A 57324-nucleotide genomic window follows, 5' to 3' on the forward strand; every position below is an offset into this window, starting at 1 on the left:
GCAATAAAGTATCTATTCTTCGCTCATGGTCAGGACTTATTCTTGGTGCATGTTCTTTTAGGAATGAATATGATGGACATACTATTGAAAAGACATTGGAACAAACCCAAAGGATGACAGGAAAGCAGGTTGATAAGTTAGCAGGAGATAGAGGGTATAGAGGTATAAAGCAGATTGGGAAGACAAAGATACTCATTCCAGACGTTCCTAAAGCTAAAGACAGCTACTACCAAAAGAAAAAGAAACACAAACTATTTTGTAAACGAGCAGGTATAGAACCAACAATAGGACATCTTAAAGCAGACCACCGATTATCTCGCAACTTTTATAAAGGTGTGAAAGGAGATGCTATCAATGTATTATTAGCTGCAGCAGCATATAACTTCAAAAGAGCTATGAGAGTTCTTTTGTACCTTATAAAAAGAATCAGCATAGAGCTTGACAGTACAGGCTTTATGCTGAAATATAGTTTTTAAGGAACGACTATATAGCTAAAGGCGAACGCATAGTTTTGCGCTATACATCAGCCAACGAAGCTGTGATAGAAGCTAAAGGAAACGCATTTAAGTCGGTGGGGAATGGTAAAACAGAAGTAACATTACGTATATCGGGAGCTTATCCAGGTACATTAGATGCTTTTGATCCAAACAATGTGTTAGACGAAATGAAATTTACAGTAGAAGTAAACGACCAAGTAGATATGGTTTTTCCACAGTTTTCTATTTCTTGGGGCGAAGATAAGGCGACTGTTTTGGATAGATTCTTGAAGAATAATGCATATATAAATTATACAAATAGCTATTGGGCGATGAATCCAAAGATTAGTGCCGATAGTCGTAAAGGATTAGAAATTCTTTCTACCAACAATGCTGAGTTTCCTCTTATTATGCTCGATTTTACATCAGGCGATACCGAATTGTGTGCTCTTTACTTGCTTTCTGCATCTTGGGAACGTGTAACTACACCACAAATAAGCGAAGTTTACAAACTATTAATAGCAAATGGATTCCTTGATAGAGGAACAAATACCGATACACACTGTTGGCAAATGTATAATCCAACATCTAAAACTCTTGCTACTTGTGGACTTATGATTGTGCAAGGCTGTGGATATTGCTATGTAAGTCTTTCGTATTTGGCAGACGATCCTAATCCAACTGCAATAAAAAACACGCTACTTGAACAACCAAAAATAAGTTGGAATTTTGCAAATGGTGTGCTAAATATACAGGCAGAACAATATGTTGGCGAGCCACTTTCCATCTATTCTATATCTGGTAAGTGCCTACAAAAAACAACAATACAGCCTGGTAACAATATAATTTCCTCCTTAACACATCAACCTTTCTTTATTCGTGTAGGCAATAATGCAGCTATTAAAGTGTTGCCTTAACCATTTTGGCATTGTGTGTGTGGTAAAAAATAGTTTCAACCATTCTGTGGCAATATAGTTTTATGGGTCCGTATATACAATGAATTGGCTTTTGTAATGCTAATATAAGTTAGAAATAATGAGTTAAACACATTAGAAAAGCCAATTCGTTGTTCTTAATTTCTACGATAAGATACATAGAACTTAGAATAAAGTGCAGAAATATAATAAAAATAGCGAATGTTGCGTTGTATACAATGAATCTAACAATTACGAAATAGAGAAATAGTGGTATGATAAACAGCCATAATGCAATATTTAGCGTGTATATTCCGCTGCTTATGACGGTGATTTTAAGTGGTATGACTTATTTCCATTGGCAGTATAAACTAAAGTATTTATACTTGTCGGGCATATTCTTTTTATTGGTATATGCCATTCTTTCTATGATACTCCTTAGTTATACAGTAGACGAAAAGTCGTTTTCTGCAATTGTAAACAATCTATCGCCTATGCAATTTCCCGTTAGTATTCTTAGTATTACACTATTTTTTGTATCAGTTGGATTCTTTGTTGCACAAGAAAACAGCTTCAGTTTATTTTTTAAAATAGTTTCGAGCATTGGCATATTGCTTTTTATGCTGTTCGGATTCTATTCGTTTTTCTTTATTATGGCTGGTCTTGCATCGCTAAAAAGTGGATAAGCATTTGTTTGTCTTACCTTTATAATGGTGCAAAATATGGTTTGTGCAAACAATAAAAGTAAGATATATTTCTACAAAACTATGTAAAACTGTCTTTTTATAAACGTTTTTCTGTAACTTTGCAGCTATTATGAGTAAAGGAAAGTTACAGAAATTTGCAGAGTTAGAAACGTTTAAGAATGTCTTCCAATATCCACATGGTGTTATAAGCGAAATACCATTCGAAATGAAAGGACATTGGAACGAACAGTATTTTCATAATAACAACCCAATAGTTTTAGAGTTAGGTTGTGGAAAAGGAGAATATACTGTGGGTTTGGCGCGACTTTATCCGAATATAAATTTTATAGGAGTAGACATAAAAGGTGCACGAATTTATACAGGAGCAAAGCAAGCGTTGGAAGAAAATTTGCCTAATGTAGCCTTCTTACGAACAGGAATAGAGATTATAGATCGTTTCTTTGGTGCTGAAGAAGTAAAAGAAATATGGCTAACTTTCTCTGATCCACAGATGAAGAATGCACGAAAACGCCTATCGTCTACTTATTTTTTAAAACGCTATCGTAACTTTTTGGAAAACGAAGGAGTAGTGCATCTTAAAACCGACTCTAACTTTCTTTTTACTTATACCACTTATGTTGTTGAAAAAAACAATTTGCCTTTGCTTTTTCGTACCGAAGATTTGTATGGTAATGAAACAAATGGTACACAAGCGGACGATATTGATGGAGAAACAAAAGAAATACTTGGAATACACACTTATTACGAAAATCAATGGATAGAACGTGGACTAAACATTAAGTATATGAAGTTTAGATTGCCACATAAAGGTGCTCTTGTTGAACCAGAAATAGAAATAGAACTCGATGACTACCGTTCGTTTAAACGCACAAAAAGAAGCGAAAAAGAAACAGCACGATAGTATTCGGTTGCAATAATATGGTGTGATATAAAGGAAATAAATGGTTTAATATAACGAAAATAAATAGTTTTTAATTTCACTGTTACGCAGTTTTGTCCTTTTATAGAACCATATTTAATATGCTTGTTTCCACCAGTTTTCATTGTGAGGCTTAGTAGAAAGAGTGAAAAATGCTTTGAAAAAGAAGGTAATAGCAAAAGAAAGCCATGCAAATAGATAGATTTATATATTTCACTTTTACATATCTCGATACATCTTTGGAGCAAATAAAGAAGTATATTCTGGAAAAGTGGGGAAGTGATGATAAGTACAGAATAATAGATTCTCCATTTCAGTTTAATCTCTACCACTTATGTCCACCTAAAGGCGGTGCACATTTTGAAAAGCTGTATTTTTTTACCCCAAAGTTGTGTAAAAACAAATGTATAATGTTCTCAAACTATTCTGATGGTTTAAGTTCGTTGATTCATGTACTTACAAACGACTTAAAATTAAAAGCATATAGTTTTAGAATAAGCGCAAACAATATTCCCGAAGCATTAAATGAATTTAGCTGTATAGAAAATGGAGAAACGTTGCGAACTGTTTATGCGATGAAAGATCCTAAATGGAAATTTTATTGCGAAGGAGAAATACAACCTTTTGAGGAAAAAGAGTTTTATGAAAGAAAAATAATAAAACAACGATTAAATAAAGAAATTCTTATTTCCTATTGTGTTAAATTAGGAATTGACATACGTGAAGACTCTTTTTGGAAAAGCCAACAATCTTTATTCGTAGAACGAATTTCGTGGTAGTAATTTTATAATCCGCAGAAATGGTTTAACTATCATACATTCTTTAAATACTGCCATTTTATTATTGTTCCTACATAGTCTACTTTACGCTTTCACAGCCGTAATAATGTTCCAACTAAATTGTAATTATAAAACAAAAATTTATAATTATAATTTTTCTATTTTATAATTATATTTCTCCCATTTTTTATTATATTTGCACTGGTGATAAACAGCACCTTTTGCAAATGTATTTATTTGCAGAACGAAGCGAAACAATAAAGAAATTATCAGCTTGGAGAAAAAAGGAAAAAATAAATATGGCAATGTTTACGAAATAAAGTTGCCTAACGGAAAATATACTTATATTTGTTGGATAAAACAATTCAGCTTTGGAGTATTTAATTACCATTCAGAAAAACCAGTAGACAACTTAGATAGTCTTTTATCTGTTGGTTTTAAAATATACATATCGGGCAAAGAAACCGCAATTAGAAAAAAATATGGCAGCTAATTGGGCATATCGATTTGGAAAAAGAAAATATAGAATTTCCCGATTTGGCAATATTTATGTCAAATGACAAAGAACATTTTATAGAGCAATCGAGAATAATGAGAAATGGAAATTCTTATTATGCTCCTACAGATTACTATATTAGTCTTTTAAAAAAAGGATATATTGCAGGTTTCTTTGATAAACCAAATATTTTTGAATTATGGCTTACAAAGAATTTAGATAATTATCCTGCCAATGAAGAAATTTTTCCTTTACCAGAAAAATATAGTTAGAAATAAATTACTCGCCATTTTTCCCTATTACTGCGAAACTATAATAGGGAGAAATGGCAGTTTTTGCTTTAATTCTAACTTATTCTCTGTTGTATATATTCTCACGCGAAGTTACTTCTCCAGTTTCTGCATCTATAACAATATATTCTGAACCAAAAATAGTTTTACGATGTATAAACCATTTGGCATTTTGGTTATTACGAGACATAAAGTTAATGTGGAAAGGACCATCAGAAACACTTGTTTGTTGTCCTTTTCCTGTTGTTAAATCTATCCAACCTTCTTTTTCTAACCAAAGAAGCAACTCTTTAGGTTTTATTTTTAAGTTTTCAAATTTTTTGTCCTCGTTTTCTTCTTTTATTAGTTTACCCTTTTTATCGTACTCACGCCAAATACCAATTCTAATATTTGAGCAATAAAACCAATCACCTTCGGTGTCTAAAAAGCCATTTTTATAATACATTTTGGCGTTTTTTTTAAAGGTTAATGGTTTTATAGTAACAATCCAATTAACGTCTTTTTCAAAACTAACACAAACAATGGTTCCATCTTCCTCTGTATATTCTTTATAACTTGTATTCGGAGAAAGTTTACTTTTATAATATTTGTAATTAAACTTCTCTGGTTTTTTCATATTGTTTAAATTTTGTGCAGTACACGGAAATATGAATGTTATAACTAAAAAAAGAATAATGTATCTTTTCATCTTATTTGTTAAATTTAAACGGCTATAAAATATGTTTTCTTTTAATAATCTATCGCAACAAAGATAGGAATTGTTTTGCAGAAAATGGGAAAAATTACTATTTTTGTGCTCGCTTAACAAACATTATGCGTATGAACATTAAACGCAATTCTATGATTTTGCCTCGCTTATATTAGTTTTACTAATTGCAGGTTGTAACAATAGTAAGGCTATAACACCCGAAGTTTACAGTCATGCAGAGGTTAATAAATAGTTAGCAATGAATAGCGAAATGAAAACAATTTCGACGTTAATGAAATAGAGCGTTGAGACAAACGATAATGCAGTTTGCTTAAACTAAAATATTGAACGAAAATAGAAAATAAACTTATATAAAACCATATTTATGTTGTCGGAGAAAGTAAAAAACTACTTGATTGAAAATGGAATGTACGATGATACAGAAGACGAAACCTATCAAAAAGTAATGTCAGACTTAGGGATTAACCTTGAAACTCCCTTTGCTCAGTTTAATCTTTATACAAATCAAACAACATTTTCTGGCAATCGTGCAGAGTTATATAACGTTTGTTGGTTTGCAATAAACTCAATTTATTACGAACAAATGGAGAGTATGAGGTCTGTTTTCAACTTGCCAGAAGAGTATATTCCACTCGATAGTTTTGAAGGAGAGGGAGGATTTTTCTATAATAGGCAAACAGGCGAAGTATTAGAACTTACACTTGGAAAGGTTTACAACGACTTTCAGCAGGGAAAATTAAAGCCACAATGGCACAATTTCAACACTTTTCTTGAATGGTTTTTCGACCTATCATAACTTTTTGTGAAAGAAATGTGTGGAAAATAGTTACTTTTGCTTTCAACTAACCAAGGAAGCAATTTTCAGAATGTTTGGAATGTCATAATCATTATTGTATTATACATCTCTTTTATACAACACATTTAACAGATAATACAAAATTTAAATACACTTAATTTCACTATCCGTAAACCTAACCTTGTTTTGTTTCTTAGAGTTTCTACTATATCTCTAAAATTGCTATTTTCCTAACGTTTAGTTTCTTAAATTTTAGCAATACAATTTAACTTCTGCATTATACATATACATCCATTTAATAATCCTTCACTATATAGTGGCAATGAGGATAGTTGCTACAACCCCAAAAATTCCTATATCTACCTTGACAAAGAACGAGTTTACCTCCACAACGTGGGCAAATACCATTGTTAATTATCGAGTTGTACTGACTAATCCTGTTTTTTACTTGGATTATATGTTCTTTTGCGGTATCACTTGTCTCAAAACTTGAATATGCCAACCTATTGATAGCCCATTTTAATTTGTCATCTGGTAATAAAACACTAATATGATATTTTATAGTGTCCAGTAATTCATTTTCATACACTACATTATGATTGGGATAGTCCCCTTTGATAGTTACATCGCCAATAAAGACGACTATTGGAATAAAATATTGGTAAGGAAATCCTAATAGAGATTTTAAAGCTTTGACGTGTCCATAATTCTGAAACAAAGGATTATAAAACTCATATTTATTACCATATATTTTTTTAGTCCAAAAACTTGCTCGTTCATCTCCATATATCCATCCTTTATAGTGCTTAGTCTCAATAACAAAGATGCCATATGGCGAAAATACTACATGATCTATTTGGGTACTTTTCCCATTTTCTTCGATATATACATCATTAAAGATAGTATATTCATCAGGCAAAGAATTAAGAATAGTAGCAACACGTTTTTCACCATACCTTCCTTTTCTCTTATTCCGGCTAAAATGTATCAATAGAATTACTACGACTATTATTGCTAATATAGTAACCTCCATAACTCCTTACCTAATTTTACTAAATTGTTTTAAACTCTTACTAACGATTATCTATTACTATACGTTATTTAACCTTAGAATCCAACTGAATTCCCATATCCTCCATACAATTCAGAAGAATGGTACTGATGTAATTTCCTTTATTCCTACTAATACAAGCAGTTGCAAAGGTCATTGGTGCTACAAATGTCTCACCTATATAAGTTTCATCAGTAAGAACAGGCATACTATAATATGCATTTTTCTTATTTTTTAAGTCAATAAACCATTTGCCGCCAATATGTTTTCGGAAAGTTTCTCCTATATAAATGGTTAGATAGTCTAACAATTCTTTTTTCGCTATTAAATCGTTATGATGTCTGAAATTAGAAAGAATCCATTTCTCTAAATCATCTAACGACTTAATACTATAATTGAGTGTCAGATTGTGTTCTTTTGCAAATTCGCCAGTGAAATATTCCATCTTATCAGAAATAAAGAATATCCATTCTTGAAAGTTCTCTTGTGTATATGCCATTTTTATGTTGTTAAACTATAGTAAGTAGCTGCAAATATAGTTATTTTTATTTGAAGTTTTATATAGCCTAAGTGTAAATTATAATGTTGTTTGAAAAACATAATTATAAAACCATAAAAACATAATTATAAATTTTAAATTTGTAATTATATTTTTGAAAGAATTTAATTATCTTTTTTATTATCATAAAATATGTTTCTTGTTTTGCTTTTATTTCTTTATGCTTTATGCATAACTACTTAAAAGATAGATAATCCAGCAACGTGCAATATAAAACTGATTTTATAAAAATAAGATGATGATATTTCAGCCAAACTAACTATATTTGCAGTTGTAAACTTTTGGTTTTACAATGTACAAGCAAGGTGTATATAAATAATAAAAATAAGAAATGAATCTATTTACAGATAGTAAGTTAGTTTATGAAGGTAGAAAATCTCTACTTTCAGAGTCGGAAATAAGGCAGTTATTGGAGATTACTGGTGATAAAATAAATAGCTTTATTCAATTTTATCAAACTTACGATGGTGTCTTTTTTCCAAAGCAAGCTATGATGTTTAGACACTTATTTTATTCTGTTGAAAAAGCTGATTGGGATAAAATAGAAATAGGTTTCTTTTTAAAAATCGAAGATATAATTACTAATAGAAAGATTCTATTGGAAGAAGATAAGGAGTTAGAATGTTTTGTAAAAACTCATATTCCTTTTGCTGATGATGGCTGCGGTAATGATGTTTGGATAGAAATTTCAACAGGAATAATTAAGGCTTTTTACCATGAGTATTCCATTGAAGAAGGATTAATAGAAATAGCTCCTAATTTTAATGATTTTTGTTCTTCGTTAGAGAATTGGACGCTTAAATAAATCTTGCTATTTAATGAAATAAAACGCTATTTACATTTGCAAATAACAACTACTTTCTTGGGGCATTTTTTAATACGTTATTAATAAAATATTTATGGACTATATAACAAAATTAAAACAAAATGAAGAGTTTGAATATTGGTTAGGGGCTGATAACGAACAAATTTTTAATGTTGAAAACGAACTAAATATTAAACTTCCAAAGCAATACAAAATGTTTTTATCGCAATGTGGAATGTGCAATTTTGGAGATGTAAATATACTGGGTATAGCTAAAGCTGAAAATAGTGTTATTTATTCGGTTGTGGAAGTTACGAAGCAAATGAGAAATGAACTAAATCTTTCAAACAATTTTATTGTACTTAATTACGAAGTGGGCGAATATCTTACTTTATACAAGGTTTCTGAAAAAGAAGAATTAGACGATAGCACTATTTATGGGGTAAACGTTGGATATAATGATACAGAAAAAATGATTCTTGGAAAACCAGAAAAGCTTTTTTCGTCGTTCGAAGATTATTTTGAAGACTTTATCGAATTAGGTTCTTAAAAATAAGTAGTTCTAATCAAGGCAGTTTTTTCCTACTATCTTTATTGGTAATAATAGAAACGGAAAATGCACAAACGAAAAATAATAAATAGGTTATGGGTAAAAATAAATATGGCAATGTTTATGAAATAGCATTATCCAATGGGAAATATGTTTATGTATGCTGGATAGAACAATTTAGTTTTGGAATATTCGATTATATCGCTGAAAAGCCTGTTACAGATATAAATGATTTGTTATGTGTTGGATTTAAAACATATAAAGCATGTAAAGAAACAGCGGTTAGAAAAAAGATATGGAAATTGATAGGATATATTGATTTAGAAAAAGAGAATATCAGTTTTCCTAATTTGGCTGTATTTCTATCCTATAATAAAGAACTTTTTATTAAACAGTCGCAAGCTATGCGACATGGCAACTTAATAAAAATACCAATCAACGAATATTTAGCCCTATTAAAGAAAGGATATATTTATGGTTTCTTCGACAACTATCAGACTTTTGAATTATGGCTATCTGGCAATATAGAAAACTATCCTGAAAATGAAGAAATATTTCCTTTACCAGAAAAATATAGTTGAGACGAATATGCTGAAAATAGTGCGTAATTCTACTTTTATATCGCCTTATAATAGTGTTAAAACCGAACGAAAGACAATTTTTTGTTGCTTTTCATCTTCCTATTAAGAAGGCAAAATTCAGTATATCACGCACAAAATACACCCATATAAAACCATATAAACAGGCGTAAATATCACAATTTTGTAGCAAATAGAGTTCTGCTTTCTATGGTAATTCTCTTTTAACGAAACATTATTTTGGCAACTCTATTAGTTTAAAAGCACTGTGTAAAAACGATAAAACATTGTTGTTTACATCTAATTTATAATTAAAGCTATTACTTTCTGTGTCTATTTTGATACAATCGTCGCATAATGATATTTCTCTTATAACTTCTTTTATAAACTGTGGTTTGTTTTTTACAACAAAGTATTGTACCTCTTCGTTAAATATCCTTATGGAATCAATAACGTTATAATTTTTCATCTTACTTATATAAAGATGTTCAAACTTGTTGCCAGTAAAAAATAAGTCTATTTTATCAAGGTCGTTATTACTTTTAATATTTTTCCATTTATCCATTACAACTTTAAACCCCAACATATTAATATGGAAATATGTATTTATGGTAGCTGGAACAGCTTTTTCGCCGATACTACATATCAAATGTTTTTTATTGGTATCTAAATTAACAAAATCAACAGTTGTAAGTTCAGATTCACCATTTGGATTTAAGTCTACCTTAAATTCATCATTATTTCTTTTTATAAATTTTAAACCAGATGAAATTATAAGTTCCTCAATATTCGGATTATAATAAAATAGAAAATCTTTTGCTTCAATTTGTTTCATAATTTATTTGCAGCATCTTTTTAACTTCCCACGAAAAAGTAGTATTATGTAACCCCATCATTTCTAAGTGTAATTGTAAACGAAACGTACACAGCTACGGAATATTGTATTAATTGTTTATAGAAAACGGAAAAGATTCCCCCAAAATATAACATTGCTTATAATTTTCCCATATTTTTTTGCTGCTTCTAAAAAATAGTTTATAGTAGTTGTAAATCTATAAAATTATTATTAAATTTGAGGCAACTAACAACACACAAAAATGGGCGAGTACACTAAAGTGTCCCGCCCCATTTGATATCACAACGGAATAATCCTTATTGTGATTTGCTTAGAATGTAGGTGCAAATTTAGGCATTTTATAATTAAAAACCAAATTAAAACAATATAAAATGAAAACAATTCTTGGATTAGACTTAGGTCCCAATAGCATAGGTTGGGCTAAAGTAGAAGTAGACGATAAAGGAAACTACTTACGAAATATTAAACTTGGCAGTCGTATTATCCCGATGGATCAAGGTATACTTGGTAAATTTGATAGTGGAGTAACGGAATCTCAAACAGCAATTCGTACAAATTTTCGAGGAGTTAGACGATTAAGAGAACGCCATTTACAACGTCGCGAGCGGTTGCACAGGGTGCTACACGCATTAAACTTTCTACCTAAACATTATGAAGATGCCATAGGGTGGGATAGAAATGAACCTGCTATCTATGGTAAATTCATTAATAATAGTGAACCAAAATTAGCTTGGGAGAGACAAGAAGATGGTTCTATGCGTTTTCTTTTTATGGAATCTTTCTATGAAATGATGGCCGATTTCGCTAAAATGCAACCATCATTAGTATCAGGAGAAAAGAAAATTCCACTTGATTGGACCATTTATTATCTGCGAAAGAAAGCATTGACACAGCAAATAAAGAAAGAAGAATTAGCTTGGATTCTGCTTAATTTCAATCAGAAGCGTGGCTATTACCAGTTGAGAGGCGAGGAAGAAGAAGATAATCCAACGAAACGTAAAGAGTATTATAAGTTGAAAGTTATTGGAGTTGAAGCCGATGGAGCACCAAAAGCAGGAAAAATCTGGTATAATATACACTTAGAAAACGGTTGGACAGCTCGTTGTCAGAGTAAAGTACCATTAGATAATTGGGTTGGGAATATAAAAGAATACATAGTAACCACAGAATATGAAGCCGATGGGGAAACACCTAAATATGATAAGGAAGGCAAAATTAAGCGTTCGTTCAAATCTCCTGAAAAAGGCGATTGGCAACTTATAAAGACCCGAACGGAGAAATTTATAGAAAGCTCTAATAAAACTGTAGGAACTTTTATATACGATCATCTTTTAAAAGAACCATTCGATAAAATTCGTGGAAAATATATTCGCACAATAGAACGCAAGTATTATAAGAATGAATTATACAAAATTTTGTGCGAGCAAGCTAAGTATCATAAAGAATTAGATAGCTTGGATACATTGAATGCTTGTGCTAAAGAACTGTATAAGAATAATCAACAGCATCAAGAGTATTTGTTGAAGAAAGATATGAAATATCTTCTTCTTGATGACTTAATATTCTATCAACGACCATTGAAGAGCAAGAAGTCGTTGATAGCCGATTGCCCGTATGAAGTATATAAGTACAATTATAAGCAGACAGGTAAAAAGGAACAGAAGAAAATAAAATGTATAGCTAAGTCTAATCCTTATTACCAAGAGTTCAGGTTGTGGCAATTTATATCCAATATTCATCTTTTCAACGTAACAGACGGTAAAGATGTTACATCGGAATATCTTAAAACGAAAGAAGATTATGTCCGTTTGTTTACTTATTTGAATGACCGGAAAGAGATAAAACAAGAAACATTATTGAAAGGTTTCTTAAAGTTGAAGAAAGAAACTATAGGTTCAGAGAAGATATATCCCATTCGTTGGAATTATATAGAAGATGCTAATAAAAGCTATCCGTGTAATACTACTCGACATGAGTTACTTCTTGCATTTGATAGAGCTGGCATACAGCGTGAATTGTTAAATGTGGAGGGGAGAGAATACAGACTTTGGCATCTGTTATATTCAATAGAATCGAAAGACAAAACAGAAAGTGCATTACGTAAATTGAAATCAAATAAAGCATTCAGCGACCTTAACATAGATGATGCTTTCGTTAATTCGTTCTTAAAAATAAAACCTTTTAAAAAAGAGTATGGAGCATATTCTGAAAAGGCAATAAAGAAGCTGTTAGCTGTTATGCGTAGAGGCAGTTTATGGAAAGAAGCTGATATTTGTGAGGCAACAAAGCAGAATATAGCCAAAATACTGCAAAACGATATTGATGAGAAGCTAAAAAAGAAAATAGAAGCGGCTGTTTCTTCATTTAATAAACTGTCAGATTTCCAAGGTTTGCCTACATGGCTTGCTTGTTATGTAGTGTATGGTCGGCACTCTGAGGCTGCGCAAATACAATGTTGGCAGTCTCCAGAAGATTTAAAAACCTATATAAACAAGTTTAAACAACACTCGCTTCGTAACCCAATAGTAGAACAATGTTTACTCGAAACACTTCGTACGGTGTACGATATATGGAAAGATGCAGGACAAATCGATGAAATCCATATAGAGTTAGGACGAAACATGAAGAGTACAGCAGAGCAACGAGCACGCAAAACAAATGAATTTCTGCGTAATGAGAATACGAATTTACGTATAAAAAATCTGTTGATGGAACTGAAAAACGATGATAAGATAGAGAACGTACGTCCTTACTCTCCCTCACAACAGGAAATATTACGTATTTACGAGGAAGGTGCCTTGCAAGAGTTGTCGAAAGAAGACGAGATGTATGAGGATATTTCAAAGATATCGAAGATGGCACAGCCTTCGCCAACGGAACTTTCACGATATAAACTGTGGCTCGAACAGAAATATCGTTCACCTTATACAGGCAGAGTAATTCCTCTTTCGAAGTTGTTTACCACAGCTTATCAGATAGAGCATATTATTCCACAAAGCCGTTATTTTGACGATTCTTTCAATAATAAAGTTATTTGTGAATCGGAAGTAAATAGTTTGAAGGATAATATGTTGGGCTATGAGTTTATTAAGGAATGTGGCGGACAGAAAGTACATTGCACATTGTTGGACGGTAATGTGGAAATATTTACTGAAGAGGAGTATAAAACTTTTGTAACCAAACATTATGTTGGTAATCCACGAAAAAAAGATAATTTATTGTTGGAAGATATTCCGCAAGAGTTCTCAGCTCGCCAACTGAATGATAGCAGATATATAAGTAAAATGGTACAGACTGTGCTTTCTAATATTGTCAGAACTAAAGACGAACAAGAAGCAATATCTAAATTTGTTGTATCATGCAATGGTATGATAACCGACAGACTAAAAAAAGATTGGGGACTAAACGATGTTTGGAATACTATAGTGTGTCCACGCTTCAAGCGACTCAACGAAATAACAAAAACAAACGCATTCGGTCATTGGGAAGATAAAGCCGGTAAACATGTCTTTCAAACCATAGTTCCATTAGAATTGCAGCGTGGGTTTAGCAAGAAACGTATCGATCATCGGCACCATGCTATGGATGCGCTTGTTATTGCGTGTGCTTCGCGCAATATTGTTAATTATCTGAACAACGAATCGGCAAATAGTCCTGAGAAGCGTGAAGACCTGCGTAAAAAGCTTTGCGATGAGAAACGCAAGATTAGAAAACCATGGAAGACCTTTACGCAAGATACTCGTGAAGCTTTAAGTGATGTAGTGGTTAGCTTTAAAAATTATGTGCGTGTTATTAATAAAGCTACCAATTACTACGAACATTATAGTTCATCTGGCAATAAAGTTATGATCTCGCAAAAAGGAAATGATATGTGGGCAATTAGGAAGCCACTACACAAAGAATCTTTCTTCGGTCATGTGAATCTCCGCAGAAAGGCTACTGTTAGCCTGAAAAAAGCTTTAGAAAATATACCTGCTATTTGCGATAAAACTCTTCGCGATTATATTAATGCTTTGGTTGAGAAGCATTTTAATACACGACAATTGTTAGCACACTTCAAAAGTATTAACTATCGTTTAAACCGAAAGCGGGTAGATAAAGTAGAAGTTTGGCAGTTCAGCGATGAAAAAATAGAGATGGTGGCAAGAAGAAAACCACTCGACACATCATTCGATGCCAAACAAATATCGTTTATTACCGATACTGGTATCCAGAAAATCTTATTAAATTATCTTCAATCGAAAGAAGGTAATGCGGAAATAGCCTTCACACCCGAAGGTATTGAAGAGATGAATAAGAATATCTCTATATATAATGATGGTAAAGCACACCAGCCGATACTGAATGTGAGAGTGGCAACACCAAAAGGAATGAAATATCCTGTGGGACAAACAGGCAATAAAGCCACTAAATTTGTAGTAGCAGAAAAGGGAACGAACCTTTATTTTGCCATCTATGAAAATGAATTAGGGGAACGTAGTTACGATACTATTCCATTAGATATAGTGATAAAGCGACTAAAAGAAGGTCAAAGTCCAGTACCACAAATCAATAAAGTAGGAATTCCACTTAAATTTTATTTATCACCTAACGATTTGGTGTATGTCCCAACCAAAGAAAATGAAGATGAATTATGTAGAGATAGAATTTATAAATTCGTAGATTCAAGTGGTACAACTGCCAATTTCGTCCCTCACACATCGGCTAATACTATTTATAATGTAGATAAAGAATATGCAAAAAAATACTGTAATGGTGCTGTTATTCTGAATGAGTATGGACTTGGTAGCCCGCAGTCAAAGAACCAAAAAGATTTGGATGGAGAAATGATTAAGGAAATTTGCTGGAAACTTAAGGTAGATCGCTTGGGGAATATCATCAAAGTTATCAAGTAATGATGTTTCTATATTATACGTTATTATTCTCTTATGTTAGAAAATTATCGTTTCAATGAATATCGTGTTATGTGGATTCTCGTGTTTTTCGATTTACCGACTGAAACTAAGAAAGATAAAAAGGCTTACACTAACTTTCGCCAATTTTTAGTGAAAGATGGCTTTACTATGTTTCAATTCTCTATTTATGTACGCCATTGTGCGAGTATGGAGAATGCCGAAGTTCACATAAAACGTATTCGAGCTCATCTTCCTCGTTATGGAGAAGTAGGTATATTGTATATTACCGACAAGCAATTTGCCAATATTCAATTATTTTCTGGTGAAAAACCTAAGCCACCCAATGCACCCGGACAACAATTAGAACTGTTCTAAGTTAGTTTATATAGAAGTAAAAAGAGGGTGTGTCAAAACTCGTTTTCAGCTAAAGACAGCTATCATTTTGTAAAGAATAACCGTTACCAAAGAGTTAATAACTCTATGATAACGGTTACTTTAATATTTATGAGGGAGTGAAACTGTTAATATGAAAGGAAGCTTTTCTGAATTCTTAGTTTTGACACACCCCCTTTCCCTTTGTGGCTTCATTTTTATTTTCTTTCAATAACTCTATATATCTCTGAATATCAAGTATATATTGATAATCAGTTGTTATTGAACCACAAAGATACAATTTTCTAAGCAAATCACAACAAAGCGAAGTAATTCCTTTACACCTAACAGTTGTTATTGAACCACAAAGATACAATTTTCTAAGCAAATCACAACGCCTATTCAAAGGATGCGAAAAAAGTTTATGTTGTTATTGAACCACAAAGATACAATTTTCTAAGCAAATCACAACGCAACGTCAATGCGGTAATATTAAGCGATAGTTGTTATTGAACCACAAAGATACAATTTTCTAAGCAAATCACAACATGCAAGTAAGGGCAGTGATGAGAAATACAGTTGTTATTGAACCACAAAGATACAATTTTCTAAGCAAATCACAACACATACCCCAACACGTAATCTGTTATCTCGTTGTTATTGAACCACAAAGATACAATTTTCTAAGCAAATCACAACGGCTGCACTTGTGTAGCTTGCATTGGTGCAGTTGTTATTGAACCACAAAGATACAATTTTCTAAGCAAATCACAACACACTTTGGGAAGTATCTATTTTCAAGAGGGTTGTTATTGAACCACAAAAATACAATTTTCTAAGCAAATCACAACAGTCATTCGGAATTTCCTCCATTATTTCTGTTGTTATTGACCCACAAAGATACAATTTTCTAAGCAAATCACAACTGTATTGTGTTAAACAAAATGAATGACAATGTTGGAAATCAAAGAGCGAACAGCAAAAAGTACATTGCGTATATATAAGAATAACATATTTTTTTGGAGTAGGAGAGTAGCTTACACTGTAGGAACCCCCAATTATGAGGTCTGAAACTGGTTTAAATGTTTTAAATGTAATTTCACCAATCTCGTTAATAATCGTATTTGGACGATAGGCTTCGGCATATTTACACTCATATAAGGTAACATTTTCATTCCAAAGAAAACGATATACACGAGCGTTAAAGGTTTTTCCGATACTGCTACCGAATATATTTTTTCTAAAAAAATAACAGCTTGGGAATAATGTAAAACTACTTTTCTAACATTAATAGCAATTCTTCTTTTGAACTGTTATAAGGCGGTTTCCATACTTTTTCTTCTTGTTCTATTATTTCATCGTATTCTTCGTTTGATAATTGTTTTTCCATTGCAATCTGAAGAATATATCTTATATGTGCTAATTGGTCTAGAGTTTTATTCTCTCTAAAACCCAATAACAGTGCTAAAGCTGTCTCTTCTTTACCATAGAAACCAGATCCAATTTTATCTATATAGCCTATTGTTGTATCAAGAATGGACAATATCTCTTTATATTCTTGTTTGTTTAATACTAAGTTACTCATTTGCTTATAATGTTTTACAATACTTTGTTGTTGCTAAAATTTAATTCAACGTTGTTATATTAAAGTTGTATTGTTCGTCTTCACGCGGATCGTTATAACTGGTAAACTCATCAGTATGTTCAAAGTTAAAACCATAACCATAAATGGTGCTATTGTCGGGCATTATTCTTTTTTTATAACCAGATATAGCCACACGATATTTGCCTTTTTCGAGTTTTATTCTGAATCCTTTATATAATGTTTCACCATCTAAAGTCTGATAAGACAAACTTTCTAATGTTGGATTCTTAAACTGGCTTATTTTAAAATTTGCTAAGCTCCCTAAAGAACCAATCCAAATGTTATTATCTTCAACATTTAGGTTAAAAGCATCATAGGTAAAAACTTTATTCCAATGGTCTTTTATAAATTCATCACTACCTATCAGAATTTCATAATCTATTGAATTGATGGGCACAATAGGAATCCATACCCCTTTCTTTAATGATTCTATATATAATTCAGAATTATCCTGAAAGACTTTCAAGATATTTTTACTCTTTATTTGTTTACTTGTAAGAAACCTCTTTAAAGTTTCTATACAAACAACATAAATACCATAACTTTCGACTGATAGTGTTCTTTTTTCCATAATTTATTTTTTGTAGAATAATTATATTACTTATAATTAAATACTACAGACTTCTATTAAATCCTTTTCTATTATTAGTTTGTGTTCAATTAGCTTTTCTGTTATTTCTTGGGAAGCAAATAAACAATAGTCTTGTTCAAAATCAAATCCGAACTCTAAATTGCTTCTATAAAAAGTATTTGGTTTCAGTTTTTGACACACATCGGCATCAATATACAGAGGAACACTACCATAAATACCCATATACGAACCGCACTCATTGCATTTATTTTCAAATTCAATGGGACGTTTTGCCTCGTTAAGCATAATTTGTTGAGAACATTCTATCAGATAAAAGCCTTTACTTTTAGGTATAGAATAGAACATAAGCCCTTGCCAATTTGATATTTCATACAAATCTTTAAATTTTTGCGATACCATTTTAAAGCCATCATAACTTCCTGATAAATGATATTTCTTTCTTTTTATCTTATATGTAGGCAAAAGTTCTTCTATAAGACTTCTTTTATTCAAAATCATCTTGCAAGTAGGGCAGGTTATATACTTGTGTCTGTCTACTTTGCTAACATTTAACAAATAACTGTCATTATCATAAAATTGCAGCTCAAAGTATTTCATAATTAACATTCTGTATTTTTTAATTCAGTATCTGTATTTTTTATCTATATGCCCTGCCAATTCCATATTTTTCAAAATCTGTTTAGAAAATTCTCACATATATTTAGGGTCAGAATGATGTACATACGTAGCACTTAATTCGAATATATAAACCTCCATATTTAAATTTTTAACGAAAGTATATAGTTATACGCTGTAAAACAGAAATGTACAACTGCAAATGTAGCTATTTACTCTGATTCTTCGTTATTTTATTATCAAAATTTCTTTATTTTGAATATTTTTTATCCTCTTACCATATTTATATTTCTTTGGTTGTAAAATTATCTAACGATAAGTGAAACCTTTACTCTCACCCATTATTCAATAGCCTTTTCTATTTCAGAGAGAGAAAAATTCTACAGAAAAATAAAGAGGTATGAATCTTTTTCAATTAGTTAATTATGCTAAGGCTTACACTAATGAATTACACAAATTTCAACTTGTTTTAGTAAAAACCACAAAAATAATGAACTTATAATATGCACCACCAAAAAACTTATTTATTTTATGGTGTCTTGGATTGCAAAAAAAAGTGGAATTACCTACATAAAAACAATTCTGCAAAGATTTATATGCAAATAGAGTTTTACCAGATAGCTACAGCTAAGAAATTTATTATTAAAAAATAAAAAATTATAATTATAAATTTTATTTTTATAATAACAAATTCGGGTGTTTATTATTAATTTTTTTCTAACCCATAATATCCATTTCCAAACCATATATTTTCTTATTAGTATAAGACCCCATACTATATTGTTTCTTCTCTCAAACAGTGTCTCTGTAAGGAATATAATATCAAGCATATCCATGACAAACATTTACATCTGCAGATGCAAGGAAAGATAGAACGATATTACATATAGATGAAAAATGTAATTAAGCTAAATCATTATTTCTGTTTCTCTGAACAGGAATGTGTATTTAGAGCAAGGGGAGAAAATTAAGAAGATAAGAGAAACAATAAAGCAAAATTCAATTAACAAAAGAATTTTTAATAATGAAAGAATGAAATATGAGAAATAAATAACTACTTTTGCAGTTGTACGCTTTTGTTGTCAGCTCCTTTAAATTATGAAGGTTGGGCTGGAAGCAAAAAAGATGAAACGTTAACTAATAAGGAGATGCTATTAAGACAGCAAATTATTGACATTTAATTGTTTGACAGATGGAAATTATTGTAAGTTCTGTAATAGGCGGGCAATTAAAGCCTGAAATTGAAATGGAGAAAAACCTGCATCAAATAATAATTGAAATGAGGAAAAATCTAAAAAAGCAGTTTTTAAATATTTCCTTTGAAGGACTTGCCAAAATAAAAATCAATTTATACATAAGTGGCGATGTTTCAGAATATAGTTCCAAATCGGGAATAACAAAATGTAGATACTTTCAGAAAAAGAATGAGTTAGTTTCCGAATTTTGCATTGATAGATATTATTGGAATTCTGAACCAATGCTCGATACGAAAAAGAAATTTCTATTATTTTTAGAGAGTTCGTTTATAAATTTAGGGATTTTGATTAAGGAAAAACTAAAATCTAAAGGATATAAATTTGATAGTGAGATGTTTAAAGAAATAGCTTTAAAAAGTTTAATAGCACTATAGAATGGACAACGACAATGAATATTACAACAAAAGTGCACAAAACCAAAATAATAACCAAAAAACGGAAGTAAAGAAATGGAATTAGATAAAACAATTAGAGAAAATTTAGATGGGGAATATTTAACAATCCACGTGGAAAATTTTAAAGAAGGTGTGGAATATGCTGCCCAAAAAAAGTTACAACAAATACATTTAATAGGTGGTAGGGCAAAAAATGTTATTGTTGACTTTAAGGAACTTAACAAATTGTCTGAAACGTTGCAAGATATATCTTTCATTCAAGATATTGGAAACGTGATTAATTTTGAATCTATTTACAATCTCAAAGAAATGAGAAAGATATATATTCATGATAAACAGAAGTTTACATTCGATGTCTCGCGATTTACAAAGCTCCAACATTTAGGTGGTGATTATTGGAATGGATTAATTAATTTAGACAAGGCTTATTCTTTAACATCTTTGGTAATTTGTAAGTATCCTTTTCCAAACTTAGTACAATTTTCTGCATTGCGAAACCTTGAAGTTCTACATATTTATGGTTCAAAAATCCAGAATTTAGATGGTGTGGAGAAACTTTCAATTAGAGAACTTTCTCTTGCGAGAAATAATAAACTTGACGACATACATAAAATTAATGAAGTTTCCAGTTTAGAAAATTTGGAGATTGAATGTTGTAAGAAACTTTTAGATTTCTCATTTCTTAAAGATAACTCCTATATTGAGGATTTATTTATTGACAAACTGGACTCTATTGATTTTGTAGAATCTATGCCTAATCTAAAGAAAATAAACTTTTGGAATTGTAAGGACGGAAATATGACTCCATTATTAAAGTCGCAGTCGTTAGAAGATGTGAACTTTTATCCTAATAAGAGACATTATACACATACTCTTAAAGAAATAGAAGAAATAAGGCAAAAGAAAGATAAATAATGTGGGACTAGTTCTTTTATGAGGCATTGGAAGATGCTACACAACAATTAATAAAATCATTAGTATGCTAAGTAAAGCCATAATTAATTATTTAAAAGAAAATAATTTTTATCTAGAAAAAGAAGAAAAAAACTATACAAAAGCTCTTTTAGATTTGGGAATAAACCTAAACTCTGATTTGGCATATTTCTGTTTACATACAACGGAAATGAGTTTTAAAGGGAGGATTGGTAATATTGATAATATTTGTTGGTATTTAATATACTCAACGTATGCTCAAAGAATAGAATCTTTGCAATGCTTTTTAGGTTTACCAAAAGAGTATATTCCATTAGATAGCTTTGAAACAGAGGGCGGTTTTTTCTACAATCGGGAAACAGGAGAAGTTTTGGAACTTGAACTTGGACAGAAATTAATTGATTTTCAAAATGGAAAACTCCAACCACAGTGGCAAAGTTTTAATTCTTTCTTGGAATGGTTTTTCGAATTATGAGGCTTTTAGCATGGCTTACTTAGGCTTTAGCAAACACCTTTTGGTTGTTAAGTAGCGATATTCAGAAAAATTTTTAAACAAATGTTTGTCAGTATTATATAAAAACAAGAAGTTACACCCTAAGAATATACCCTAAAAACTATATATTATGTTTAAATTAGAATTTAAAGCAAAAACTATTGTAGCAACAAAGAATAGCAAAGACAACTATTATATGGTTGGTTTTGCAGATGATAAATATAATTATAAGAATTATATATTGTTTCAAAGACCAATTATGTTAGATAATGATGACGATCCAGAGGCTGACTTAAACGGATTATATGCTGAATGTAATGGTGATATATGTTATAATGCTTGTAAGTCTGTGCGAATAACAAATAAAAGTTGCGTATTTATAGTTCAAGATAGTACAATCATCGTAGATATAGAAAATATAAAAATAAATAAACGTTTTATAGAATATAGCAAGTGTATCTTTAAAGACTTGTTGGTTCTTGATATTTAACCCATTTTGTTTCTATTATTAAGTGCAATATTTTTGTGTTTAAGGAACGTAAGGAGAGAAAAATGGTAGAGTAGGGGCATAAACTGCCTTTAAATCGGGAAAAAGATAAACGTTATAAACCAAATAAAGGCGGTCATTAATAATATGGAATAATTATGGATGATAAAGTTAAAGTGTTGCTAAAGATTGAGATTCCTCGACTAAACGAGGATGTTGATATTGCTTCTATACGGAAAATATTAAGTGAATATGTAAAATCTCTTATTCCTCGGATCAATATTCAAGATTTAAAGGATTGGAGTCTTTTAATATGGGTAGCTTACCGGTCTACAAATGGAATCGGCGTTTTTAAACGAGCAAGACGTTACCCTTCAGATAAAGAATTTGAAATTTCGATTTCTGTTACTATTCCAGATGATAATCAGGCTTCGTATGGTCTTTCCAAAGTAAAAGAAGCATTCTACACACCACTGAGTGATAAAAGTTTTTATAGCTTAGAATTTAACTTTGAAGACTACAACAGTTTATACGAATACATTCTTAACAGTTCTAAACATGCAATAGATTTGGCCTTTATAAAAGGTATTACATGTAATGGCAAAAAGATTAAGTTTCAAAAATAAGGGGGTATGACGTAGTTGCAACCAATGGAAATAAAATGAATTCAAAACAATTTAGTAATTAACATTAGAATTAAAATTATGGATACATCTATTGAAGATACTATTAAAGAGAGATTTGTCTCATTCTATAAGGCTATGAATTATTGGTACCTTTATTGTAATAATTTGGAAGATGACGAAACTCTCACCGATTTAGAGATTACAAATAAACAAAAAGAGGAGATTAAGGCTATTTTTGATAAATATTGCACAAAAAAGGAAAGAAAAAATGGACTTCCAAATGTTATATCGTTTGAGGTTTTTTCTTCTGAAGATGACTTTCCTAAGATGACAATTACCAGTGTAAATATTGATATGAAAAAAAGAATTGCTATTCTTGAAGTGGAAATAGAAGATGCCCTTAATTCGAAATATCAATATATTTTAAAAAAATGTAGAGAAGAGTGGTTAATTGACTCTCGAAAGAGATATAGTAACTGGAAAAAGAAGTGGATAATAGAGGGGTTATAAAGTTGTTTATCAAAAATATAATATGCAAGTCATAAAGAGACTTTTTGAAACAAGAAAAAGTAATGATTAAGAGAACACAGTTGAAAAATATGATGAAGAGTATATATGAAAACATATATACCAATAAACAATTGAATGAGATATCAAATATGGTGTTTCGTTCAAATTTATCTGAGGAAATACCAATAATAGACAGGTATGAAAGGATAAATGTTTTACAAGAGAGTATTGCACGTGAAGATTTTTCAGTGTGTCTGCTTAATTGTTCCTTATTCTTACTATACAATCTGAAACTTCACTTAAAACATTCTTTAAATAATATAGAGGCAGACAACTTATTTTTATGTATTACAGTGGTAAATCCTGTAGACGAGATAAACGATGTTGGATTTTCTGTACCAAATATTCTTATTAGCACAAAACTTGTGGCAAATTGTTTGACACAAGATAAAGCTATTAATCTAAAAGAGGAGAAATATTTAGGTGGAATGTATAGAACAATAGTTGATGAAAATATGTTTGCATGTTACAAAGTTATTACTCCAGATAAGTATGGGGATATTATTAGATATTATATTGTTCCCAAACTATGGTAAACTTTACAACTGTAAAGGCTTCTTTAACTTTATATCTTTCCGCTGCCAGTTAGGAAAGTATGAAGACATTGTAAAAGAAATTGGTAACTATTAACTATAAACTTTATTATGTTTTTTAAGAAACTATCGAAATATGAAGTATTAGAAAAGATGGAACAGAGAAAGATAGAACTTCGAAAAATAGATAAACTACCATCTTTATTAGACAAGTTCTACCTGTCTTTCGTTTCAAAATACGAAGGTATAGAGATTACGCCAGACATTGAAGTGTTTGGATATGAGAAAGCTTTATGCGAGAACCGCTATTTGACAGCTAATTATGGAAATATAAGTAAGAAAGTTTGGATAATTGGCACTTCTGGACAAGGCGATGAATGGTTTATAAACAGAGAAAACAACTTAATTTTATTCTACGATCATAATCAAGGAGAATATTCTAATATTAGCCAATTCAAATGTTTAAACATTTCGTTTTGTAGTTTTCTACAAATGGCTTTTTTATATCAAGACTTAGAAAAGTTGTTGGACAAACAAAACTCTATTGATAAACCATTGATAGATAATTTTATTAATGAAGTTAATTCCATTCACCCCTATTTATATACAACTTACCCTTATAAGTATTTCTGATAATAATAAGGTATGGAAGCAGAAACTTAATATCTTCGGTAGAAGAGTAGGGGCAACAATAATTCTTTCTTCATTCCGTTTACCATTAAGGTCAGTACATTATGAGGTTAAATTAAATGGAAAGCCTCATACTGAATATAATGCTTTAATGAAACAAAAGTTAGATGATTTACTTCAACGGTACAAATATAGAAGAATGAATACTTGAACGGACAAGAAAAGAATTATTGATTCTCGAACATAATACGAGAATGGGATTGAACAATGCAAGAAATAGTAGTCATTAAATTGTGTTTTTATGTGGTATTTTTTAACAACAGTAGTAAATAAAAAAGATACGCTTATAGAGCTGAATGGTTCTTATGACAAGATGGCAAAATACTTTTTCTCTGATATTGAGGATAAGAGGTATTTTGAAAATGTAAAATTCAGTGGAATAGCTCAAAAAGGATTCACACATAAACTACTTTCTCAAACAGATTATTTAATAAATGCCCGTTTTGGTGGTATTCCTGTGTTTTCAGAAAGATTTATAGAGAGAACAAGGCTATATCTGTCCGATAAAATTAGTTTTTACCCATGTCAGATACTACTGAACAATAAATCTTATAACTTTTTTCTATGCAGAATAAAGCAAATTATGCCTGTGATTGATTATGAAAAATCTGGTTATAGAATTCTATCAGATGGAAATAAAATAGTAGATGAACCTATTATTATTAAAGAAAATGTTGATGAAGAGTTGTTAATAGTACGAGATTCTACATATAAATCTAAAATTATAGTAAGCAATTTGTTTAAAAAGATTGTTGAAAAAGAACAATTGAATGTTGGTTTTTATAATACCTCCCAGTCATTTTGGTAATATCTTATTCTATAGCTGAATAAAATTAGAAATATTTGCAATACCTCTCTAAATAAAAAATGGGCTGGAGTTAATACAAAACGGAATAGATTTAAACAATTGCGAAAGGAATTTTGTTAGTACAGACCAAAGCTGGTACTAAAGAAAAGATAATTCGCATTATTAGAATATAAATACTTCAACATAACTAAATGGAAAAGAGTACAATAGAAAAAATCAACGATTTCTTCGCAAATAATATGATTGCAAAAGGAACACCATCTAATTTAGATGAAATAGCCCATGCAGAGAAAGAATTAGGCATTAAGTTTGATAAAGATTATGTTTATTTCTTGCTTAACTTTGGAGGGTCTCTAATAAAAAATAAAGAAATATATGGTCTCCACAATTCCGAACTGATGGGAGAAGATTCAATAATTAGTTTAACCAAAAGATTTCGGGAAGAAGGAAATGAACATTTAGACTGGCTTATTATAGGAACTGATTATGCAGGAAATCCAATTGGAATAAGTAAAGAAGGAAAAGTTTTACTACAAGATTACGATAATGGTGAATTAAATGTTCTTGCCGAGTCTTTTGAAGATTATATTCTTAAATAAGCACATCAATTAATCAATAAAATTCTTTCAGACATAATTGAACAGATGCAAGAGAAAAGAGTTTTGAAGCACAGAATATAAGAATATTAAATATAATTAGAATTATGAAAAAAATTATTGTTTATCCAGGAGAAATATTTTGTATTCCATTGTTTATGTCCAAAGACGATTGGGATTTAAAAATGAAATTATCTGATGAAGATTTAGATAAAGAATTTGCATTTGGAAGAGTTATAGAGACAAGTTCTTCGGTTTTGGTAGAGATATTCAAAAAAATAGGTTCTGCTAAAACAAGTATAGACGAAATAGTAAACTCTGGTATTTTGTTTTCTCCACTACTAATATTTTGGGATGGTGTTGTAAAAAAAAGATGGCGAATAATTGGCAAAACAGAAAACTACGATAAATATAAGCATTCAAATTACGATAACTTAAAAATGATATTCGGAGTAGATGGTGATTTTCGATTAAGACATTTTTCCACAAAAAAAGAGACACCAATAACAAGAGAAGAATTTAACGGATATCAATTTTCAATAGTTTGGTTTCCTATCGATTTAGAGAAAAGAATATTAAAGGCTATTGAGTAGAACCCAAATTATGTTTGCGGAAATGTGAAATTAAATGCTATTAAATTATGTATTATCAGTTAAGCGAGTTTTATAAAAGGGATATATACCTTCAATATGCAGAAGAAAATAGTATCCAATATAATGCCTTTGAAAAAGGAGAACGTATAGAAATAAAAAGTGAAATATTCTATAAAGTAGACAAGATAGATAATTATTTGAATAACTATGATGTTTTGCCAACATTTGGAACACCGTTAGTAAGTTCAAAGTTCGTAAAGTTGTTCAAAGAATATGAGGAAGATGTTCAATTTTTAAGAGCAAATATAAACGATATAGATGGAAACACAAACAGGAACTTTTACATTCCAAATATTCTTAAGATAGTTCCTTGTTTAGATGAGGAAAAATCGGTCGTTGAAACTAAAAAATATGGTTCTGCTATTATAAAAGTAATAAAACAATTATATATCGTCCCGAATTCAATTCAGAACTCTTTAATGGTAAGAATGAAAGAAAAGACCTCGTACATTATTGTTACAGAACAATTTAAAAAGCTTTGTGAATCTGCTAATTTAAAAGGAATAAACCTTATAGAAGAAGGCGCATCAATTTATACAAACATCTAATAAAATAGTAGCAAAATAATACTCATAAGAAAAGTTTGATTTCGCTAATTAATTGATTTTAAACTATAAAGACACGAAAAACATATAGCTCTCACAAACAACTTTTAAAACAATATATCCTTATACCGAATTCAAATAAAAAAAATAATTTTTATAATTATAATTTCCAGTTTTTATAATTATAAAAATTATTTTTTTTATTATTATTTTTGTTGAAGAAACAATATGTATGGTTTATAACAAAAAAACTATTTCTTTAAACATATCATTATCAAAGTTATTCTGAGTTTAACTTTGTCTAAGATATATTCCTCTTAAATGTATTTTTATGCAACTTAAAGAAAAGAACATTTAAATATAAAATAAAGAGAAATAAGAAAAAAATAACTATATTTGCAACTGTACACATTTCAACAAAAAGATAAGGTTATGGCACGATTAACATTCGACGAAAGAAATAAAAATAACTACACCAAGTATAGCGATGTATCTATTAAAACAATCAATAAATATAAAGGATTACTACCGGAAGAACTGCTAAACATCTGGCAAAATATGGGCTTTGGTATTTTCGAAGATGGTTTTATACAGTTGGTTAATCCAGATGAGTACGAATTCGTATTCGATTACATTGATAAATTGTTAGAACCTTCTATAGTATTTGGTATTACGGCTTTAGGCGATTTGTTAATTTGGGAAGGAAATAAAAACTGGACAGTTGCACCTGATGAGGGAAATAGAATTTTGTTTATAAATATAAGAAAATGTACAAGCGAAATTTTAGGAGATATGGATTTTCTTTTAAACTTTACTTTAGGAGATGAAACGGCTATTAAAGACAAGGAATACTTTAACTCTCTACCTTATTTAAATATTAAAGGGAAATTACCAGCTTTACAATATGGACAGTGCTATGGTTATGTTCCAGCTTTGGCATTGGGAGGTAAAGCATCTAATAAAAATATGCAAGTTGTAGATGCAAAAACATATATAAACATAATAGGACAAGCAGTTGGTAAAATTATAGATTTATCGGAATAAAAAATATGGATAAAGAAGAACGAATAAATCAGATTACTAAACAGATAAAAATACTGGAGCGAGTACCACGCAATAAGCGAATAGAGGTGTTTAATCGTGGTGCAAAAAATATTTATGTAGTGGGCAGTATTTTATTGTTGATAGTTCTTTGGGGCGTAATTTTTGGACAAACAATTCTTGATATGGAACCACTTTGGCAACTGAATAAAGGACTTATGAGAAATACTTGGAACATTATTGGTAATCTTTTCTTTCCCGTATTCTTGCCATGTATATTCATTATTGGAATTCCAATAGAAATTCGCAATTACATAATCAAACGAATTGTAGAAAAAGAGTATCCACTAAAACCAGAAAAGAAGTAGTAAGCAATGAAATAAAAAGCATATAGTAAACGATATGTGTATTGTACTTTTCTATCTAATTTGCAATTCATATTGTTCTAAATAACTATATAAAGGCACACGACAATTAACTTAAAAACAAAGGAAAGGAATTTAGACAATAAAAGAACGAAGAATCAGAAAAAATAACTACATTTGCAGCTGTAATTTTATATATGGTTCACGGCTTAAACAAGACGGTAAATCTTTTATAAATTTCTTTTTATGTAGCTGAAAATATCTATAATTGTATGCTTCAAGCTCTATTAAATAATAAACTTAAGGATTCGTTTAAAGATCCATATTTTAGACCTTCGGAAGATACTTTAACATCTTCTGTAATAGGTCTTATGCAGTACCTTCCAAATGAAGTTATATGGAAGTTGCTTAGTCAGGCATGTGGTATGAAATCAAATTTAACTTTGAATCTTGGTAACATAATTAGCTTTCATTTTTGGGCAAGATGGAATGCTTTGGGAACAAGTAATTCTAATTTCGTAGAACCTGATGTTTGGATTGAAACTGACAAATATGATATAATCATTGAAGCAAAGAAACATGACAGTTTGGTCTTGCAAAATAAAGACCAATGGAAAAAAGAGTTGAAAGCATTATGCAATGAAAGATTAGAAGACACTAATAAAAAAATATTGTTTATTGCGCTTGGTGGAAATGAATCTTTGTATAACGATACTGTAGAAGTTGATGGTCAAAGTTATACTATTTATACTGCAAGTTGGTATAACCTTCTTCACGCAACTATAAATTATAGAGAAGAATGCCAGGATTCAAGAATTATCAGAGTGATGAATGATCTTATCAGTGCTTTTACTATCCACCGAATATATCATGTGAATTGGCTAAAAACGCTTCATAGAAAACAGATGAAAAACAGTACAATACAGATTATTAAAAGCAATTTATAATTTGACAATTATATGATTTTAGGAGGTCTATATAGACCTCTTAGGACACTAAAAGATAATAAAATCAAATTATGGAAAATATTGAAGAGTTAAAAGAGGCTCTTTGTGATGTAAGAAGAGCTCATAGAATCATATATTCATATCAGGCTAGAATGTTAGACTTGATAAAATTTATTAGTGTTAAGCTGAACTATACCCGGATTGAAGGTGCTACCAAATATTTTTCTAATGATATAAGAAAAGGTCGAAGTGAATTTGCTCCACTTCAGATTTTTGAAAATATGTGGGCATGGGATTTCATCTATCCATATTTAATGGAGTATTATATTGGAGAAAAAAAGGAAGAAAATGGAGATTGGATAGCTTTAAGTATAATTCAATATTCTGATACTGGTTATTTTGAAATGGAAGGTGCTTCCCATACTAAAATCGATAGTTTTGCTTCAGAAGAGAACTCTGCATCTAAGCTTCTCTTTATTATTGAGAAGAAACCTCAGAAGGTAAAAAACTCGGTTTGGGATATTAAAAATATCGTCATGGATAAGGAGTATGCTTCTAAGAATTTTAAATTTTCAGTTCTTAACAAGAATGAATGTCGCCAAGGCTTATATTCATTTCCTATAGAACGATTCATTGATGAGAAATCTTCACTGCAAGCATTACAGGAGTTTTTGGATTTCTGTAGAAACAATGATATTGTTGATTGGAAAATGGTTTAATTAGATATTGAATCCAAATAATATAAAATTCCATAACGCCGATTATGATAAATAGTATATAAACTCTTTCTTCCAATCTTTAATCTCAACTGCACAAAAAACAGAAATCTACATTGTTGAATATATCCATCAATGTAGATTTCTGTTTGATATTTCTTTTCAGAATAAATGTATTTATACTACGTGGCTACTATCGTCTATAGAAACTTCTTCTTCACCACGTTTTACTTCGCCAGCGTATGTTACAAAATAGAAACCCTTACGAGGTGTCCATTCCATACAAAAGAGTTCTGTTGGCGATTTAAATCCGTTACGTATAATATTTTCCAGCACCCACGATTTTGATAGATTACATTGTGCAAGAGTACTTTCTATTATTGCTCCATTATTTACTAATAAAAATGATGGCGCAGTATGATTTGGTGAAAGAACAGTTACGGCACCATTGGTCTCAAAGATAACATCTTCAGTATCGAACATAGAGAAAATTCCCTTCTGTCGTAACAATAATCTGAACTGTTCCATTTCAAGACTATTTCGTTTGAAATTCTTAAAATTTATTGCACCATCTTTTACAAGATAAACACTCTCCCCTTTTATGAAATGGCGTAAGCGCGACGACCGCATAGCGAAACGAACAAGCATATTGAATAGCGTCCACACGGTTAAAGCAAAGAGAATATGCCATATTGACATATCGGGATTGTATAAAACACCACCGACTAAAGCACCAATAACAAATGCACTTACAGTGTCAAGTGGAGTAATCTGTGCCATTTGCGCCTTTCCTGCTATACGCAGAAATACTAATATACCAATCATACCCGTAACAAGCTTTAGGGCAATGGCAATGTAAGGTTGTACTAAATCCATAATATGCTATCTTTATTATTATTTTAGGAGACAAATTTACATATAAAATTAATAATACCTAATGTCTTTTATCTCATATTTTACATGTTTTTATATTCATTAATATCTTTTCATATTTTATGTTATTATTCGAACAATAAATGCGAAGAGCTACTACCCTACCCCGTTAAAAAATATTTAAATAGAAAAATATCTTATTTTTTTTCTTTTATTCCAAAAAAACATTATACCTTTGCACTCGCAATTGAGACAATACACTTGTTTAAGTTGCAAAATGGTAATCACCATTGGAGAGATGGTAGAGTGGTCGATTACAACGGTCTTGAAAACCGTCGTGCTGAGAGGCACCGGGGGTTCGAATCCCTCTCTCTCCGCTTTAGGTACTCTGAACAGACCAACAGAGAAATCCTAACAAAAACGTAAGTATCATAGCTACAAGTAGTTATGATACTTTTCTTTTATATCTATTCTTCTTATCAGAGTACGTACAGAGGGGGTAAATACTCCCTAAATACTCTACAATGGCTACAATCTGGCTACACTTTTTGAGGCAAAATAAAAATTGTAGCCAAGAGTTCGTACAGAGTACGCATAGAGTACACGCAAATTGTTGTTATTCAAATAAATATGTCGAACTTTGCAGCGTGGTTACAGAAGTTTATCCTGCTAATAATTCAATCTTTTGGCTACAATTCTATCAGAAGCTGGCTACAATTATTGAATTTTGGCTACAACTTTCCTTGCCATGGCTACAATTAAACAACAGCAGCGCAAATGAAAACCATTTTCAGAGCAGTCTTCTATTTAAGAAGCAACTATGTGAACAAGGAGGGTAAAACTCCCGTGATGTTGAGAATCTATCTCAACAACGAACGACTTTCCATTGGCTCAACAGGTATTGCCGTTCAGCAGTCGCAATGGGATAGTGAAAAAGAACGGCTGAAAGGAAGGACTACAGAGGCTCTTTCTACTAATCTCGAGTTAGATAACATCCAAAGTGGATTGCAGACCATCTTCAAAAAGTTGGAAATGACAGATGCCATTTCTTTGGAACGTATCAAGTCGGAGTATCTCGGCAAGAAAGAAGAGGTAGAAACAATGATGACACTCTTCGATAAGCACAACAAAGATATTGCCAAGCAAGTGGGCATATCTGTAAGTGCTGCCACTTTTCAGAAATATAATGTCTGCAAACGACACTTCACAACTTTCTTGCAGGATAAGTACAAACGTTCGGACATACGCTTGTCTGAACTCACCTATATCATCATACACGATTTTGATATTTATCTTCGCACAGTAGTTGGTCAGAACCCAAATACAGCTACCAAGACAATGAAGACTTTCAAGACAATTACGATTTTAGGCAGAAAAATGGGGGTAATCCATCATGATCCTTTTCTTAATCATCGTTTTCACCTTGAGCCAGTCAATCGTGGTTTCTTAACAGATGAAGAGATTTTGAAGATAGCTAATAAGAACCTGGGCATACAACGTTTGGAATTAGTTCGTGATTTATTCGTATTCTCGTGCTTCACAGGTTTGGCGTACATTGATGTGGCCAACCTTACTCCCGAGAACATTGTGACCCTTGACGACAAACAATGGATAATGACAAAACGACAAAAGACGAGTGTTGCAACAAATGTTCTTTTATTGGATATTCCAAAGAATATCATCGAAAAGTATAGTGGCAAGACCTATCGTAATGGTAAACTATTCCCAATGCTAACTAATCAGCGAACCAATTCATATCTGAAGGAAATTGCAGATATTTGTGGCATTAAAAAGGACCTAACCTTTCACATGGCTCGCCACACATTTGCAACAATGTCATTGAGTAAAGGTGTTTCTATGGAATCAGTTTCTAAGATGCTGGGACATACCAACATTAAAACTACACAAATTTATGCCCGTATAACCAATAAGAAAATAGAACACGATATGGAACAGTTGGCAGGCAAGTTAGACAAGTTCAATGTTGCTATGGGCATCAACTCAAAATAATGTATAACACTAAACCAAGAAGATTATGACAACAACAAAGAAAGAGCTTTCCTACTTCCGTTTGAAGTTGGAAGCGTATCTCGGAGAGCATTTTCCAGAGAGAGTGAATGAAAATACGTTTATAACTGCTCGCGCAGATGAAGCATTGACAATTTACTGCGATGCTATAGCACAAGGTTTTTCTCACCCAGAGGCGGAGACGATGGCAAGCGAAGTTCTGTATCAAGGACTGCATTTCTCCAAGTACGATACGCTTGTGTCTGTCTTAGAGAATGAGTTCGAGAAAGAACTGCCTTCTCCTCTTCCTGAAAGACTAACACCAATGCTTCTGAAGAATAAGGCTGTGCAAAGTGTTTTCGACAAGTATGAGCTGACGGACGACTTTGGTGCAAGTCCAGAGTATGAGAAACTCTACACCGAACTGACAGGGACAATCGTTCTGCTCATTGAGGTCAATGGTCTGCCAACTGTCGATAGTGAGAACATGACTTGATGTAATACCATCGGGAGCTTTTGTAGTTTCAAGAGCCAAGATAACTATTCTTCCCCACACACCAAGAGTTTAGGCAAACACTTGGCTTTGTGAGGCAGAATATCTTGTAACTGCTCTTGAAACTATTAAAAGCCCCGATATGAATACAATCATCATGAATCAAGATGTCCACACACCTGCCTTCATCAAGGCAGACGCATCGAACAAAACCGATAATATCAAGCAGCAGCCGACTTCTCCCAAGCAAGTCCGTCGCTTCGGTTGGACACGCTTCATCGAACTCGCTATCCTGCTTTCCGTCGTTATCGGTGCCATTTGGCTCATCTCGAAGATGGTAACGCCGCAAGTCGTAACTGTCGTGTCAGTCATTGCAGGTTTTCTGATACTACGCTTTATAGTCAGGGTAATTCTAAAAGTGACAATTACGCTGCTGAGCATTCTCTTCTGGCTGGCAATTCTCTGTGCCATCCTGCTTTGCGTGCTTTGAGAAGCACGGCTCTGCAATACCTTTCATTTATCGTTCATTAGGTGGTTATCTCACATTTTGAGATAGCCACCTTTTCTATTTTCCACTACAGGCGTTGCACTTTTGCTTCTTTTCCTATGCTCCACGATATGCGATGACAAGGAGACGGATGCTGCTCCCTTTTTATCCGCAAAGGTAGTACGGGGCATGTGGCTTTCAAAAGGTCTGTGCCGCTTGGTTTGTCTGGAAAATCTCCACACCTACGGGTAGTATTTTCCGCCAAAACCTTGTGTAAGCCCGCCCCGCTACCTCTATTTTGCTACAAAAAGGAATCAGCATACTCCGATCTTTGGACGCATAAAAAAAATGTCGCTATGGATAAGCAAAAAGTAAATACAACATCTTCGATGAACAGAAAAGGATATAGCTCCTCCTCTCATTACCGCATTAACCCTGTGGCTGAAAAAAGTGAGCAAGTGTTGGCAATTAAGTTTGTACAATGGGACGTTCCCCCTTTGGAGAGCCTTTGTAATAGCAAAGTATATCTCCTACGTGTGAAACTCAATCGTGGTGAGTGTATGAGCCGTGAGGAAAAGAATTGGCTATGTGAATCGGTGAACTCTAACACCTATTTCCGCACAGCCGTTCCACTGCAAGGCTATCGCTTTGACTTCTTTGACGTGCTGAAGAAATACCTTGTCAATCAGTACGGACAATGGACAGAGTATTACGCACCCGACAGAACAAGCCTAAGAGCCTACCTATATGGGCGCATCAATCAAATAGTAGAAATTCCCAAGTATTAACAACATCAAAACATATACGACAATGAAAGGAACAGAACATTTCACACGGACAATAGCCGAGTATCTTAATCAACGTGCTATGACAGACCCCTTGTTTGCCCCTAACTTGATGAAACCGAACAAGAATATCGAGGAGTGCATCACCTACATTCTTAATGAAGTGCAGAAAAGCGGTTGCAATGGCTTTGATGATGATGAAATCTTCTCTATGGCTGTTCACTACTATGATGAAGACGATATAGAGGTCGGCAAGGCTATTTCTTGCCAAGTTGCCGTTAATCACATTGTAGAACTCACAGAGGAAGAAAAAGCCGAAGCAAGGCAAGAAGCCATTAAGCAATATCAGCGTGAGGAACTTGCCAAGTTACAGAGCCGTAATGCACGAGTGAAAAAGACTGAGAACGCAGCAACCCAAGTACAACCATCACTATTCGATTTTTAAGCCTATGAAACCGAGAAACAAATTTGAAAAGGCAGTTTTGGAACAAAGCAAGCATCTTCGCCCGATAACCAAGCAACAAAGTAAGTGGGCATTCCGTGAGTGTATAGACCACTTCGCCTACCATTTGCCAAAAGGTCGCACCACTTGTATGGATTGTGGGCATAGTTGGGTCATGAACAAACATAGAGAAACTTGTACTTGCCCTCATTGTAGGGCAAAGTTGCAGGTCAAGGAAACATACGAGCGCAAGTTGCAGCAGAAGCAGTATTTCACCTTACTTACCACTTGTGGAGAGTTTCAAGTATTACGTATGTTCCTACTTATTGTGGGTATGGAGAAAGGTTACAAAGCACAGACTTCTATAATTGAGATTGGGCAATATTGGTGGAATACGCAGGGACGAAAAGCTGTGGTTGCCATACAGAGGGTATTGGGACACTATGTTGATACCTTTTCCTATTATAGCCCTATGGCAATCCGCAACGATAATGAAGCCTATCAGCATATTGCCTACTCACCGATATATCCGAAGTTCAAGGTTACAGACATACTTCGTAGAAATGGTTTTAAGGATAATTTCTATGGCATCGTGCCTACTAAGTTTATTCCTGCATTACTTACAGACAGCCGTGTGGAAACATTGCTAAAGGCAGGTAGCACAGACCATTTACGTTACTTTCTTGGTAACAGGAGGACTTTTGAGGAACTATGGCAGTCCTACAAGATTGCAGTCCGTAACGGCTATGAGATAGCAGACATTTCTCTTTGGAGTGATTATGTAGATACACTTAGAAGATTAGGTAAGGATATTCATAATCCAAAATATTTATGTCCCACAGACCTTAAAGGCGAACACGACCGCAGACACGAGGAACTTCTCAGACAGCGTGAACAGGTGGAGATAAGACAGAAGCAAAAGAAGGCAATGGAAGACGAAAAACGTTTCAAGGAACTAAAATCCAAATTTTTCGGTATCTGTTTCACGGACGGCACTATCCAAGTCCACGTATTGGAGAGCGTGCAAGAACATTTGGAAGAAGGTGTATCAATGCACCATTGCGTATTTTCCAACGCCTATTACCTCAAGGAGGACTCCCTTATCCTTTCGGCTACCATTGAAGGCAAGCGAATAGAAACTATTGAAGTATCATTACAAACTTTGGAGGTGGTGCAAAGTCGTGGGGTATGCAACAAGAATACAGAATACCACGAGCAGATAGTAAACCTTGTCAACGCCAATCGAGGTCTTATAAGCCGAAGAATAAAAGCAACAGCATAAAGTATGAACCATTAAATTATCAGAGATATGAAAGCAGAGATTGAAAAACATCATCTATAACTATGCGGACGAATTGAAAATCGGCGGACAAAGTGAAATCCAAATACCGCATATTCTCATTAGGGTTATTAATTAACCATATCCAAATTTACAAAAGAGAATTGCCACTTTCTTCAAAAAGGGTCTACCTTTTTGCCGAAAAAGGTAGACCTTTTTAATTGAAAAGGTAGACCCTTTTGACGGAAAAGGTAGACCTTTTTCTGATAATAGGTAGATAGTTTTACTCGTTTAGGTGAACCCTTTTGCGAAAAAGGGTTGATAATTGTCAAAAAAAGTATGTGTTTTTTCTTGGAGATAGTCAAGAATTTTCTTACCTTTGTGATATAAATCTACTAACAAGCCTGAGGAGGATAAAGCCCCAGCCTCCAAAGGCTTAACAATCGGGGGCAACACTAATGACTATGGCGAACAGACCCATTGCTTATACGCTAAAGGAGCGTAAAGGAACAGTTGGAAATTTGAAAGGGAAAATCGTTGTGCAGGCTCATCCTACAGGACGAAAGAGAGTTGATCATCGTAGTTTCTGTGATGAAGTGGCACACGCTACAACGTTCACAGGTGCAGAAGTTGAGGCTGTTCTCAGACTTGCAGCTGAGATAGCAAAGAAGCACGTTGAGAACGGAGACATTGTAGACTTCGGAGACATCGGGACACTTACACCTTCTTTCCAGAGTAAATTGGTTGAGAAGGGAAAAACGGAGTTCAACCCAAAGGTTCATATTACGAAACCTGTGGTACATCTCACCCCTTCAAAGAAGTATTTTACACTTACTGGCGTGAGCTACGAACGTGTTTCAGCACCTGACAAGAAGTCTGGTGAGGAACATCCCAATCCAGGACCTCAGCCAGAACCGCATCCATAAAATAAGATGTATGTGTGATTGCTAACTATAAAATTGATGCGTGGAGACGATGTACTCCACGCATCAATTTTATTTAGTAGTATGACTACTATTTTACAAATCCATTCTTATAAAAGTCATACCAAGCTGCAATCTTTTCCGAGGTATTGGCTTTCAGAAGTAAGAGCATTTCACGAGTGAACTCCAAGTGACCAGTAATATTTGCTGTAACGATGTTTTTATCACTTACAGCCTGTGCGTTCACATATCCTGTTTCGTTCGTGTATCTTTCACCACCCCATTGTTTAAGTTGGTCGAGACCATTACCCGTATGTTTTACGTTGTTCAAGAAGCCATGAGCACACAGAAACGATGCTCCGTTGCATATCGCTCCTACTATTTTACCCTTATCCAATGCTTCTTGTACCAATGGCGCAACAAGTTCTGCTTCAGGTGAATCCCATCGATTGCCACCGATAAGGACTAAGGCTGCATAGTCTTTGGGCATATTCTCAAAAGAATAATCAGGTAACGTTTTGAATCCACCAATGGAACAGACTGCATCTAATGTCGGAGCAACTGTATGCACTCTGTACTTGATTTCACTACCTGGTATTACGCCAACATGAAGGGCTGTAGAGAGAAAAGCACCTTCCCAATCTGTGTACTCATTCAATAAGACGAAGAGTACCTTTTTTGTTTCTTTATTCATTGCTTATCCGATTTAATCGTAATACAAAGTTACAATTTTTCAGCAAAATAGAAACAACATCATAGGAATAATTCTTGGTTTAATATAGTCAGATGATAAAGAACAACGCAAACTCAACCTTTCGGCATTTGACTAACCCATTCAAAACTTTACCCTTATATCGGCAAAACGAAACATACTCCCAATAGAAGTTTCTATCTCCAGCCTCTATCTTTCGCAGTAGCTTACTCTTTGGGTGCTTACCATATCCAAGCAATCGCCCTACACCCACATTGTAGGCAAGCAAGGTCAGCAGCAGGGCATCCTTACCATACCCTTTGAAGTGTTCAAAGCATTTCCAAAGGTCGGCACGGAGCAGCGAGTCCGCTTGCCGTTCCGTCATATCTGCCGTGAAACGTTCTCCTGGTTGCAGCTGATGCCCATATCCAACATACGGATAATTCTTCCAGCCATGCATGCCCTCAAAATATTTAACAACAACTACTGCACGCTCAAAAGGTGGCAAGTCTGCCAGCCGCACCCTGCGCTGGGCAAGGGTCGGCTGACAGAACAGGCAGAATACACAAAGTAAAATGAAAGAATTTATCGTTCGCATCAATTACGTTCTTAGTGGTGAGAAGATGCAGGCTTGTCCTTGCCCTCCTCACGCTCGTTGTTAAAACTAAAGGTCAGCTGCTGAACCCTGCCGAAATTATCCTCCACATATACATCAATCGTCTGGCGATCGGCTGAGAGCGAGGTGTAGTATAAGCGGAACACATCCTTCGTCAGCGGATAGCAGTCGTTCGGCTTGAACACTGTGCTGTTGTCCATCCTTAGCAAGCCCTTGCCGTCAGACTGGAAATAACGTATCGTATAGCGAGTGTCAGCAAACTCACCGCCTCGCTTCAGTGTGCAGCGTATCTCAGCTATCTGTCCCTTTATGATGTCCTTCTGAACCGGCATTGTCTCCACCGTAAACGGATAAGACTGCTGAACATCCAAATCCCTATCACAAGCAAATAGGCAAAACACGGCAAGGGACAGCACGCCCATTACCCAAATCGTATTCAATATCTTCTTCATCTTTTTTTCTACTTAAAAGTTAAACCTTAGTCCTGCAGAAACAGCCGGACGAAAACGATGCACGTCCGTTCCAAAGAGCAAACGTCCCTGCGCCTTTACAAGAAAGAGAACTCTGTCCGTCAGGAACACTTCCACCGAGCCATGCACGGCACCACCATAGACAAAGCGGGAGCGGTCGAGCAGTGTCGCCCCATCGGGCAGCAGCTTCTTGTCCTCGTTCAGCTGCTCATAGCCACCCAAGGCGGATATGCCACCATAGAGAAATACATTCTTGCCATTGTCGGAGACAATCGGGTGCATATAGCCCAAGTGCAAAAATGCATCCTTGAGCTTTACGTTATAACTTCTGTACGGCATATTCTGCTGTTCATACTCTGCCATAACAAAGGTATAATTCTCACGTCCCAGATATCGGGTGAGTGATGCTCCCATACCGAAATTGTCAGCTGCAAGAAACTTTTCTCCCTTAATAAGTGGAACACTTCCCACGACCTCTACGCCCCTTTGCTTGGGTATCAGTCGCTGTGCCTGCGATGGCAGACTGAAAGTCATAGCCACCGCAACGCATACTGTCAAAATTATATTGTTCTTCTTCATTACCATTTCAGTTTGAGGTTATCAATCTTCTTTGCTATCTGCAGGTCTTCTGCCGTTACATGAAAAGTCAGCGTACGACCGCCATTTCTCTCATAGAGCGTCACTTCAAGCTGCTTGTCTTCTGCAAGAGAAAACTGTTCGAGCGCAAACACAGTGTGTTCACTGCTCATGCCACGCACCTGCATCACCTGATGATAGGCACGAAGCGGCTGCAACAGCTGCTCTTGTATAGCGGTGCGCTTTGCCATCTTCTTATCTACAACCTTAAAGGTGATAAAATCCACCGAGTAAGGCATATTCGTACCGTTTTCCATACGGGTGTGGAAATACAGCAAGCCGTTATGGGCATATAAGCCACGAAGCAGGAACTTTATGCCGAACTGCTGTGCACCGATGTGCTTGATGCAGCGTCTGTCATTCTGATAGATAGTCTGCATCATCAGTTTTACTAATACGGGCGACTCGTTGCCAAGTTCCTTAAAGTAAATGTCAGAGCGATTGCTTGGCAGCCTGCCTTCTGTTGTAGAGAGAAAGTCTTTCATCTCGATACTTAACTTTTCCGGTTCATCGGCATATTTTACATTAAAAGCGTAAAATGAGCCGTCCTCACAGATGACACTCATATTGGTTTCCGTCTCAAAGTCCTTCACTGAAGCCTTTACACGTAGTACGTTCTCAGCATCCTCCGCCTTTCCTGCAATGATGTTCTGTGATCCTAAGTCTACATAGCGAATGGTAGAAGGGAAGATAAGATGCACGGTCTTATCAAAGGTAACGTCAAGACCATACGGCAGTACGACACGCCCCGTTGGTATGGCACGGCTCATACCTTGAAAGAGCTCTCCCGAAGTAAGCGGACGGCTTGGTGTCAGACCATCATTGTTTTCCTGTGCTGTGGCTGTTGCTCCCACCATGGCAAGCATAGCCATTGATAAAATAATTTTCTTCATTGTTGTTATTGATTTGATGTTGTTTTTTACTTATCTTTTTCGATTGTTTTATTTGGACTGAACCAAGAGAAGGCGGTAACCACCCTTGAGTGTTACCTTGATGGTGCGCAGTTTCTTCTGAAGCAGCTGACTTGCACCCTGCATCACCCCACGGGCAGCCTCGGAGATAATCTGGTCCTTGGCAGAGGAAGCGAAGGTAAAGGAGGTTCCCATTGAACCGCCGATGTTCGCTCCAACTTCCTTAAGCGCATTGATGTCCTCCGAACCTGGTATATACACACCCTCCTGTCCGTCCATGTCGTATGCCGAGAGTTTGACGGCTATGATATGTCCGTCCACCTCAATGCTTTTGATAAGCAGGTGCATACGATTACCTTCTATCTTAGCGACTGCTATGAGTCGGCTCTGCCGTGGAATTTGCAGTCCCTGCACTTTGGCAGTTTCCATCAGACGGAGTACAACATTATCACCCTCCTTAAGAACAGTAGTCCTGTCCACTACAACTTTGAGCGTATTGCGCATTGTAGGTACAGCCGTGCTTACGAGCGAATGAAAGCCCATATTACGAGCCTTTTTGCCGTATTCCTCCATAAAGTACACATCGCTCATAGGCTGATCAAGTGAAGATACTATCTGCCTACGCTCCGGCAGAATTTCCATTGCAGGCTTTTCATTCTGCATAGTCTTGCCCTTAGCAGCTTCAGAGCCACCTGTAGTGTCTTCCATCTTCTCCTTTCCTGCCGTCAGACCATTAGTGAAGGTAGGTGGAGTTGATGTTTTGGGTAGATACTTCGCTGCCATCTGATAGCTCTTTTCCATCAAGGCAAGCTGCCGTTTCTCTTCATTGTCCTCCTTACTATCCTTTTGAGATAGTTCTTTCTTTAGATTATCAATCTCCGAACGCAAGGCTTCACGCTCCTGCTCGTGTGGATCGGGAGCGTAAAAGGAGTTTAAGAGCCGATTGTTCTCCTCATAACGATGCATGGAGTTTTCTATCTTTGCCGTAGAAGCAGCTGTCTCTGCGCGCTGCTCCTCTGATGGAGCAGTGTTCTGTGCGAAATAGTCCGATAATCTGCCCATCTCCTCGCGGGTCTGTTCCTCCTCGTGTGCCTTGTCGCCCAATTCGTAGGCTTTGAGCTTGTTTTCGGTGAGCTTTTCTGTCGTTGCCTGCGGGATGCTGTCATTGAGTCCCTGCTCCGCAGCAGTCTTATCCTTGCCCGATGGTGCGAAGATAAACCACATCGAGAGGGCAAACAGCAGTCCTAATCCTCCGAAGACCAAGCCTTTCTTCATTTGTTCTTTCTGTTTATTATCCATTTTCTTTGATTGTTTGATGATGTTGTAGGTAAAAATTGCCGTGTAACTCTTGTAAAGTACTGTCCGTCCGTATCGGACTGTCTGTCAGCTTTCCCATGGGGATGGGTAGTTTTTCCTTCTTTGGAGGAAGGAAAAACTGCGCTATCATCCAGAGTGAGCAGAGCAGATAGATGAAGCTCAGCCCATAGACGATTTCCTTTCTCTGCCTTATCGTGAGCCGTTCACACCGATGGCGAAGCCACAGGTGAAAGCGCAGATAGTGACGTGAGAGTAAAAAGTTTCTTTTCCTTGCCATAGCCTTATCGTTTATAAGTCTGTATATCCCTGTTTTCCTTCACAAGGAAGTTCTCCATCAAGAAGCCTTGCGGGTTGTTGTCCGAACGGACAGAGTTCTGCAGCGTGCAGGTCGTAACAAGACTGCGCTCTGTAACATTACTCTGACGGACGATAAACTCCCTTGCATAGGTCGTTACCGCATAAGGGTAAGTATTAAAGTTGCAGTGGATAGAGTCCACCTCTATGCGCTGATTGACATTACCCGATATGGCACGGTTATAATAGCCCTTCTCTGCCAAGTCTTTGTAATAGTTGAAAGCCGACTTGTCACACAGCACAAAGGCACGCTCCATATTCTTCTCGATGGCATCCTTGTCAGGCGCAATGGTGAAGAACAGCTCATGGAAGCGACGCACGTGTTCCCTTGCCTCTACGGGACGATTACGACTTGCATCCTGACTGAGGGCAAGCATGAGTGACTTTCCCTGGTCAAGCACATAGATTTTCTCCCGCTGCTCCTTAGCGAAGCTGTACGAGGCATAGACGGCATAACCGCTTACTGCCACGCAGACGATGGCAAAGACAAAGGCATAGAGTCTTATCTGCCTGAATGAAGTCTCGATATTACCAAGTGATTTGAATTCCATTTTTCTTTTATATCTGTTGATTAATTAAGCATAGTTGTTCGATTTCTATTTTCCTTTGAGCAGTGCTCCCTTGATACGTCCACCGACATTTCCCACAGCAGCACCTGCGCCAGCCATAGCAGCCTTGCCACCAGTATATGCGCCTTGCGCACCACGCTGTGCTGTCTGGTTGACATTACGACCGTATGAGCCGATACCACCTCCAGCTTCGATAATCCAGCCTGCCACAGTAGGTACACAGAAGTAGCCTACAATACCGATAAGGAAGAAGACGATGTAGTACCACGTCCCCGAATCAGGCAGGTAGTTAGGGTCACTGAGTGCTTCAATATCCTTCTCTATCATCAGCACCTGTATTTTTGTAAGCAGTGCCGTAAGAATAGAGCTAACAGGCAGCCACAGATAGACCGATATATAGCGTGAGAACCATGCCGTGAGCGAACCCGACAGCCCATCCCACACGGCAATGCCGAAGACTATCGGACCGAGAATGGAAAGGACGATGAGCATGAACGTGCGCAGCGTGTCGATGATAAGCCCTGCAGCATGGAATAGGAGTTCTAAGAGGTCGTGCACCATTTTCATCACCCACTGCTTGGTCTGATAGGCAGCACGCTCGGCATACATACCCGCTATCGTCACGGCATCTTCAGGTCCGATGATGCCCATTTCCTCTATCTTCTCATCGAACTTCTCGTTGGAAACAAGGTAGGCTGTTTCAGGATTTCTAAGGTAGGCTTCCTCTTGCAACTTGTCTCGCTTGGCAGTAAGCTCTGCAAGGTTCCCCTCCTGTTGGTGTACCATCATCTCCGTTCCCTGCACTACGGGCGAGAGAACGGCATTCATCGTACCGAGTACGACTGTCGGGAAGAACATGATGCAGAAGCCCAGCACGAAGGGGCGTAGCAAGGGAAAGACATCTATCGCCTCGGCACGGGCAATGGAAGCCCATACCCGAAGAGCAATGTAAAAGAGCGCACCCAAGCCTGCAATACCCTTGGCAATGCCCGTCATCTGGGCACAGAGCGGCATCATCTCGTCATAGGTTGAGCGTAGCAGCTCGTGTAAACTGGCAAAATCCATAAGCAAAAGTTTTTTATGAAAGTTTTTTCAAGTCCTTTTTTGTCTGTGGATTTACCAATACCTGCTTGCCGTATTACCATAGAGCGCCTTAACGGAGGCAAGGTTGTTCTTCTCCCTTGCACGCACATAGCTCACAGAGATGTTTTTCCTTGTATAGTATGACACGAGCGAGCGGTATTCCCTCAGCGTAGTATAGATGCGGTCTATGGACTGCATTCGTTCGTGGTCGTTCATCGAGAAGACATTACTCTTAACGATGGACTTTAGTTCCTTGAGACTCTCACCGCTCTGCTCCAAGAGCTTGGCATAGCCCGAAGCCATCGCAGCAAGTTCCGAAGGGCGGAAGTTCTTGTCCGAGAGCATCTTCTTATACGAGGTGACGTAAATCTCCGAGATGTCGCCCACCATCAGAATACACTCCTTGACCTTGTAGGCATCGCCGATGAGGTTGTTCACCTTCTTCAGGGCATCGTAATACTTCTTGGTGTCGTTGTAGAGTTTCTCCACTTCCTTAAAACCGTCAAGGGTATTCTTCACTGTCTTCGAGGCAGTCGCTATCTCCTTGACCGAATTAACGATGTTACCGGCGAAGTTACCGGGGTCGGTCACCACCCACTGTGCGTGGGCTTTGGGAACAGAAAGGCTCAATCCTAAGAGAGCCATGAAAATGTACTTTTTCATTGTTACTATAGTTTTGATGGTTTGTACTTATTTCTTTTTATTGTTTCTTTTCTCTATGGCAAGCTGACGAATAGCTGTTTCGATATCTCCACCGAGCTGTGCTGCCCTGTTCATCACCTCCACCTTCTCGGTTTCCTCTGTGGTGTAGGTGAGGTATTCCTCCATGCTCACTTCTGTGGCATAGACGGCACTCTGCATACCGCCCAGCCCTATCCATACCTCCTTGTAGAGTCGGTTCGGGTCGTTGTTCTGATTGATGGAGAGTATCTGGCTCTTTTCCTTTTCCGAAAGACCGAGCATCGCCTGTATGCCGTCGAACTTGGTCATGTACTTGCGCTGGTCAAGCAGTATCTTGCAGTCAGAGTTATTAATAATACTTTCCTTGACAATGGGCGACTGAATGATATCGTCCACCTCCTGCGTTACAACAATGGCTTCCCCGAAATACTTTCTCACCGTCTTATAGAGATACTTGATGTAGTCTGCCATGTTTGCCGAAGCAATCGCCTTCCACGCTTCCTCAATGAGTATCATCTTGCGGATACCCTTTAACCGGCGCATCTTGTTGATGAAGGCTTCCATAATGATAATCGTTACCACTGGGAAAAGGTCTTTGTTGTCCTTCACTTGGTCAATTTCAAAGACGATGAAGCGTTTAGAGAGCAGGTCGATGTTCTTGTCCGAGTTCAGCAGGAAGTCGTAACGCCCCCCTTTATAGTATTGCTTGAGTGTCGTAAGGAGATTATTGATATTGAAGTCCGAGAGCGTTACCTTGATATCACGCTTTTCCATATCCTTTCGGTACACGTCCCGCAGATACTCATAGAAAGTATTAAAACAGGGTGTAACGCTATGGTCTGCACATATCAGCTCGATATAGGAGTTGACGGCAGAACCAAGTTCACCTGCCTCGGTCTTAGTAATATGCTCATCTGCACTCTTCCAAAGTGTAAGCAGCAGCGTACAGATACTCTCCCTTTTCTCTACATCGAAGAAATAATCATCCGTATAAAAAGGGTTGAAAGATATAGGACTTTCATTGGTATAGGTGAAATACACGCCGTCCTCACCCTTGGTCTTGCGGTGGATAAGTTCACACAGTCCCTGATACGAGTTTCCTGTATCAACCAAGAGGACATGCGCTCCCTGCTCGTAATACTGACGTACCATGTGGTTGGTGAAGAAAGACTTGCCGCTACCCGAAGGTCCCAAGATGAACTTGTTACGGTTAGTGATGACTCCCTTTTTCATCGGCAAATCCGATATATCCAAGTGGACGGGCTTTCCCGAAAGGCGGTCTGCCATCTTGATACCGAAAGGAGAGAGTGAATCCTTATAGTTCGTCTCTGCCGTAAAGAAGCAGAGGGCAGGCTCGATGAAAGTATAAAATGACTCTTCAGCAGGAAAGTCTGCCGCATTGCCGGGAATACCCGCCCAGTAGAGTGTTGCCGTATCAATGGTGTTGTGACGTGGGTGGCATTCCATAAGAGCAAGTGCAGAGCCCACGTCATTCTTGATCTGGCGAAGTTCTTCCTTGTCGCTGCTCCATGCCAGTACGTTAAAGTGGGCACGGATAGAAGTCAGTCCCTGCGAGTGTGCAATATTGAGATACTCCTGTATCCATTCCTCGTTGATTTGGTTACTACGGCTGTAGCGTGCCAGCGAGTGCATATTCCTTGCCTGTTTCTCAAAACGTTCCAAGTTGGCATCGCTATCCTCGATGAAGAGGTACTGGTTATAGATATGGTTGCAGGGCAACATCAGACCCACGGGAGAGGCAAAGGAAAGGCGGCAGTCGCTTCGATCGGTGGATAATCGCTCGTATCGGCTGTCCGTGCTGACCGTTGTCGGTAGGTCATCCGTGTCGGAGAGTGTGTGTAGGCAAAGCATATTGTCGCCCACACGCACAAGGTCTGCGCCCAAGCGGATGTCCTCCAACGAGGCGTGTCCTTCTTCCGAGAGGGAGAAATAACGGTCCAAGAGTCCGCCCTTTTCATTTGTACCAACCAACTCTTCCTCTGTCATGCGGACAATCCTTAGCTGCTCGGTATCGTTGATGATACGCTCGAACTGGTCCACTGCTTCCATGAACTTCATCACTTCATCCTTGTTGGTAATCTCTTTTGGTAGCAGGTGTCCACGGCAGAGCGAAGAAAAGTTGCTCTGCTGCGCCATACGCTGCTTGTTGGTCTTGGTAAGGAAGAGATAGACTGAGTGGTGGAGATACGGACGCTCATTGAAGTGCCGCTCAGAGGAACGGGCAAGGAAACTCAGTCCGCCATCAGCGAGCTTTCCTTGATAGTCTTCCTTAATGAACCAGTCCTGCTTGTGTACGATGCTGTAATTGGGCAGCACTTTTATAGCCTTGTGCCAAGCAGAGTGCATTGCTTCGTATTCTATAGAAGTGACGGTAAAGAGTTCGGGCAGTTCCACACGGAAAGCCACCGTGATGTCAGCATCCTTGCTCACCAGACAGCCCTGCTCGATGGAGAGCAGTGGGAACTTTGATTCAAGGGTCGTTATCTTGCTTTTATTTCTCATTTCTTCGCTTTCTTTGGTTGAAGGTTACGGATAAGGTGGCAGACCGTACGGCGGTTCACAAGGTAGCGTGGGTGCATACGCACTGCTCCTTTCTTCATCAGCCCGTATTGCCCGTACTTTCTATTCATGGCGAACGTTTGCCATACCACAAGGCTGGCACCCACTACGCCTATGACAAGACAGGTAATTTGGCTGATGCCACAGAGATAGAGAATGACCACAAGAATGAAGACTGCCAGCAGTCCTCCTGCAAAGAGGAAGAGGTACTGCGCTTTCAAGCCCTTGAACTCTACCGTCCGACCTACACCTTTGTTGATTTCAAATGCAGCCATCGCCTTACAAGAAGAAACTTCTCAGGATAGTGGCAGCCACAATGAGAAAGATACACGCACCAAACCAAGAGGCTGCGGTCTTGCTTGTATCGGGGTCACCACTTGAGAACTTGTTGTACACTTTAATGCCTCCAATCAACCCCACTACCGCCCCTACGGCATAAATGAGTTTCGTGCCGGGATCGAAGTAGGAGGTTACCATTTTTGTAGCTTCATTGATACCGGCAATACCGTTGCCTTGTGCGTATGCTCCTATGGCGGCAGTCATCAACAGGAGCATCATCAGTGTAATTTTTTTGTTCATTTGTATGTTATAATTTTAAGTGTGATAAAATTGCTTGTTCTTAAAAAGAAGGGGAAAGAGAGGCACATTTTCATGTGGAAACCTTGTAGCTGTTAATGAGCCGTTTTCTTTTCCCGCTTCCATCGTTGATTGTTTACAGATAATATGAAAGAGGCTTGTCGTCGTCATTATCGGATGAAGTGTCAGAAGCGCTTGAATCTGCCGGTATTGAGTTTTGAGAAAACAACATTGCTTGTTGCTCGCTTTGTTCTTCCGCTTTACGGATTTTCTCCAATAGCGAAGTTTGCTCACCCTGCATCTTGGCGATGTTCTCCTTGTACTTATCCAATAGATCTGAGTCTTGAAGCTGCCGAATGGTCTCTTTGACTTCTTTCTCATCAGCCTCCTCACAGTTCTTTGCCCATTTTTGCAGGCGGACTAAGTCACGTGCGAGGACGGACTGCCCTGACATCTCGGTTTCGTCCGATGTGGGCTCAATGGGCAGAATTAATTCCTCACGGGCGACCTCATCCTCATCAACTCGCTCCATCTCGAAATCAACGTCCATCTCGTTGTCCTCTTCCTTCATATCCTCTTTCTTTTCGGAGTTCTGAGGTGCAAAATTATTACTATTCTGCTCTGAATTTTCAGATGAAGAAGCAGAGGGAACTTGTGGGATAATAGGGGAAATGGAACGGCTTTTGCCAATCAGTACAAACTCGGTTTGATTTTCTTTTCCTTCTCCTTTTTGTCCGTCTTTTTCCTTCGTCGCTTCATTCTCCTTAGTCTGCTCATTGCCCTTTTTATTTTTCTTGATAAGGATGCCATACGGAGAAACATACCGCATATAGAAGTACAGGATACCCAGCATTATCCAAATGATGATGAGTATCAGTATAAAACTGAAAAGTATTGTTTCCATCATAGTGTTATTGTTGTCTTGCGTCTTTGTTTTGCTGCCGCACTGTTGAGCAATTCCAAATGTTCACGCAGGTGTTCCCTAAGAATATTGTCTATATATGCGGCTATGGAAACATGCTCCCCCAAGTCCTGCAACACGTTGCGCAGGTTCTGTAGCGTTTCCAGATTAATGGAGAAGGCTGTCCGCATTTGGGAGCGGACGGGATGAAAGTACAGGGAACGGTAGTCCTCTATGGAAAGGGAGGACACGCCGGGCTTTTCCATTCTCGGCTTGCTTTCCCGTTTCTGTTCCGTGTTCCCCGTTTCCTCTCTTTCTATTTCATCTACCGGTTTTTCTTTTGCTGTTTTCGTTTCTTTCGTCTCTTCTAAATTATTGTCTTCCTCCCCTGATGTTGCGGGGGAGGACTCAGTATCCTCGGAAGGGTCGAAGGAGTTTGGTATCGTGACAGGTTTTACCACGACATTGTCCTCTGCCATTTTCTTCAGCTTGTTTTCCAGCTGTTGCTTTCTTTCCTCAATCGTTGCCATTTTCTGTTTTCGTTTTTAGTTTGAGACGTTGAATTATCTCATTGACGAGTTCGTCCAGCCCCGTACCCGTTCGTAATCCCCTTGCAGGGGGCTGATAGGTAGAGCGGAACACTCCGCGCAGTCCGTATGTGGAAAGTTCGTGAGAGAAGCGGTGCGTGGCATATACATAGCCGGGCAGGAGCGTGAGTTCGTATTCATGGATGAGCTTTGTATATTCATCGATGATGATGTTCCTTACTCTTCTGTCCACCTTGTTCCAGAACAGGATAATGTCCTTAATCCGGGAGTCGGACATCGAAACTCCAATCTCCGTGATAGTCTTGGCGTATGCCAGACATGAAACCAGCGACTGAATATCGGCTTCAATCGGAGAAAGGATATAGTCCATCTGAAGGGACAGTTCCATCAGTTCGGTTGTTCCGGCATGTCCCGGGAAATCAAATATAACCAACTGGTACTTCTCGTTGCTGATACCGTCGATTTTACTTCGTGCAGTCCTGACGGCTTCCTTGGGTGCAGACTTGTAAATTCTGTATGCTTTTTTGCCGAGGTGATGAAAGTACTCCTGCATGGATTTGGAAAGCTCTTCGCTCTCCTGAACGATACTTTTCTCACGTTCCCTCAGTTTGTAGAAAGAGTCTTGCGACAGGTCGCAGTCCATCACGAAGAGGTTGATGCCTTGCTCGTAGTACAATATGCTACTTACGATTTCGGCAAGAGTACTTTTTCCCACTCCTCCCTTTTGGGAAGAGAAGCCCAGAAAAAGGGGGCGTTGTTCTTTGTTCTCCATAATGATAATTTCTTAGTTCATATTATTTGTCTATTTGATGTTTGGATATTCTCTCATTATTAAGAGTCATCAGCAGACAGTTTGCTCTGACTGTGTATGGTTCGGGCGATAGTCCAAAAGGACGATTTCAAGTTCTTACAATTTGTTGTATTGACAATAGTTTGTCATGACAATAAATTGTTATGAATATGTATTGTTCCTTCTTGTCATCTTTGGTGCAAGCAGGCGATAATATGATATATCTTTTGCTTGTGTTATCATACCATTGTTCGCTCGTTCTGATTGCAAAATAAATGATATTTCTGCTGATTTTATTACAGCGATGAAGTGCAGGGAAATACGAGGAAAAAGAGTGAATATCTCTGATAATGAGATATTTGAAAATCTGCCGTAACTTTGCAGGCGAGAATAATACATGGAGGTAACGTCCCGAAGCAGACACCCCAAAAGGGTGGATACTTCAATCGTATCAACTCTTAATATTGGCAAGGTGTGTCTTTGTAACACAAACCGCCGTTTGTACCACAAAGACCCTTGCCCCGAAGGGGAGATAAATTACTCCAAAGTCGTAATTAAAAAACAGAATGGACATGAATAAGGACACAGAACACGGTTCAGAACGAAAAACTGCAGAAAAGCCACGTTGGGACAACTGGCATGTACGGTTGCCTAACCCCAAAGACCAGCAACGGGCGATTGATTTGTTTCAGCGTTCAGGTGCGGAAACCAAGTCGGATTTCGTGCGTGGTCGTATTCTTGGGGAGAGTTTTAAGGTCATCACGGTGGACAAATCTGCCGTGGAATATTACCGAAAGCTCTCAGAACTGACAGCACAAATCCATAAAATTGGCGTGCTGTATAACCAAGCCGTGCGTGCCATCAACAGCTATCACAGCGTAAAAACCGCACAGATTATGCTTGAAAAATTAGAAAATTTGTCGGCTCAAATCATCGCCTTGCAGGAGCAGGCTATCAGTCTTACCATAGATTACCGCAAAAAATGATAGCGAAGATTTCTGCAACGGAAAACCTTGGAGGGGCTATCGGCTACAACTTCAAAAAGGTGGAGAAAGGGGAAGCAAGCATTCTCCTTGCCGCTGAATTGTATCAGAGCAAGGAAGGACGTTATACGATGGAGGACGTGCTTGCTGATATGGAGGCATTGATACCGAAGAACTGTCGTACCAAGAAAACGGTGTTCCACTGTTCGCTCAATCCGCACCCAGACGAGAAACTATCCGATGAAAGGCTCACACAGATAGCCAAGGAGTATATGGAGGCACTCGGCTATGGCATGCAGCCCTATATTGTGTTCAAGCACAACGACATCGCCCGTGAGCATATCCACATCGTATCGCTTCGGGTGGACAGTCGTGGGCAGAAGATTAACGACAGATTTGAAAAGCGAAGGAGCAAGCAGATTACCGATGCCTTGGAGAGGAAATTTGGTCTCATTCCAAGTTCAAAAGTTACTGACAAGGCGATGAAAGAAACGCCCAAAATTGATACCACAAAAGGAAATATCAAGGAGCAAGTGGCAAGTACCCTTCGCATGGTGCTGAAACATTATAAGTTCTGCTCATTAGGAGAGCTGAATGCCATTCTTTCCCGATACCATCTTGCAGTAGAAGAAGTGAAGACAGAGTTTCGGGGAAAGAAGTATGACGGACTGGTTTATGTTCCAACTGATGAAAAGGGCAACAAGGCAGGCACCCCCATCCACGCCTCAGACATCGGTCGTGGTGTGGGCTATACTGCCGTACAGAACAGGATGCAGAAGTCGAAACAAAACGTCAAACCACTGATACCAACCGTCAGGAACAAAGTGTTACAAACTATGCGTACCTCTCCCAATACGGAGAAAGAACTTCGGCAAAGATTGGAGGAACAAGGCTTGCGTGTGGTAATCCGAAAGAACGAAAGCGGTCGTATCTATGGCATTACCTTTATTGACGATGAGCAGGGTGTTGCACTCAATGGCTCCCGATTGGGTAAGGGATATACCGCTAACGTATTCAATGGCTATTTCTCCAATCCAACACGTAATCCATTCTTAGATGAAACGCTGTATGGCAATCTGTCTGCCCGTTTGGATCAATCTGCAACCGTTCACCCTTCGCAGCTAAATACGGAGGAAAGCGACAACCTTGTCGATGAACTTATCGAGGATATGGCAGATGGTTCTTTCCTGTCTACGGGCAACGATGATTGGAAGGAGGCGGCGTGGCAGCGTAAACTCCGCAGGCAAAACAAAGTCAATCTCAGGCGGAGGAAAAGATAGGTAAGGTATTTTAAACTATGTTTGAATAACATTCAAATGCAATTCAAATAACGATAATACAACAAATATAAAAACAATATAATTATGGCACAAGAAGATGATTTAAGAGCATTGGGTAAGGTCATGGACTTTATGCGGGGTATATCAGTGATATTTCTCCTTATCAACTGTTATTGGTTCTGCTACGAAGCGTTCCATACATGGGGCTTTACGCTCGGTATTGTGGATAAGATTCTGATAAATTTCCAGCGAACGACGGGATTATTTTCGTCTATCCTCTGGACAAAACTCTTTTGCGTGGTTTTTCTTGCTCTCTCATGTTTGGGAACAAAGGGCGTGAAGGAAGAGAAAATCACGTGGCCGAAGATTTGGACGGTGCTTTTCTCTGGCTTTGTATTCTTCTTTCTCAACTGGTGGCTGTTGGTATTGCCCATCGGCAAGATCGGGGTAGCTTCCCTCTATATATTTACGCTGTCCGTTGGCTATATCTGTCTGCTGATGGGAGGTGTATGGATGAGCCGCTTGCTTAAGAACAACCTGATGGACGATGTGTTTAATACGGAGAACGAGAGTTTTATGCAGGAAACGCGGTTGATGGAAAATGAATACTCTGTCAATCTTCCTACACGCTTCTACTATAAGAAGAAGTGGAACAATGGTTGGATAAACGTAGTCAATCCATTTCGTGCCTCAATGGTGCTCGGTACACCGGGTTCTGGTAAGTCCTACGCTATCGTGAACAACTACATCAAGCAGCAGATAGAGAAAGGCTTTGCCATGTATATCTACGACTATAAATTTCCCGACCTTTCAGAGATTGCTTACAATCACCTACTTAATCACTTGGATGCCTACAAGATGAAGCCACAGTTCTATGTAATCAACTTTGACGATCCGAGGAAATCGCATCGGTGCAATCCCATCAATCCTGCCTTTATGACGGATATATCGGACGCTTACGAAAGTGCCTACACCATCATGCTCAACTTGAACCGCTCGTGGATACAGAAGCAGGGAGATTTCTTTGTGGAGTCGCCGATTATCCTATTGGCAGCTATTATATGGTTTCTGAAAATCTATGAGAACGGAAAGTATTGCACCTTCCCTCATGCCGTCGAATTTCTCAACCGTCCCTACGCACAGATATTTCCTATACTCACTTCCTACGATGAACTTGCCAACTACCTTTCTCCTTTTATGGACGCATGGGAGGGTGGAGCTCAGGACCAGTTACAGGGACAGATTGCCAGTGCCAAGATACCGCTATCACGCATGATTTCACCTGCTCTTTATTGGGTGATGACAGGCGATGATTTCTCACTTGACATCAACAACCCTAATGAGCCGAAAGTCCTTGTTGTGGGTAACAATCCTGATCGACAGAATATTTATTCGGCTGCACTTGGTTTGTATAACAGTCGTATTGTGAAGCTCATCAACAAGAAGAAGCAACTCAAATCCTCAGTGATTATCGACGAGTTGCCGACAATCTACTTTCGTGGGCTTGACAACCTCATAGCTACTGCACGAAGCAATAAAGTTGCCGTATGTTTGGGCTTTCAGGACTTCTCACAACTTACCCGTGATTATGGAGACAAGGAGAGCAAGGTAATACAGAACACTGTAGGTAACGTATTCTCTGGACAAGTGGTAGGAGAAACAGCCAAGACACTTTCTGAGCGGTTTGGAAAGGTGCTCCAGCAACGCCAATCCATGACCATCAACCGCAATGACAAGTCCACCTCTATCTCCACACAGATGGATAGTCTAATCCCTGCTAGCAAGATTTCTAACCTCACACAAGGAATGTTTGTGGGTGCTGTTTCCGATAATTTCGACGAACGCATCGACCAAAAGATTTTCCATGCAGAGATAGTAGTTGATAGTGCAAAGGTTTCTGCTGAGATGAAAGCCTATCAGCCCATACCTGTGATAGTAGACTTTACAAATAAAGATGGCTCCGATAATCTCAAAGAGACCATCGAAGCTAACTATCGCAAAATCAAGGAAGAAATTCTCTCGTTAGTTGATTTAGAGATTATGCGTATTAAGAATGATCCGAAGCTTGCTCATTTAATCAAAATGTAATCCTTTCATCTATACATCATTAATTATGGATTTGATTATTCCCAATAAGAATCAAAGGTATGATCTCTGTAAATCTCACAACGATTTCGTTCAAAATTGAGTATATTAATATTATAGCCTATTTTCTCATAATGCATTAAATACGGAAACAAGTGCTTCCAACCTCAGAGGATATAGCCAAAAAGTTGGAAGTGCTTATCAAAGAATGAATGAAGGGAGATATTCCAGAGTCGGAATATCTCCCTTTTGATTTACTACTTCTTGAACTTGCCGCCTTTCAGGTCGCTCCCCACCATCCGCTTATTGATTTTTTCACGGAGTTCGTCAAAAAAATAAGTGCGACTGTCATCTTTGCGATGCTTTATATTCATATATACGTTGTAGCAGTTCTTTATCTCCACTCCGAAGATTTCAGAGAGTGTGTGTGCCAATTCCTCCATACCAATTTCTCCATTACTGATACAATTGCAGGTGTCGAGAGCATACAAGAGTTCGACTAAATAATAAACAGAAATACCAGAAGACAATGATAAAATTGTTACTCTGGCAAAAAAAATGAAACTTAAATGTCGTTATTTTCATTGCCTGATGTTTTTGCAGGCTAAGTTCGAAAGATTGTTTAGGGCAAAATAACCCTCAAAATGCAAGTAATATTTGTGTAAAACTTATAATGAATCAAGATATTGCTTAGGTTTCATCCTGTGATATTTGCAGAAAGCCTCTGTGAAATGACTGAGGTTAGTATATCCAACTTTATAGCCTACTTCTGACACCGAGTAGAGGCGAGTGGAAAGCAGTCGTTTTGCCCATTCCATCTTTTCGGATAGGGCATATTCTGCGATGGCTTTTCCAATAACCTGCTTGAAGCACTTTTGTAATTTGGAACTGCTCATATTGGCTTCACGCGCCAATTCGGGAATACTCGGTACATTACTGAGACTTTGAAGAATCTGGCGACGAACACGGAATATTGATTCAACATCATTCAAGTTTAGGTTGGCAAGAGATTTTACTTCCGAACGTTTTTCGAGCTTTTCAAGGAACATTGTCAGTAATTCCATAGTTTTTCCATGCAAATGAAGCGTTGAAAAAGGATTGTCGATTTCAGTTATAGACTTAATGTTATCCAAGACCTGTTGCATTGCAGGTGTAATGGTCTCAAACAAATAAAAAGCCTTGTCCGATTGGAGAAGCCGACCGATATAGGTTTCATGTGCTGCATCAATCTTTTCAATCCAATCCTTATTGAAAGTCAGTGTAATATTTTCGTATCGTTTCTTTGGAGGAAAACTCCACTCAGTCGGGATGCTACTTGAAGGCATGAAAATGCCATCGAGCGTGTCCACTCCGACCGTTTTTGTACTTGTCCCAATTATCTGCTCGTGTTTATGCTCATTGATATAGAACATGACAGGAATCCATTTCGAGTTTTCCACCGAGCGACGTATCATAGTTATCGGCTCGTATGCTACGAAACTGATATAAGTCAATGTTAGCCATGGCAGAGGATAATATTGTTTGAAGAATCCACTACCAATAGAAGAAGGAATGGTAAATCCATCGTTTATTACTGATGTGCCAAATTGTTCGGCAACCATCTCCATCCAATCTTCAGGCTTATTGATTGCACAAAATTCTATGGTCATTTTATCATGTCTTTTTGCAAAGTTACAAACAAATACGGATAAAAACTTGATTTATCGCAAGTTTTTATCCGTATTACTCTCAAAAAAGAATCAATAGCTCCATGAGAAATGTTTTTAATGAGAGTTTACTCAAATGCGACTAAACTTGAAGGAACTCCTATGGCAGTAACAATTGGTTTTTGCGAGCATTCGCCTGTCTTGGTATTGTAGGTGTAATACCCCGTACCATTGTTACATATCATTCCAAAGACGATGAAGTCCTTGTAGCGAGTTATAGCAAAAGAGCCATTGCTGTCGGTCATTGGCAAATCAAGTTTTTCGATGGTTTTGTTCCAAATGTCGATTTTCACAGGTTGGAAGTCTTTCTTGAGTATTCCAAATTCTGTATCCGTTACTTTCACGCAACTATACACAATACCATTACCTGCATAGAAAGACTTAATCATATACTGCCCTGTTTTGCCTATTCCTTTTATGGTTGTCTTCGATAGGTTGAACAGATAATCGCTATCCCATTTGTCGCTTCCTTTGCGGATACGCAGGAAACCTTCCTTATCGGCAACATTGAAGTTGTTGCCCGCACTGTAAAAGTAGATGTCACCTCGCTCGTCTATGAATGCGTCAGAATGGCGGAACAATCCTACAACACTTGTGCGGTTATCTTTGATAACTTCAGTCTTTTTCGTCTTGAGGTCAATGATAGCTACCTCTGCTCCAGTACCCGGTACGGAGGTATGAGGCGAATTGAGCTGATTGAGGGCAACATACATCTTTCCATCACGGATGACATTACAGCCGGGATCAGGATTGTTGTCTTGAACCGCATAAGATGAGAGGTCAATTTCATCTTCCTTTTGCAATGTTGAAGTATTGATTAACGCAATTTTTCCACGTCCATGCAAAGCAACGTATGCCCGCTGTTCATCAACGAAGTTAATTTCTCCGGGTTGAGCCATCTGTTCAAATGTCATAGTACCTGCTTTTATCAGTTCTCCATGGGCACCTCTTGTAAACTTATGTATCTTATCCCCGAATTTCCCTTCGGGTACAAGCACTG

Annotated in this window: 65 protein-coding genes, 1 tRNA gene, 1 pseudogene and 1 CRISPR repeat array (1 of these 68 only partly in view); of the genes and pseudogenes, 40 read left to right on the plus strand and 27 right to left on the minus strand. The window is 36.8% G+C overall.

Annotated features, from left to right (window positions below):
- The 7 genes from DX009_RS12085 to DX009_RS13655 form a co-directional block, all read left to right on the plus strand.
- A partial coding sequence (locus tag DX009_RS12085) for a transposase (protein WP_147278694.1) occupies positions 1–476 on the plus strand: 476 nt, incomplete at its 5' end.
- 35 nt (positions 477–511) lie between these two features.
- A complete protein-coding gene (locus DX009_RS12090; protein ID WP_181792371.1) occupies positions 512–1393 on the plus strand; it encodes a hypothetical protein in 882 nt (293 codons plus the stop codon).
- A gap of 272 nt (positions 1394–1665) precedes the next feature.
- The gene (locus DX009_RS12095; protein ID WP_115084268.1) at positions 1666–2076 is read left to right on the plus strand and encodes a hypothetical protein; all 411 of its coding nucleotides are present in this window, start codon (positions 1666–1668) and stop codon (positions 2074–2076) included.
- A gap of 130 nt (positions 2077–2206) precedes the next feature.
- Entirely contained in the window at positions 2207–2998 is a 792-nt protein-coding gene (trmB, locus tag DX009_RS12100) for a tRNA (guanosine(46)-N7)-methyltransferase TrmB (protein WP_115084269.1), read from the plus strand.
- A gap of 428 nt (positions 2999–3426) precedes the next feature.
- The gene (locus tag DX009_RS13645; RefSeq protein WP_245944659.1) at positions 3427–3795 is read left to right on the plus strand and encodes a hypothetical protein; all 369 of its coding nucleotides are present in this window, start codon (positions 3427–3429) and stop codon (positions 3793–3795) included.
- Between the two features lie 274 nt (positions 3796–4069).
- Entirely contained in the window at positions 4070–4288 is a 219-nt protein-coding gene (locus DX009_RS13650; RefSeq protein ID WP_245944660.1) for a hypothetical protein, read from the plus strand.
- 14 nt (positions 4289–4302) lie between these two features.
- Positions 4303–4563 (plus strand): hypothetical protein, encoded by a 261-nt coding sequence (locus tag DX009_RS13655; RefSeq protein WP_245944661.1) that lies wholly within the window; start codon positions 4303–4305, stop codon positions 4561–4563.
- A 79-nt stretch (positions 4564–4642) separates the two neighbouring features.
- Here DX009_RS13655 and DX009_RS12115 read toward each other — a convergent pair whose 3' ends face one another.
- Complete coding sequence (locus DX009_RS12115) at positions 4643–5197, minus strand: hypothetical protein (RefSeq protein WP_245944662.1); 555 nt, start codon at positions 5195–5197, stop codon at positions 4643–4645.
- 457 nt (positions 5198–5654) lie between these two features.
- On the opposite strand from DX009_RS12115, the gene DX009_RS12120 reads away from it, so the two are divergent.
- Positions 5655–6086, plus strand: coding sequence for a hypothetical protein (locus DX009_RS12120; protein ID WP_115084272.1), 432 nt, complete (start codon positions 5655–5657; stop codon positions 6084–6086).
- Between the two features lie 295 nt (positions 6087–6381).
- Here DX009_RS12120 and DX009_RS12125 read toward each other — a convergent pair whose 3' ends face one another.
- Together DX009_RS12125 and DX009_RS12130 are read right to left on the minus strand one after the other, a co-directional pair.
- Entirely contained in the window at positions 6382–7119 is a 738-nt protein-coding gene (locus DX009_RS12125; RefSeq protein WP_115084273.1) for an NERD domain-containing protein, read from the minus strand.
- Positions 7120–7183: 64 nt separating this feature from the next.
- The gene (locus tag DX009_RS12130) at positions 7184–7636 is read right to left on the minus strand and encodes a hypothetical protein (RefSeq protein WP_115084274.1); all 453 of its coding nucleotides are present in this window, start codon (positions 7634–7636) and stop codon (positions 7184–7186) included.
- 391 nt (positions 7637–8027) lie between these two features.
- Between DX009_RS12130 and DX009_RS12135 the strand changes: the two genes are divergently transcribed.
- From DX009_RS12135 to DX009_RS12145, 3 genes are all read left to right on the plus strand, one after another.
- Positions 8028–8501 carry an SMI1/KNR4 family protein gene (locus DX009_RS12135; protein ID WP_115084275.1) on the plus strand — a complete coding sequence of 158 codons (474 nt, stop codon included), beginning with the start codon at positions 8028–8030 and terminating at the stop codon, positions 8499–8501.
- 94 nt (positions 8502–8595) lie between these two features.
- The gene (locus DX009_RS12140) at positions 8596–9051 is read left to right on the plus strand and encodes an SMI1/KNR4 family protein (protein ID WP_115084276.1); all 456 of its coding nucleotides are present in this window, start codon (positions 8596–8598) and stop codon (positions 9049–9051) included.
- Positions 9052–9146: 95 nt separating this feature from the next.
- On the plus strand, positions 9147–9632 hold the full coding sequence (locus tag DX009_RS12145) for an Imm26 family immunity protein (RefSeq protein ID WP_115084277.1): 486 nt from the start codon (positions 9147–9149) through the stop codon (positions 9630–9632).
- Positions 9633–9864: 232 nt separating this feature from the next.
- Here DX009_RS12145 and DX009_RS12150 read toward each other — a convergent pair whose 3' ends face one another.
- On the minus strand, positions 9865–10464 hold the full coding sequence (locus DX009_RS12150; protein ID WP_115084278.1) for a hypothetical protein: 600 nt from the start codon (positions 10462–10464) through the stop codon (positions 9865–9867).
- 392 nt (positions 10465–10856) lie between these two features.
- On the opposite strand from DX009_RS12150, the gene cas9 reads away from it, so the two are divergent.
- Positions 10857–15380, plus strand: coding sequence for a type II CRISPR RNA-guided endonuclease Cas9 (cas9, locus tag DX009_RS12155; protein WP_115084279.1), 4524 nt, complete (start codon positions 10857–10859; stop codon positions 15378–15380).
- A gap of 33 nt (positions 15381–15413) precedes the next feature.
- The gene (gene cas2, locus DX009_RS12160; RefSeq protein ID WP_245944663.1) at positions 15414–15755 is read left to right on the plus strand and encodes a CRISPR-associated endonuclease Cas2; all 342 of its coding nucleotides are present in this window, start codon (positions 15414–15416) and stop codon (positions 15753–15755) included.
- Positions 15756–16027: 272 nt separating this feature from the next.
- Positions 16028–16678: direct repeats of the CRISPR family, unit length 46 nt; unit sequence GTTGTTATTGAACCACAAAGATACAATTTTCTAAGCAAATCACAAC.
- 347 nt (positions 16679–17025) lie between these two features.
- Here cas2 and DX009_RS12165 read toward each other — a convergent pair.
- From DX009_RS12165 to DX009_RS12175, 3 genes are read right to left on the minus strand one after another with little or no spacing between them, the layout of a single operon-like run.
- Positions 17026–17337 carry a hypothetical protein gene (locus tag DX009_RS12165; RefSeq protein ID WP_025000895.1) on the minus strand — a complete coding sequence of 104 codons (312 nt, stop codon included), beginning with the start codon at positions 17335–17337 and terminating at the stop codon, positions 17026–17028.
- A gap of 40 nt (positions 17338–17377) precedes the next feature.
- Positions 17378–17968, minus strand: coding sequence for a hypothetical protein (locus DX009_RS12170; protein ID WP_112316899.1), 591 nt, complete (start codon positions 17966–17968; stop codon positions 17378–17380).
- A gap of 36 nt (positions 17969–18004) precedes the next feature.
- A complete protein-coding gene (locus DX009_RS12175) occupies positions 18005–18586 on the minus strand; it encodes a hypothetical protein (RefSeq protein ID WP_147278695.1) in 582 nt (193 codons plus the stop codon).
- Between the two features lie 1210 nt (positions 18587–19796).
- Between DX009_RS12175 and DX009_RS12180 the strand changes: the two genes are divergently transcribed.
- The 16 genes from DX009_RS12180 to DX009_RS12255 all read left to right on the plus strand — a co-directional run bounded on the left by DX009_RS12180 (position 19797) and on the right by DX009_RS12255 (position 30261).
- Positions 19797–20234, plus strand: coding sequence for an Imm12 family immunity protein (locus DX009_RS12180; RefSeq protein ID WP_115084281.1), 438 nt, complete (start codon positions 19797–19799; stop codon positions 20232–20234).
- A 75-nt stretch (positions 20235–20309) separates the two neighbouring features.
- Positions 20310–21170 (plus strand): leucine-rich repeat domain-containing protein, encoded by an 861-nt coding sequence (locus DX009_RS12185; RefSeq protein ID WP_115084282.1) that lies wholly within the window; start codon positions 20310–20312, stop codon positions 21168–21170.
- Positions 21171–21234: 64 nt separating this feature from the next.
- Positions 21235–21663 (plus strand): hypothetical protein, encoded by a 429-nt coding sequence (locus DX009_RS12190; protein ID WP_115084283.1) that lies wholly within the window; start codon positions 21235–21237, stop codon positions 21661–21663.
- A gap of 148 nt (positions 21664–21811) precedes the next feature.
- Positions 21812–22171 carry an Imm10 family immunity protein gene (locus DX009_RS12195; RefSeq protein ID WP_006046188.1) on the plus strand — a complete coding sequence of 120 codons (360 nt, stop codon included), beginning with the start codon at positions 21812–21814 and terminating at the stop codon, positions 22169–22171.
- Positions 22172–22326: 155 nt separating this feature from the next.
- Entirely contained in the window at positions 22327–22794 is a 468-nt protein-coding gene (gene imm9, locus DX009_RS12200) for an Imm9 family immunity protein (protein WP_115084284.1), read from the plus strand.
- A gap of 78 nt (positions 22795–22872) precedes the next feature.
- Positions 22873–23304, plus strand: coding sequence for an NTF2 fold immunity protein (locus tag DX009_RS12205; protein WP_115084285.1), 432 nt, complete (start codon positions 22873–22875; stop codon positions 23302–23304).
- A 62-nt stretch (positions 23305–23366) separates the two neighbouring features.
- Positions 23367–23900: an Imm15 family immunity protein gene (locus DX009_RS12210; RefSeq protein ID WP_006046185.1), complete on the plus strand. Its 534-nt coding sequence runs from the start codon at positions 23367–23369 to the stop codon at positions 23898–23900.
- A 150-nt stretch (positions 23901–24050) separates the two neighbouring features.
- The gene (locus tag DX009_RS12215) at positions 24051–24530 is read left to right on the plus strand and encodes an SMI1/KNR4 family protein (protein ID WP_245944664.1); all 480 of its coding nucleotides are present in this window, start codon (positions 24051–24053) and stop codon (positions 24528–24530) included.
- A gap of 298 nt (positions 24531–24828) precedes the next feature.
- Positions 24829–25395 (plus strand): imm11 family protein, encoded by a 567-nt coding sequence (locus DX009_RS12220; protein WP_115084287.1) that lies wholly within the window; start codon positions 24829–24831, stop codon positions 25393–25395.
- A 191-nt stretch (positions 25396–25586) separates the two neighbouring features.
- Positions 25587–25994, plus strand: a complete 408-nt coding sequence (locus DX009_RS12225) for an SMI1/KNR4 family protein (RefSeq protein WP_025000905.1) — start codon at positions 25587–25589, stop codon at positions 25992–25994.
- A gap of 104 nt (positions 25995–26098) precedes the next feature.
- A complete protein-coding gene (locus tag DX009_RS12230; RefSeq protein ID WP_115084288.1) occupies positions 26099–26584 on the plus strand; it encodes an Imm26 family immunity protein in 486 nt (161 codons plus the stop codon).
- Between the two features lie 47 nt (positions 26585–26631).
- Complete coding sequence (locus DX009_RS12235) at positions 26632–27192, plus strand: imm11 family protein (protein ID WP_115084289.1); 561 nt, start codon at positions 26632–26634, stop codon at positions 27190–27192.
- Between the two features lie 429 nt (positions 27193–27621).
- Positions 27622–28233, plus strand: coding sequence for a GAD-like domain-containing protein (locus tag DX009_RS12240; protein WP_115084290.1), 612 nt, complete (start codon positions 27622–27624; stop codon positions 28231–28233).
- Positions 28234–28238: 5 nt separating this feature from the next.
- Positions 28239–28598, plus strand: coding sequence for a hypothetical protein (locus DX009_RS12245; protein WP_115084291.1), 360 nt, complete (start codon positions 28239–28241; stop codon positions 28596–28598).
- 269 nt (positions 28599–28867) lie between these two features.
- Positions 28868–29542: a hypothetical protein gene (locus DX009_RS12250; protein ID WP_115084292.1), complete on the plus strand. Its 675-nt coding sequence runs from the start codon at positions 28868–28870 to the stop codon at positions 29540–29542.
- 71 nt (positions 29543–29613) lie between these two features.
- Positions 29614–30261, plus strand: a complete 648-nt coding sequence (locus DX009_RS12255) for a hypothetical protein (RefSeq protein WP_115084293.1) — start codon at positions 29614–29616, stop codon at positions 30259–30261.
- Between the two features lie 174 nt (positions 30262–30435).
- Here DX009_RS12255 and DX009_RS12260 read toward each other — a convergent pair whose 3' ends face one another.
- On the minus strand, positions 30436–31134 hold the full coding sequence (locus tag DX009_RS12260) for a DUF421 domain-containing protein (protein WP_115084294.1): 699 nt from the start codon (positions 31132–31134) through the stop codon (positions 30436–30438).
- 289 nt (positions 31135–31423) lie between these two features.
- Between DX009_RS12260 and DX009_RS12265 the strand changes: the two genes are divergently transcribed.
- The 8 genes from DX009_RS12265 to DX009_RS12300 all read left to right on the plus strand — a co-directional run bounded on the left by DX009_RS12265 (position 31424) and on the right by DX009_RS12300 (position 37550).
- Positions 31424–31508: transfer RNA gene (locus DX009_RS12265), tRNA-Ser, on the plus strand.
- A gap of 400 nt (positions 31509–31908) precedes the next feature.
- Complete coding sequence (locus DX009_RS12270; RefSeq protein WP_115084295.1) at positions 31909–33141, plus strand: site-specific integrase; 1233 nt, start codon at positions 31909–31911, stop codon at positions 33139–33141.
- Between the two features lie 25 nt (positions 33142–33166).
- Positions 33167–33634: a DUF1896 domain-containing protein gene (locus DX009_RS12275; RefSeq protein ID WP_115084296.1), complete on the plus strand. Its 468-nt coding sequence runs from the start codon at positions 33167–33169 to the stop codon at positions 33632–33634.
- Between the two features lie 139 nt (positions 33635–33773).
- Positions 33774–34121, plus strand: a complete 348-nt coding sequence (locus DX009_RS12280) for a hypothetical protein (RefSeq protein WP_115084297.1) — start codon at positions 33774–33776, stop codon at positions 34119–34121.
- A gap of 353 nt (positions 34122–34474) precedes the next feature.
- The gene (locus DX009_RS12285) at positions 34475–34906 is read left to right on the plus strand and encodes a hypothetical protein (RefSeq protein WP_115084298.1); all 432 of its coding nucleotides are present in this window, start codon (positions 34475–34477) and stop codon (positions 34904–34906) included.
- 22 nt (positions 34907–34928) lie between these two features.
- Positions 34929–35348 (plus strand): PcfK-like family protein, encoded by a 420-nt coding sequence (locus tag DX009_RS12290; protein WP_115084299.1) that lies wholly within the window; start codon positions 34929–34931, stop codon positions 35346–35348.
- Between the two features lie 4 nt (positions 35349–35352).
- Positions 35353–36627 (plus strand): PcfJ domain-containing protein, encoded by a 1275-nt coding sequence (locus DX009_RS12295; RefSeq protein ID WP_115084300.1) that lies wholly within the window; start codon positions 35353–35355, stop codon positions 36625–36627.
- A 461-nt stretch (positions 36628–37088) separates the two neighbouring features.
- Complete coding sequence (locus DX009_RS12300; protein WP_004384181.1) at positions 37089–37550, plus strand: HU family DNA-binding protein; 462 nt, start codon at positions 37089–37091, stop codon at positions 37548–37550.
- Between the two features lie 88 nt (positions 37551–37638).
- Here the strand turns inward: DX009_RS12300 and DX009_RS12305 are convergent, their stop codons facing one another.
- From DX009_RS12305 to DX009_RS12380, 16 genes are all read right to left on the minus strand, one after another.
- Positions 37639–38241, minus strand: coding sequence for a type 1 glutamine amidotransferase family protein (locus tag DX009_RS12305; protein WP_006045095.1), 603 nt, complete (start codon positions 38239–38241; stop codon positions 37639–37641).
- A gap of 88 nt (positions 38242–38329) precedes the next feature.
- The gene (locus DX009_RS12310; protein WP_115084301.1) at positions 38330–38836 is read right to left on the minus strand and encodes a glycoside hydrolase family protein; all 507 of its coding nucleotides are present in this window, start codon (positions 38834–38836) and stop codon (positions 38330–38332) included.
- Positions 38837–38847: 11 nt separating this feature from the next.
- Positions 38848–39306 carry a DUF3872 domain-containing protein gene (locus tag DX009_RS12315; RefSeq protein ID WP_115084302.1) on the minus strand — a complete coding sequence of 153 codons (459 nt, stop codon included), beginning with the start codon at positions 39304–39306 and terminating at the stop codon, positions 38848–38850.
- A gap of 12 nt (positions 39307–39318) precedes the next feature.
- A complete protein-coding gene (locus tag DX009_RS12320; RefSeq protein WP_115084303.1) occupies positions 39319–39909 on the minus strand; it encodes a conjugal transfer protein TraO in 591 nt (196 codons plus the stop codon).
- Positions 39903–40853: a conjugative transposon protein TraN gene (gene traN / locus DX009_RS12325; RefSeq protein ID WP_115084304.1), complete on the minus strand. Its 951-nt coding sequence runs from the start codon at positions 40851–40853 to the stop codon at positions 39903–39905. Before traN ends, DX009_RS12320 begins: the two co-directional genes overlap by 7 nt.
- Before the next feature lie 48 nt (positions 40854–40901).
- Positions 40902–42170: a conjugative transposon protein TraM gene (traM, locus tag DX009_RS12330; RefSeq protein WP_115084305.1), complete on the minus strand. Its 1269-nt coding sequence runs from the start codon at positions 42168–42170 to the stop codon at positions 40902–40904.
- Positions 42163–42465: a hypothetical protein gene (locus DX009_RS12335; protein ID WP_084704695.1), complete on the minus strand. Its 303-nt coding sequence runs from the start codon at positions 42463–42465 to the stop codon at positions 42163–42165. Before DX009_RS12335 ends, traM begins: the two co-directional genes overlap by 8 nt.
- A gap of 4 nt (positions 42466–42469) precedes the next feature.
- Positions 42470–43093: a conjugative transposon protein TraK gene (traK, locus tag DX009_RS12340; protein WP_004353758.1), complete on the minus strand. Its 624-nt coding sequence runs from the start codon at positions 43091–43093 to the stop codon at positions 42470–42472.
- Between the two features lie 45 nt (positions 43094–43138).
- Complete coding sequence (gene traJ, locus DX009_RS12345) at positions 43139–44176, minus strand: conjugative transposon protein TraJ (protein ID WP_115084306.1); 1038 nt, start codon at positions 44174–44176, stop codon at positions 43139–43141.
- A 51-nt stretch (positions 44177–44227) separates the two neighbouring features.
- Positions 44228–44857 carry a DUF4141 domain-containing protein gene (locus DX009_RS12350; RefSeq protein WP_004378851.1) on the minus strand — a complete coding sequence of 210 codons (630 nt, stop codon included), beginning with the start codon at positions 44855–44857 and terminating at the stop codon, positions 44228–44230.
- A gap of 27 nt (positions 44858–44884) precedes the next feature.
- On the minus strand, positions 44885–47398 hold the full coding sequence (locus tag DX009_RS12355; RefSeq protein WP_115084307.1) for a TraG family conjugative transposon ATPase: 2514 nt from the start codon (positions 47396–47398) through the stop codon (positions 44885–44887).
- Complete coding sequence (locus DX009_RS12360; RefSeq protein ID WP_115084308.1) at positions 47395–47730, minus strand: DUF4133 domain-containing protein; 336 nt, start codon at positions 47728–47730, stop codon at positions 47395–47397. The genes DX009_RS12355 and DX009_RS12360 overlap by 4 nt, the downstream gene beginning before the upstream one ends.
- 4 nt (positions 47731–47734) lie before the next feature.
- Positions 47735–48034: a DUF4134 domain-containing protein gene (locus tag DX009_RS12365; protein WP_018968340.1), complete on the minus strand. Its 300-nt coding sequence runs from the start codon at positions 48032–48034 to the stop codon at positions 47735–47737.
- Positions 48035–48167: 133 nt separating this feature from the next.
- Positions 48168–48938, minus strand: coding sequence for a hypothetical protein (locus DX009_RS12370; RefSeq protein ID WP_115084309.1), 771 nt, complete (start codon positions 48936–48938; stop codon positions 48168–48170).
- The gene (locus DX009_RS12375) at positions 48935–49462 is read right to left on the minus strand and encodes a DUF3408 domain-containing protein (protein ID WP_115084310.1); all 528 of its coding nucleotides are present in this window, start codon (positions 49460–49462) and stop codon (positions 48935–48937) included. Before DX009_RS12375 ends, DX009_RS12370 begins: the two co-directional genes overlap by 4 nt.
- A complete protein-coding gene (locus DX009_RS12380) occupies positions 49449–50252 on the minus strand; it encodes a division plane positioning ATPase MipZ (RefSeq protein ID WP_065367933.1) in 804 nt (267 codons plus the stop codon). The genes DX009_RS12375 and DX009_RS12380 overlap by 14 nt, the downstream gene beginning before the upstream one ends.
- 590 nt (positions 50253–50842) lie before the next feature.
- Between DX009_RS12380 and DX009_RS12385 the strand changes: the two genes are divergently transcribed.
- From DX009_RS12385 to mobC, 3 genes are all read left to right on the plus strand, one after another.
- Positions 50843–51256 carry a plasmid mobilization protein gene (locus DX009_RS12385; protein ID WP_115084311.1) on the plus strand — a complete coding sequence of 138 codons (414 nt, stop codon included), beginning with the start codon at positions 50843–50845 and terminating at the stop codon, positions 51254–51256.
- Positions 51253–52533, plus strand: coding sequence for a conjugal transfer protein MobB (gene mobB, locus DX009_RS12390; protein ID WP_115084312.1), 1281 nt, complete (start codon positions 51253–51255; stop codon positions 52531–52533). The genes DX009_RS12385 and mobB overlap by 4 nt, the downstream gene beginning before the upstream one ends.
- An 84-nt stretch (positions 52534–52617) precedes the next feature.
- A complete protein-coding gene (gene mobC, locus DX009_RS12395; protein WP_115084313.1) occupies positions 52618–54621 on the plus strand; it encodes a conjugal transfer protein MobC in 2004 nt (667 codons plus the stop codon).
- 254 nt (positions 54622–54875) lie between these two features.
- Here the strand turns inward: mobC and DX009_RS12400 are convergent.
- The 3 genes and pseudogenes from DX009_RS12400 to DX009_RS12410 all read right to left on the minus strand — a co-directional run.
- A pseudogene (locus tag DX009_RS12400) lies at positions 54876–55121 on the minus strand (RteC domain-containing protein); the annotation flags it as partial.
- Between the two features lie 165 nt (positions 55122–55286).
- The gene (locus DX009_RS12405) at positions 55287–56267 is read right to left on the minus strand and encodes a helix-turn-helix domain-containing protein (RefSeq protein WP_115084315.1); all 981 of its coding nucleotides are present in this window, start codon (positions 56265–56267) and stop codon (positions 55287–55289) included.
- 125 nt (positions 56268–56392) lie between these two features.
- Positions 56393–57324, minus strand: the 3' portion of a protein-coding gene (locus DX009_RS12410; RefSeq protein WP_021826135.1) for a hypothetical protein. Its footprint extends 250 nt past the window's final position; 932 of the gene's 1182 nt are visible here — the last part of the coding sequence; its start codon lies off the right edge, out of view — the gene reads right to left on this strand; the stop codon is at positions 56393–56395.

It is taken from the genome of Prevotella pallens, assembly GCF_900454935.1.
Classification (GTDB): Bacteria; Bacteroidota; Bacteroidia; order Bacteroidales; family Bacteroidaceae; genus Prevotella; species Prevotella pallens.

Coding starts and splice junctions, on each gene's coding strand:
- DX009_RS12335 (WP_084704695.1), bottom strand. CDS start 42,465: ATGGCAAGGAAAAGAAACTTTTTACTCTCACGTCACTATCTGCGCTTT.
- DX009_RS12360 (WP_115084308.1), bottom strand. CDS start 47,730: ATGGCTGCATTTGAAATCAACAAAGGTGTAGGTCGGACGGTAGAGTTC.
- DX009_RS12355 (WP_115084307.1), bottom strand. CDS start 47,398: ATGAGAAATAAAAGCAAGATAACGACCCTTGAATCAAAGTTCCCACTG.
- mobB (WP_115084312.1), top strand. CDS start 51,253: ATGATAGCGAAGATTTCTGCAACGGAAAACCTTGGAGGGGCTATCGGC.
- DX009_RS12305 (WP_006045095.1), bottom strand. CDS start 38,241: ATGAATAAAGAAACAAAAAAGGTACTCTTCGTCTTATTGAATGAGTAC.
- DX009_RS12150 (WP_115084278.1), bottom strand. CDS start 10,464: ATGAAACAAATTGAAGCAAAAGATTTTCTATTTTATTATAATCCGAAT.
- DX009_RS12270 (WP_115084295.1), top strand. CDS start 31,909: ATGAAAACCATTTTCAGAGCAGTCTTCTATTTAAGAAGCAACTATGTG.
- DX009_RS12310 (WP_115084301.1), bottom strand. CDS start 38,836: ATGCGAACGATAAATTCTTTCATTTTACTTTGTGTATTCTGCCTGTTC.
- cas9 (WP_115084279.1), top strand. CDS start 10,857: ATGAAAACAATTCTTGGATTAGACTTAGGTCCCAATAGCATAGGTTGG.
- DX009_RS12140 (WP_115084276.1), top strand. CDS start 8,596: ATGGACTATATAACAAAATTAAAACAAAATGAAGAGTTTGAATATTGG.
- DX009_RS13645 (WP_245944659.1), top strand. CDS start 3,427: ATGTTCTCAAACTATTCTGATGGTTTAAGTTCGTTGATTCATGTACTT.
- DX009_RS12300 (WP_004384181.1), top strand. CDS start 37,089: ATGGCGAACAGACCCATTGCTTATACGCTAAAGGAGCGTAAAGGAACA.
- DX009_RS12215 (WP_245944664.1), top strand. CDS start 24,051: ATGGAACAGAGAAAGATAGAACTTCGAAAAATAGATAAACTACCATCT.
- DX009_RS12145 (WP_115084277.1), top strand. CDS start 9,147: ATGGGTAAAAATAAATATGGCAATGTTTATGAAATAGCATTATCCAAT.
- DX009_RS12285 (WP_115084298.1), top strand. CDS start 34,475: ATGGATAAGCAAAAAGTAAATACAACATCTTCGATGAACAGAAAAGGA.
- DX009_RS12120 (WP_115084272.1), top strand. CDS start 5,655: ATGTTGTCGGAGAAAGTAAAAAACTACTTGATTGAAAATGGAATGTAC.
- DX009_RS12185 (WP_115084282.1), top strand. CDS start 20,310: ATGGAATTAGATAAAACAATTAGAGAAAATTTAGATGGGGAATATTTA.
- mobC (WP_115084313.1), top strand. CDS start 52,618: ATGGCACAAGAAGATGATTTAAGAGCATTGGGTAAGGTCATGGACTTT.
- DX009_RS12240 (WP_115084290.1), top strand. CDS start 27,622: ATGGCACGATTAACATTCGACGAAAGAAATAAAAATAACTACACCAAG.
- DX009_RS12165 (WP_025000895.1), bottom strand. CDS start 17,337: ATGAGTAACTTAGTATTAAACAAACAAGAATATAAAGAGATATTGTCC.
- DX009_RS12275 (WP_115084296.1), top strand. CDS start 33,167: ATGACAACAACAAAGAAAGAGCTTTCCTACTTCCGTTTGAAGTTGGAA.
- DX009_RS12385 (WP_115084311.1), top strand. CDS start 50,843: ATGAATAAGGACACAGAACACGGTTCAGAACGAAAAACTGCAGAAAAG.
- DX009_RS12365 (WP_018968340.1), bottom strand. CDS start 48,034: ATGAACAAAAAAATTACACTGATGATGCTCCTGTTGATGACTGCCGCC.
- DX009_RS12250 (WP_115084292.1), top strand. CDS start 28,868: ATGCTTCAAGCTCTATTAAATAATAAACTTAAGGATTCGTTTAAAGAT.
- DX009_RS12290 (WP_115084299.1), top strand. CDS start 34,929: ATGAAAGGAACAGAACATTTCACACGGACAATAGCCGAGTATCTTAAT.
- DX009_RS12370 (WP_115084309.1), bottom strand. CDS start 48,938: ATGATGGAAACAATACTTTTCAGTTTTATACTGATACTCATCATCATT.
- DX009_RS12235 (WP_115084289.1), top strand. CDS start 26,632: ATGTATTATCAGTTAAGCGAGTTTTATAAAAGGGATATATACCTTCAA.
- DX009_RS12195 (WP_006046188.1), top strand. CDS start 21,812: ATGTTTAAATTAGAATTTAAAGCAAAAACTATTGTAGCAACAAAGAAT.
- DX009_RS12350 (WP_004378851.1), bottom strand. CDS start 44,857: ATGAAAAAGTACATTTTCATGGCTCTCTTAGGATTGAGCCTTTCTGTT.
- DX009_RS12190 (WP_115084283.1), top strand. CDS start 21,235: ATGCTAAGTAAAGCCATAATTAATTATTTAAAAGAAAATAATTTTTAT.
- DX009_RS12380 (WP_065367933.1), bottom strand. CDS start 50,252: ATGGAGAACAAAGAACAACGCCCCCTTTTTCTGGGCTTCTCTTCCCAA.
- DX009_RS12210 (WP_006046185.1), top strand. CDS start 23,367: ATGATTAAGAGAACACAGTTGAAAAATATGATGAAGAGTATATATGAA.
- DX009_RS12230 (WP_115084288.1), top strand. CDS start 26,099: ATGAAAAAAATTATTGTTTATCCAGGAGAAATATTTTGTATTCCATTG.
- DX009_RS12280 (WP_115084297.1), top strand. CDS start 33,774: ATGAATACAATCATCATGAATCAAGATGTCCACACACCTGCCTTCATC.
- DX009_RS12115 (WP_245944662.1), bottom strand. CDS start 5,197: ATGAAAAAACCAGAGAAGTTTAATTACAAATATTATAAAAGTAAACTT.
- DX009_RS12180 (WP_115084281.1), top strand. CDS start 19,797: ATGGAAATTATTGTAAGTTCTGTAATAGGCGGGCAATTAAAGCCTGAA.
- DX009_RS12135 (WP_115084275.1), top strand. CDS start 8,028: ATGAATCTATTTACAGATAGTAAGTTAGTTTATGAAGGTAGAAAATCT.
- DX009_RS12095 (WP_115084268.1), top strand. CDS start 1,666: ATGATAAACAGCCATAATGCAATATTTAGCGTGTATATTCCGCTGCTT.
- traM (WP_115084305.1), bottom strand. CDS start 42,170: ATGGATAATAAACAGAAAGAACAAATGAAGAAAGGCTTGGTCTTCGGA.
- DX009_RS12130 (WP_115084274.1), bottom strand. CDS start 7,636: ATGGCATATACACAAGAGAACTTTCAAGAATGGATATTCTTTATTTCT.
- DX009_RS12375 (WP_115084310.1), bottom strand. CDS start 49,462: ATGGCAACGATTGAGGAAAGAAAGCAACAGCTGGAAAACAAGCTGAAG.
- DX009_RS12225 (WP_025000905.1), top strand. CDS start 25,587: ATGGAAAAGAGTACAATAGAAAAAATCAACGATTTCTTCGCAAATAAT.
- DX009_RS12320 (WP_115084303.1), bottom strand. CDS start 39,909: ATGGTAATGAAGAAGAACAATATAATTTTGACAGTATGCGTTGCGGTG.
- cas2 (WP_245944663.1), top strand. CDS start 15,414: ATGTTAGAAAATTATCGTTTCAATGAATATCGTGTTATGTGGATTCTC.
- DX009_RS12125 (WP_115084273.1), bottom strand. CDS start 7,119: ATGGAGGTTACTATATTAGCAATAATAGTCGTAGTAATTCTATTGATA.
- DX009_RS12405 (WP_115084315.1), bottom strand. CDS start 56,267: ATGACCATAGAATTTTGTGCAATCAATAAGCCTGAAGATTGGATGGAG.
- DX009_RS12175 (WP_147278695.1), bottom strand. CDS start 18,586: ATGAAATACTTTGAGCTGCAATTTTATGATAATGACAGTTATTTGTTA.
- DX009_RS12255 (WP_115084293.1), top strand. CDS start 29,614: ATGGAAAATATTGAAGAGTTAAAAGAGGCTCTTTGTGATGTAAGAAGA.
- DX009_RS12170 (WP_112316899.1), bottom strand. CDS start 17,968: ATGGAAAAAAGAACACTATCAGTCGAAAGTTATGGTATTTATGTTGTT.
- DX009_RS12260 (WP_115084294.1), bottom strand. CDS start 31,134: ATGGATTTAGTACAACCTTACATTGCCATTGCCCTAAAGCTTGTTACG.
- DX009_RS12315 (WP_115084302.1), bottom strand. CDS start 39,306: ATGAAGAAGATATTGAATACGATTTGGGTAATGGGCGTGCTGTCCCTT.
- trmB (WP_115084269.1), top strand. CDS start 2,207: ATGAGTAAAGGAAAGTTACAGAAATTTGCAGAGTTAGAAACGTTTAAG.
- DX009_RS12220 (WP_115084287.1), top strand. CDS start 24,829: ATGTGGTATTTTTTAACAACAGTAGTAAATAAAAAAGATACGCTTATA.
- traJ (WP_115084306.1), bottom strand. CDS start 44,176: ATGGATTTTGCCAGTTTACACGAGCTGCTACGCTCAACCTATGACGAG.
- DX009_RS12205 (WP_115084285.1), top strand. CDS start 22,873: ATGGATACATCTATTGAAGATACTATTAAAGAGAGATTTGTCTCATTC.
- traK (WP_004353758.1), bottom strand. CDS start 43,093: ATGGAATTCAAATCACTTGGTAATATCGAGACTTCATTCAGGCAGATA.
- traN (WP_115084304.1), bottom strand. CDS start 40,853: ATGAAGAAAATTATTTTATCAATGGCTATGCTTGCCATGGTGGGAGCA.
- DX009_RS12245 (WP_115084291.1), top strand. CDS start 28,239: ATGGATAAAGAAGAACGAATAAATCAGATTACTAAACAGATAAAAATA.
- imm9 (WP_115084284.1), top strand. CDS start 22,327: ATGGATGATAAAGTTAAAGTGTTGCTAAAGATTGAGATTCCTCGACTA.
- DX009_RS12295 (WP_115084300.1), top strand. CDS start 35,353: ATGAAACCGAGAAACAAATTTGAAAAGGCAGTTTTGGAACAAAGCAAG.